The sequence below is a fragment of the Methylobacterium sp. C1 genome (assembly GCF_001854385.1).
GTDB classification, from domain to species: Bacteria; Pseudomonadota; Alphaproteobacteria; order Rhizobiales; family Beijerinckiaceae; genus Methylobacterium; species Methylobacterium radiotolerans.
The window spans coordinates 453,310-510,092 of sequence record NZ_CP017640.1 but is presented as its reverse complement, the minus strand read 5'-3'; the positions used below and the strand labels follow the sequence as shown (position 1 = coordinate 510,092).

Annotated in this window: 51 protein-coding genes and 2 pseudogenes (2 of these 53 only partly in view); 32 read left to right on the top strand and 21 right to left on the bottom strand. The window is 68.8% G+C overall.

The window, feature by feature from the left end; genetic code table 11:
• Positions 1-542, bottom strand: the 5' portion of a protein-coding gene (locus BKE41_RS02265; protein WP_029360087.1) for an HD domain-containing phosphohydrolase. Its footprint begins 535 nt before the window's first position; the window shows 542 of its 1,077 coding nt (coding positions 1-542); its start codon is at positions 540-542; the stop codon falls past the left edge of the window.
• Positions 543-565: 23 nt separating this feature from the next.
• On the bottom strand, positions 566-1,117 hold the full coding sequence (locus tag BKE41_RS02260) for a protein phosphatase CheZ (protein ID WP_043073074.1): 552 nt from the start codon (positions 1,115-1,117) through the stop codon (positions 566-568).
• Positions 1,118-1,540: 423 nt separating this feature from the next.
• On the opposite strand from BKE41_RS02260, the gene BKE41_RS02255 reads away from it, so the two are divergent.
• The 3 genes from BKE41_RS02255 to BKE41_RS02245 are packed head-to-tail and all read left to right on the top strand — an operon-like array spanning position 1,541 to position 4,108.
• Positions 1,541-2,164 (top strand): TadE/TadG family type IV pilus assembly protein, encoded by a 624-nt coding sequence (locus BKE41_RS02255; protein ID WP_070998433.1) that lies wholly within the window; start codon positions 1,541-1,543, stop codon positions 2,162-2,164.
• Positions 2,164-2,778 carry a TadE/TadG family type IV pilus assembly protein gene (locus BKE41_RS02250; protein ID WP_012317384.1) on the top strand — a complete coding sequence of 205 codons (615 nt, stop codon included), beginning with the start codon at positions 2,164-2,166 and terminating at the stop codon, positions 2,776-2,778. The genes BKE41_RS02255 and BKE41_RS02250 overlap by 1 nt, the downstream gene beginning before the upstream one ends.
• A 16-nt stretch (positions 2,779-2,794) precedes the next feature.
• Positions 2,795-4,108, top strand: coding sequence for a TadE/TadG family type IV pilus assembly protein (locus BKE41_RS02245; protein WP_012317383.1), 1,314 nt, complete (start codon positions 2,795-2,797; stop codon positions 4,106-4,108).
• A gap of 15 nt (positions 4,109-4,123) precedes the next feature.
• Here the strand turns inward: BKE41_RS02245 and BKE41_RS02240 are convergent, their stop codons facing one another.
• Complete coding sequence (locus BKE41_RS02240; RefSeq protein ID WP_012317382.1) at positions 4,124-4,741, bottom strand: XRE family transcriptional regulator; 618 nt, start codon at positions 4,739-4,741, stop codon at positions 4,124-4,126.
• Between the two features lie 140 nt (positions 4,742-4,881).
• On the opposite strand from BKE41_RS02240, the gene BKE41_RS02235 reads away from it, so the two are divergent.
• From BKE41_RS02235 to BKE41_RS02220, 4 genes are read left to right on the top strand one after another with little or no spacing between them, the layout of a single operon-like run.
• The gene (locus tag BKE41_RS02235) at positions 4,882-5,655 is read left to right on the top strand and encodes an ABC transporter substrate-binding protein (RefSeq protein ID WP_041372476.1); all 774 of its coding nucleotides are present in this window, start codon (positions 4,882-4,884) and stop codon (positions 5,653-5,655) included.
• A 5-nt stretch (positions 5,656-5,660) separates the two neighbouring features.
• Positions 5,661-6,314, top strand: a complete 654-nt coding sequence (locus tag BKE41_RS02230) for an amino acid ABC transporter permease (protein WP_059408275.1) — start codon at positions 5,661-5,663, stop codon at positions 6,312-6,314.
• Positions 6,311-7,042: an amino acid ABC transporter ATP-binding protein gene (locus BKE41_RS02225; RefSeq protein WP_012317379.1), complete on the top strand. Its 732-nt coding sequence runs from the start codon at positions 6,311-6,313 to the stop codon at positions 7,040-7,042. The genes BKE41_RS02230 and BKE41_RS02225 overlap by 4 nt, the downstream gene beginning before the upstream one ends.
• 8 nt (positions 7,043-7,050) lie before the next feature.
• Positions 7,051-8,340, top strand: coding sequence for an FAD-binding oxidoreductase (locus BKE41_RS02220; protein ID WP_070998431.1), 1,290 nt, complete (start codon positions 7,051-7,053; stop codon positions 8,338-8,340).
• Between the two features lie 110 nt (positions 8,341-8,450).
• Here the strand turns inward: BKE41_RS02220 and BKE41_RS02215 are convergent, their stop codons facing one another.
• Positions 8,451-8,771, bottom strand: a complete 321-nt coding sequence (locus tag BKE41_RS02215) for a hypothetical protein (protein ID WP_012317377.1) — start codon at positions 8,769-8,771, stop codon at positions 8,451-8,453.
• Positions 8,772-8,908: 137 nt separating this feature from the next.
• Entirely contained in the window at positions 8,909-9,085 is a 177-nt protein-coding gene (locus BKE41_RS31525; protein WP_199825824.1) for a hypothetical protein, read from the bottom strand.
• 381 nt (positions 9,086-9,466) lie between these two features.
• On the opposite strand from BKE41_RS31525, the gene BKE41_RS02210 reads away from it, so the two are divergent.
• Positions 9,467-11,449, top strand: coding sequence for a malonate decarboxylase subunit alpha (locus BKE41_RS02210; protein WP_024827629.1), 1,983 nt, complete (start codon positions 9,467-9,469; stop codon positions 11,447-11,449).
• 77 nt (positions 11,450-11,526) lie between these two features.
• Here the strand turns inward: BKE41_RS02210 and BKE41_RS02205 are convergent, their stop codons facing one another.
• A complete protein-coding gene (locus tag BKE41_RS02205) occupies positions 11,527-12,939 on the bottom strand; it encodes a methyltransferase domain-containing protein (protein ID WP_070998429.1) in 1,413 nt (470 codons plus the stop codon).
• Between the two features lie 110 nt (positions 12,940-13,049).
• Between BKE41_RS02205 and BKE41_RS02200 the strand changes: the two genes are divergently transcribed.
• From BKE41_RS02200 to BKE41_RS02190, 3 genes are all read left to right on the top strand, one after another.
• Positions 13,050-13,862 (top strand): glycosyltransferase family 2 protein, encoded by an 813-nt coding sequence (locus BKE41_RS02200; RefSeq protein ID WP_245295987.1) that lies wholly within the window; start codon positions 13,050-13,052, stop codon positions 13,860-13,862.
• Positions 13,863-13,898: 36 nt separating this feature from the next.
• Positions 13,899-14,867 (top strand): triphosphoribosyl-dephospho-CoA synthase MdcB, encoded by a 969-nt coding sequence (gene mdcB, locus BKE41_RS02195; protein WP_012317372.1) that lies wholly within the window; start codon positions 13,899-13,901, stop codon positions 14,865-14,867.
• Between the two features lie 95 nt (positions 14,868-14,962).
• The gene (locus BKE41_RS02190; protein ID WP_012317371.1) at positions 14,963-15,697 is read left to right on the top strand and encodes a DUF3750 domain-containing protein; all 735 of its coding nucleotides are present in this window, start codon (positions 14,963-14,965) and stop codon (positions 15,695-15,697) included.
• Between the two features lie 93 nt (positions 15,698-15,790).
• On the opposite strand, the gene mqo is transcribed toward BKE41_RS02190, so the two are convergent.
• The 4 genes from mqo to BKE41_RS02170 all read right to left on the bottom strand — a co-directional run bounded on the left by mqo (position 15,791) and on the right by BKE41_RS02170 (position 20,900).
• On the bottom strand, positions 15,791-17,521 hold the full coding sequence (gene mqo, locus BKE41_RS02185) for a malate dehydrogenase (quinone) (RefSeq protein WP_059407908.1): 1,731 nt from the start codon (positions 17,519-17,521) through the stop codon (positions 15,791-15,793).
• Between the two features lie 538 nt (positions 17,522-18,059).
• Positions 18,060-18,608 (bottom strand): lipocalin-like domain-containing protein, encoded by a 549-nt coding sequence (locus tag BKE41_RS02180; protein ID WP_076727932.1) that lies wholly within the window; start codon positions 18,606-18,608, stop codon positions 18,060-18,062.
• 146 nt (positions 18,609-18,754) lie between these two features.
• Entirely contained in the window at positions 18,755-19,876 is a 1,122-nt protein-coding gene (locus tag BKE41_RS02175) for a tlde1 domain-containing protein (protein WP_063111976.1), read from the bottom strand.
• 229 nt (positions 19,877-20,105) lie between these two features.
• A complete protein-coding gene (locus BKE41_RS02170) occupies positions 20,106-20,900 on the bottom strand; it encodes a lytic transglycosylase domain-containing protein (protein WP_012317367.1) in 795 nt (264 codons plus the stop codon).
• A 678-nt stretch (positions 20,901-21,578) separates the two neighbouring features.
• Here BKE41_RS02170 and BKE41_RS02165 point away from each other — a divergent pair.
• Together BKE41_RS02165 and BKE41_RS02160 are read left to right on the top strand one after the other, a co-directional pair.
• The gene (locus BKE41_RS02165) at positions 21,579-22,265 is read left to right on the top strand and encodes a methyltransferase domain-containing protein (protein WP_043073067.1); all 687 of its coding nucleotides are present in this window, start codon (positions 21,579-21,581) and stop codon (positions 22,263-22,265) included.
• 53 nt (positions 22,266-22,318) lie between these two features.
• Positions 22,319-22,930 (top strand): membrane protein, encoded by a 612-nt coding sequence (locus BKE41_RS02160; protein ID WP_024827637.1) that lies wholly within the window; start codon positions 22,319-22,321, stop codon positions 22,928-22,930.
• A 42-nt stretch (positions 22,931-22,972) separates the two neighbouring features.
• Here BKE41_RS02160 and BKE41_RS02155 read toward each other — a convergent pair whose 3' ends face one another.
• Entirely contained in the window at positions 22,973-24,664 is a 1,692-nt protein-coding gene (locus BKE41_RS02155) for an aminotransferase class III-fold pyridoxal phosphate-dependent enzyme (RefSeq protein ID WP_070998423.1), read from the bottom strand.
• A gap of 32 nt (positions 24,665-24,696) precedes the next feature.
• Here BKE41_RS02155 and asd point away from each other — a divergent pair, with 32 nt between their 5' ends.
• Complete coding sequence (gene asd, locus BKE41_RS02150) at positions 24,697-25,608, top strand: archaetidylserine decarboxylase (RefSeq protein ID WP_029358463.1); 912 nt, start codon at positions 24,697-24,699, stop codon at positions 25,606-25,608.
• Between the two features lie 10 nt (positions 25,609-25,618).
• Here the strand turns inward: asd and BKE41_RS02145 are convergent, their stop codons facing one another.
• From BKE41_RS02145 to BKE41_RS02135, 3 genes are all read right to left on the bottom strand, one after another.
• Positions 25,619-27,286, bottom strand: a complete 1,668-nt coding sequence (locus tag BKE41_RS02145) for a methyl-accepting chemotaxis protein (RefSeq protein WP_070998421.1) — start codon at positions 27,284-27,286, stop codon at positions 25,619-25,621.
• 636 nt (positions 27,287-27,922) lie between these two features.
• Positions 27,923-28,225 (bottom strand): hypothetical protein, encoded by a 303-nt coding sequence (locus BKE41_RS02140; RefSeq protein ID WP_012317361.1) that lies wholly within the window; start codon positions 28,223-28,225, stop codon positions 27,923-27,925.
• A gap of 167 nt (positions 28,226-28,392) precedes the next feature.
• A complete protein-coding gene (locus BKE41_RS02135; RefSeq protein ID WP_070998419.1) occupies positions 28,393-29,061 on the bottom strand; it encodes a GntR family transcriptional regulator in 669 nt (222 codons plus the stop codon).
• A gap of 154 nt (positions 29,062-29,215) precedes the next feature.
• On the opposite strand from BKE41_RS02135, the pseudogene BKE41_RS32545 reads away from it, so the two are divergent.
• The 11 genes and pseudogenes from BKE41_RS32545 (at position 29,216) to BKE41_RS02080 (ending at position 40,796) form a co-directional block, all read left to right on the top strand.
• Positions 29,216-30,273 (top strand): annotated as a pseudogene (locus BKE41_RS32545) (alcohol dehydrogenase catalytic domain-containing protein).
• Positions 30,270-31,286, top strand: a complete 1,017-nt coding sequence (locus BKE41_RS02125) for an NAD(P)H-quinone oxidoreductase (RefSeq protein WP_070998417.1) — start codon at positions 30,270-30,272, stop codon at positions 31,284-31,286. Before BKE41_RS32545 ends, BKE41_RS02125 begins: the two are co-directional and overlap by 4 nt.
• A complete protein-coding gene (locus BKE41_RS02120) occupies positions 31,286-33,013 on the top strand; it encodes an acetolactate synthase catalytic subunit (protein WP_070998415.1) in 1,728 nt (575 codons plus the stop codon). Before BKE41_RS02125 ends, BKE41_RS02120 begins: the two co-directional genes overlap by 1 nt.
• A gap of 139 nt (positions 33,014-33,152) precedes the next feature.
• Positions 33,153-34,733, top strand: a pseudogene (locus BKE41_RS02115) (branched-chain amino acid ABC transporter ATP-binding protein/permease); the annotation flags it as partial.
• Positions 34,720-35,424: an ABC transporter ATP-binding protein gene (locus BKE41_RS02110; protein WP_070998411.1), complete on the top strand. Its 705-nt coding sequence runs from the start codon at positions 34,720-34,722 to the stop codon at positions 35,422-35,424. The pseudogene BKE41_RS02115 and the gene BKE41_RS02110, both read left to right, overlap by 14 nt.
• 1 nt (position 35,425) lies before the next feature.
• On the top strand, positions 35,426-36,232 hold the full coding sequence (fabG, locus tag BKE41_RS02105; RefSeq protein WP_053620307.1) for a 3-oxoacyl-ACP reductase FabG: 807 nt from the start codon (positions 35,426-35,428) through the stop codon (positions 36,230-36,232).
• Between the two features lie 40 nt (positions 36,233-36,272).
• Positions 36,273-37,082 (top strand): shikimate dehydrogenase, encoded by an 810-nt coding sequence (locus BKE41_RS02100; RefSeq protein ID WP_053620308.1) that lies wholly within the window; start codon positions 36,273-36,275, stop codon positions 37,080-37,082.
• Positions 37,083-37,103: 21 nt separating this feature from the next.
• Positions 37,104-38,738, top strand: coding sequence for a GMC family oxidoreductase N-terminal domain-containing protein (locus BKE41_RS02095; protein ID WP_053620309.1), 1,635 nt, complete (start codon positions 37,104-37,106; stop codon positions 38,736-38,738).
• A 163-nt stretch (positions 38,739-38,901) separates the two neighbouring features.
• Positions 38,902-39,186: a muconolactone Delta-isomerase gene (catC, locus tag BKE41_RS02090; protein ID WP_029358481.1), complete on the top strand. Its 285-nt coding sequence runs from the start codon at positions 38,902-38,904 to the stop codon at positions 39,184-39,186.
• Positions 39,187-39,199: 13 nt separating this feature from the next.
• The gene (locus tag BKE41_RS02085) at positions 39,200-39,496 is read left to right on the top strand and encodes a YciI family protein (RefSeq protein WP_029358483.1); all 297 of its coding nucleotides are present in this window, start codon (positions 39,200-39,202) and stop codon (positions 39,494-39,496) included.
• Positions 39,497-39,578: 82 nt separating this feature from the next.
• Positions 39,579-40,796, top strand: a complete 1,218-nt coding sequence (locus tag BKE41_RS02080; protein WP_012317351.1) for an ABC transporter substrate-binding protein — start codon at positions 39,579-39,581, stop codon at positions 40,794-40,796.
• 161 nt (positions 40,797-40,957) lie between these two features.
• Here BKE41_RS02080 and BKE41_RS02075 read toward each other — a convergent pair whose 3' ends face one another.
• The 7 genes from BKE41_RS02075 to BKE41_RS02045 all read right to left on the bottom strand — a co-directional run bounded on the left by BKE41_RS02075 (position 40,958) and on the right by BKE41_RS02045 (position 47,690).
• Positions 40,958-41,686, bottom strand: coding sequence for a response regulator transcription factor (locus BKE41_RS02075; protein WP_070998409.1), 729 nt, complete (start codon positions 41,684-41,686; stop codon positions 40,958-40,960).
• 151 nt (positions 41,687-41,837) lie between these two features.
• Positions 41,838-42,128, bottom strand: coding sequence for a hypothetical protein (locus tag BKE41_RS02070; RefSeq protein ID WP_070998407.1), 291 nt, complete (start codon positions 42,126-42,128; stop codon positions 41,838-41,840).
• 116 nt (positions 42,129-42,244) lie between these two features.
• Positions 42,245-44,131, bottom strand: coding sequence for an adenylate/guanylate cyclase domain-containing protein (locus BKE41_RS02065; protein ID WP_083374270.1), 1,887 nt, complete (start codon positions 44,129-44,131; stop codon positions 42,245-42,247).
• Positions 44,128-44,649 (bottom strand): FecR domain-containing protein, encoded by a 522-nt coding sequence (locus BKE41_RS02060; RefSeq protein ID WP_070998406.1) that lies wholly within the window; start codon positions 44,647-44,649, stop codon positions 44,128-44,130. The genes BKE41_RS02065 and BKE41_RS02060 overlap by 4 nt, the downstream gene beginning before the upstream one ends.
• 23 nt (positions 44,650-44,672) lie before the next feature.
• Positions 44,673-45,353, bottom strand: coding sequence for a Crp/Fnr family transcriptional regulator (locus tag BKE41_RS02055; protein WP_024827654.1), 681 nt, complete (start codon positions 45,351-45,353; stop codon positions 44,673-44,675).
• A gap of 130 nt (positions 45,354-45,483) precedes the next feature.
• The gene (locus BKE41_RS02050; RefSeq protein WP_070998404.1) at positions 45,484-47,100 is read right to left on the bottom strand and encodes a GMC family oxidoreductase N-terminal domain-containing protein; all 1,617 of its coding nucleotides are present in this window, start codon (positions 47,098-47,100) and stop codon (positions 45,484-45,486) included.
• Positions 47,101-47,288: 188 nt separating this feature from the next.
• The gene (locus BKE41_RS02045) at positions 47,289-47,690 is read right to left on the bottom strand and encodes a cupin domain-containing protein (RefSeq protein ID WP_245295884.1); all 402 of its coding nucleotides are present in this window, start codon (positions 47,688-47,690) and stop codon (positions 47,289-47,291) included.
• A gap of 343 nt (positions 47,691-48,033) precedes the next feature.
• Between BKE41_RS02045 and BKE41_RS02040 the strand changes: the two genes are divergently transcribed.
• From BKE41_RS02040 to BKE41_RS29945, 7 genes are all read left to right on the top strand, one after another.
• The gene (locus tag BKE41_RS02040) at positions 48,034-49,464 is read left to right on the top strand and encodes a sensor histidine kinase (protein ID WP_070998400.1); all 1,431 of its coding nucleotides are present in this window, start codon (positions 48,034-48,036) and stop codon (positions 49,462-49,464) included.
• On the top strand, positions 49,461-50,126 hold the full coding sequence (locus tag BKE41_RS02035; RefSeq protein ID WP_070998398.1) for a response regulator transcription factor: 666 nt from the start codon (positions 49,461-49,463) through the stop codon (positions 50,124-50,126). The genes BKE41_RS02040 and BKE41_RS02035 overlap by 4 nt, the downstream gene beginning before the upstream one ends.
• A gap of 892 nt (positions 50,127-51,018) precedes the next feature.
• Positions 51,019-51,363 carry a helix-turn-helix transcriptional regulator gene (locus BKE41_RS02030; RefSeq protein ID WP_043073057.1) on the top strand — a complete coding sequence of 115 codons (345 nt, stop codon included), beginning with the start codon at positions 51,019-51,021 and terminating at the stop codon, positions 51,361-51,363.
• A 313-nt stretch (positions 51,364-51,676) separates the two neighbouring features.
• A complete protein-coding gene (locus BKE41_RS30985; RefSeq protein ID WP_159392703.1) occupies positions 51,677-52,405 on the top strand; it encodes a hypothetical protein in 729 nt (242 codons plus the stop codon).
• A 1,484-nt stretch (positions 52,406-53,889) separates the two neighbouring features.
• Positions 53,890-54,411 (top strand): hypothetical protein, encoded by a 522-nt coding sequence (locus tag BKE41_RS02020; RefSeq protein ID WP_159392702.1) that lies wholly within the window; start codon positions 53,890-53,892, stop codon positions 54,409-54,411.
• Positions 54,411-56,594 carry a DDE-type integrase/transposase/recombinase gene (locus BKE41_RS30715; RefSeq protein WP_107645285.1) on the top strand — a complete coding sequence of 728 codons (2,184 nt, stop codon included), beginning with the start codon at positions 54,411-54,413 and terminating at the stop codon, positions 56,592-56,594. The genes BKE41_RS02020 and BKE41_RS30715 overlap by 1 nt, the downstream gene beginning before the upstream one ends.
• Positions 56,595-56,601: 7 nt before the next feature.
• A protein-coding gene (locus tag BKE41_RS29945; protein ID WP_083374269.1) for a TniB family NTP-binding protein crosses the window boundary here: on the top strand, positions 56,602-56,783 show its 5' portion. The gene runs 898 nt beyond the window's last position; the window shows 182 of its 1,080 coding nt (coding positions 1-182); its start codon is at positions 56,602-56,604; its stop codon lies off the right edge, out of view.

The following is a 56,783-nucleotide window of genomic DNA, read 5'->3' as shown; positions in this document are numbered from 1 at the left end:
CGCACCGCCCGGACCCAGTCGCGGATCCCGGTCTCCCGGATCGCGAGGTCGATGGCCTGGGTCCCGTTGTCGATGACCTCCGGCGTGATCGGCTGATCCGGCACGAAGACCGAGGCGTAGAAGCCGCGCGCCGCCGCGGCCGTCCGTAAGGCGCAGGCGGGCACAGGCTCATCCGAGAAGGCCGCGACGCGCGCGGGTGCGCGCGACGCACCCAGCGTCTCCCGCAGGCGATCCGTGTCGAAGGGCGCGCAGAGCGTGTGCGTCGCGCCGAGGGCGACGCCCAGGAGCCGGGTCCGCGGGCTGTCCGTTTGGAGCAGGATGATGAGTGGGACGCCGTGCCGGACCTCGGCCAGACGGCGGCGCAGACGCTCGACGGAGGCCGATCCGAGGTCGAGGACGTCGGTGACGATCGCGGTCGCGCTGCCGAGAGGCGCCTCCGCGGCGCGCAGGTCGTGGACCTCGCAGGACAGGCCGTCGGAGAGATCCTGCGCCAATCCCTGGCTGCGCGCGGGATCGTCCGTGATGAGAAGTATCCGGCCCATCGGCACGCCTTCCGGACCGTGCCTTACGGGAACATCGCGTCGACCGTGTCCTGCGAGACCGAGGCGTCGCCGGGCAGGACGGGACCATTGAGCAGGGCCGCCTCACCGCTGCGCCTGTCGGGTGGCGGGCTCGTCGGCACCGACGCCTCGCCGGGCCCGGACCAGGCCCGTAGCATCTCGCCGATCCGCTCCTCGACGAGCACGATGGTGCGCACGACCTTCGAGATGCGCTGGCCGGTGAGGTCCTGAAAATTACAGGCCTCGAAGATGGTCTGCATCTCGATCTGGATCGCCGCGGCGTCGGCCCTGTTGGCGTCCTCGCCCGATCGCCGCACGATTCCGCGCGCGAGCGTGTCCACCTTCTCCGAGGCCGTCAGGATCGCGTTGGTGGCGTCTTCCGTGCCCTGCACGACGGCGTGGAGTTCGTCGCGGGCCCGGCTCGTCTCCTGTTCCTGCCGAAGTTCGGCGATCTCCTGACGGGTCCGCGCGATCGCGTCGGAGATCGACAGGAGCTGGGTTCGCAGGAGCCCGACCCCCTCTTCGATGGAGACAACGTCCGGCAGAGCACGGGCCATGATCGGGGATCGCCAGGCGGTTTATAGTGGCTCGCGAAAATATCGGCGATCTCTTAAGCTGCGCTTAATGCGATTTATCTCGATTTGGTTACCTATCTGCCAGGGAGATCACGACTTTAAAACGGCCTATTTCCGAACTGGGCGCCGCTCAAATCGCGTCGCTCGCGCACATTGTCTCGTGAAGTCGGAGAACAGGTGCTCACGTGTCCGTTACTTCGGCGCCGAACGGCGCTATTCCAGCGAAGCCCTGCTGCGTGACCGGGAACGCGATGTTTTCAACTGTTGGTTGACGATAAGAGACTATACCGTCATCTGCCGCGCAGGATTGTGGTGAGGAAGAGTCGACTTTGAGCAGTGATGCGCGGAGAAAAGTAAGCTTTTGATGCTTCATCGAGCTCGGTGGTTCCAACTTCGAGCTGGGATGTGAGCACGGCAATCCGAGCGGCGTGGCGCTCGCTCGTCATCCGGGAGCTTGCCTCGCGGTACGCGCAGGCCCGCGATGGTGCGACGGCCGTCGAGTTCGCTCTGGTGGCTTTGCCGTTCTTCGCACTGGTCGGGGCCTGCCTCGAGAACGGGATCGTTTTCTGGGAGCAGGAGATCCTGCAGCAGGCGGTGTCCGACGCCAGCCGGCAGATCTACACGGGCGCGTTCCAGACGACGAATGCGGGCACAACCGACACCGCGACGCTGATGAGCCGCTTCCGCACGGCGATCTGCACGCAACCGAATGGCACCCCCCGGGTGACGATCTTCACCTGCGCCAACGTCCGGGTCAGCGTGACCAAGGTGGCCGACTACGACTCCGCCAATCCGGTCTCGCCCGTCGCGGCCAACGCCAGCGGGGCGAGCGACTGGAATCCGAACTTCGCCGGCTACGCGTGCGCCGGAAACTCGGCCATCGTGGTCGTGCAGGCCGCCGTGGATATCCCGGTCTTCTTCCCTCTGCTCGGTGCCGGTGTGCCCAATCTGCCGAACAAGCGGCGAGTGCTACAGGCCGCGACGGTGTTCAAGGTGGAACCGTACACCGCACCGTCGGGGTGCTCTTGATGGACGGTCTGCCGGTCCGCCTCAGCCGCTTTCGCCGCGACGAGCGCGGGATCGCCGCCGTCGAGTTCGCGCTCGTCCTGCCCCTGCTGATCATCCTGTACTTCGGCACCGCCGAGCTGACGCGCGTCGTCGACGCGACCCGGAAACTGACCCTTTTCGCGCGCACGCTCGGCGATCTGTCCGGTCGCATGGACAATGCCCTGGCGACGCAGGACGGGATGACGAAGATCGCCGGTGCGGCGACCGCGATCCTGCGCCCGCTGGACGCATCCGGTTTGCAGATCGTCGTCAACGCGATGGGCGTGGAGTCGATCAACGGGACGCTCAAGGGCTTCGTCTGTTCGAGCTGGCCGCAGAACGCGACGAAGCGCCCGGCCAATCAGGCCAACGGGAGCAACGGGCTCCCCGCGACCCCGGCCGCCTATCAGTTCGACGGTGCCCGCTACATTTTGGCGGAAGTCACGATGCCCTACACCCCGATCATCGGGAGCGCCCTGTACCGTTGGATCTTCGGGGGCCGCGGCTTGACGTTCACGCGGCAGGTCCCGTGGTCGGAGCGAACGCCCAGCGAAATCGTCATGCCGGGCGGCGCCGCCTGTCCGGTCTACAACTAAGGTTCGAGGAAGGTCCGTGTCGGTATTCCGTATCCGGTTGAACCGTGCTCTCGAGATGGTCGCGACGGCGTTTTTTCGGGCGCGCTCCGGTCAAGTCGCGGTCACGTTCGCGCTCGTGACGCTGCCGGTCATGTTCGCCACGGCCGCGGCGGTCGATTACGGGCGCCGCAACGCCGCCAAGACCCAACTTGACGCCGCGCTCGACGGCGCCGTGCTCGCGGTGATGTCGCAGAAGACCAACACGATCCCGACGACAACCTTGCAGAACATGGAGACCCAGTTCCGTACGGAGGCCGCCAAGGTCCCGGGTGTGACAGTCACCTCCTTCACGCCCGGAGCGCCGGTCAACACCTCGAAGACGCTGAGCCTGACTGCGAGCTACACGGCGACGGTCAAGACCAGCTTGGCGTCGATGATGCAGATCCCGGCCATGCCTGTCAGCGGCACGTCTTCGGCGACCCGCAATACGTCACAATATATCAACTATTACCTCTTGCTCGACAACTCGCCGTCGATGGGTCTCGCGGCGACCGATGCCGACGTCCAAAACATGAAGATCGCGACCAACGGTTGCGCATTCGCGTGCCACCAGCACACGTTCGACAAGAAGGGCAACATTACCGGCGATGATCAGAACGACAATTATCACATCGCTTTGAGGAACAACATCAAGCTGCGCATCCAGGTCCTGCGGGAGGCTGTCTCCGCGCTCGTCGATCAGGCGAACGTCAGCATGCTGCTGCCGCAGCAGTTTCAGATGGAGATGTGGACCTTCAACGATTCGGTGACACAAACGAAATTGCAGGCGATGACGCCGACGTTGAACAACATCAAGAACGCGGCCCCGAACATCGACATCGCGTACGCATACTACAATCAGTCGGACAATCAGACCGATTTCGAGCGCGCGATTGCGAGAATGAACACGACGATCCCAGCCAGCGGCGACGGTCTGACACCGGATAAGCCGATCCGCTTTCTCTTCCTGGTCACCGACGGTGTCGAGGATACCGGTGGGAGCGTCACCAACCAGAGCGCGGGTTTCCAGATACAGAGCAACCGCTTCATCGGGCCCCTCAGCCCGTCGACCTGTTCGGCCCTTAAGAACAAGAACGTCAAGATCGGCATCATCTACACGCAGTACCTGCCGATCTACGACAACGATTTCTATAACCGGTACGTGAGGCCTTACGAGTCGCAGATCGGGCCGTCCCTGCAGGCCTGCGCATCCGACGGTATGTATTTCCCGGTCACCACGAACGGCGACATCACCGCCGCCATGCTGAAGCTTTTCAGCACCACGCTCGCGAGCGTGCGGCTGAGCAACTGACACGCTGCGTCGGGCTCAGCTCGGAGGTGGCGATCCGAGGACGTTGACCCACAGGACGATGGTCTGGCTGCGCGGGTCGGGATTGCTGAAGCGGTGCGGCCGCCGGCTCTCGAAGCGGAAGCTGTCGCCCTCCGCGAGCTGAAGCGTGCGCGACTCGACGATCAGGGTGAGCCGCCCAGCGAGGACGAGGCCGGCCTCCTCCCCGTCGTGACTGAACAGCTCGTCGCCGGTGCTCGCCCCGGCCTTCAGCACCATGTGGAACAGGCTCATCCCCTGCGTGCCGCCGGGCGGGGTCAGGAGCTGCTTGGTGATGCCGGCCCGCCAGAGCTGAAGTTCCGGCCGGTCCTTCCGGAAGACCACGATCGGGTCGGGGTCAGGCGCGTCGGGCCCGGGCTCGAAGAGGCCGCCGATCCCGATCTGCAGCGTGTCGGCGAGCAGCGCCAGGACCCGAAGGGACGGCGACGACAGACCCCGCTCGACCTGGCTGATGAAGCCGATCGACAGGCCCGTGCTGGACGCCACAGCTTCGAGCGAGAGACCGCGCGCGCGCCGCAGGCCACGCAGGCGCTGACCCACGGCCCGGTCGACCGGTTCCGGACCCGTTGCCTCGCTGCGGGGGATGCTCACGGTCACGCCAGCCTGCCTCTCCTGGGCTTCTTCATGCACGTGAAAGTCGCTTGCGTCGATACCGAAAACATGCGGTATTCTTCACGAGAATGAAAGCGGGCGCCGGCTTCCGCCGCGTGACCCGGGCAATGCACGGGAGCGGCACCATGAGAAGACGGTTGGCGAAGCTGTGTCTGTCGTCGGCGCTGCTCCTCGGCATCCTCGGGGCCGCCGTCGGCGCGCAGCCCCTGAAGGTGGGTTCGACGCCCACGGGTCTGCCCTTCACCTTCCTCGACACCAAGACGAACACCATTCAGGGCGTGATGGTCGACCTGGTCAACGCGGTCAGCAAGGAAGCCGGCTTCACGGTCGCGGTGGAGCCGCTGCAATTCTCCACGCTGATCCCGGCCCTCACTGCCTCGAAGATCGACATCATCGCGGCGGCGATGTTCATCACGCCGCAGCGCAAGGAGGTCGTGTCGTTCTCGGCGCCCGTCTACAGCTACGGCGAGGGGCTGATCGTGCCGAAGACCGACACGAAGGATTACACGTCCTTCGCCGACCTGAAGGGTGAGACCGTCGGCGCCCAGGTCGGCACCGCCTTCGTCGAGCCGCTGAAGAAGTCGGGGCTCTTCAACGAGGTGAAGATCTACGACGCGATCCCCGACATCATCCGCGACGTGAATTCCGGGCGGCTGAAGGCCGGCTTCGCCGACGCGCCGATCCTGGCCTACTACGTGAAGCAGGGGCTGTTCCCCGGCGTCCGCCTGGTCGAGACCTTCAAGCCGACCGTGGTCGCCTCGGTGGGCCTCAGCGTCCGAAAGACCGACACCGAACTCTTGGCCAAGATCGACGCGGCGCTCGCCAAGCTGAAAGCCGATGGGACGCTCCAGGCGATCCTCACCAAGTGGGGCCTGCCGCCGTCGGCCGACCGGTCCTGACTTTCATGCGCGAGTTCCTCGCCGACGCCCAGGACTACCTGCCGATCCTGCTTCAGGGCGTGCAGCTCACCATCCTGATCACCCTTGCGTCCCTGGTGGTCTCGACCCTCCTCGGGCTGGTCTGGGCGGTGATGCGGGTCTCCGGCATCGCGGTCCTTTCGGGCTTCAGCGCGGTGATGATCAACATCCTGCGCGGCATCCCGATCATCGTGCAGTTGTTCTACATCTACTTCGTGATGCCCGATTTCGGCCTGTCGCTCACCGCCGTCCAGGCGGCGATCATCGGGCTCGGCATCGCCTACTCGGCCTATCAGGCCGAGAACTTCCGCGCCGGCATCGAGGCGGTGGATCGCGGCCAGGTCGAGGCGGCGCTGTCGATCGGCATGGGCTGGGGCATGACCATGCGGCGGGTGATCCTGCCGCAGGCGATCCGGATCGCGCTGCCGCCCTACGGCAACATCATGATCATGATGCTCAAGGACTCGTCGCAGGCCTCGACCATCACGGTCGCCGAGCTGGCGCTCCAGGGAAAGCTGATCGCCTCGTCGACCTTCAAGAACACCAGCGTCTACACGCTGGTGGCGCTGATGTACCTCGCGCTGAGCCTTCCGCTGATCCTGATGGTCCGCCACTTCGAGGCGAAGGGGCGGCACCGATGATCGTGCTGGAGGACGTCCGGAAGCATTACGGCGCGCTGGAGGTGATCAAGGGCGTCTCGGCCGAGGTCACGAAGGGCGAGGTCGTCTGCATCATCGGGCCCTCGGGATCCGGCAAGTCGACCCTCCTGCGCTGCATCAACGGGCTCGAGGCCTACGACGGCGGCGAGATCCGCGTCGACGGGCAACGGGTGGACCGGGACAAGCGCGGCATCAAGGCGATCCGCACGCGGGTCTCCATGGTCTTCCAGCGCTTCAACCTGTTCGCCAACCGGACCGCCCTCGAGAACGTCGTCGAGGGGCCGATCCACGTGAAGGGCGAGCCCCGTGGGGAGGCCGAGGAGCGGGCGCGCGCCCTGCTCGCGCGAGTCGGGCTCTCGGGCAAGGAGCACGCCCGGCCGAACGAGCTCTCCGGCGGGCAGCAGCAGCGTGTCGCGATCGCCCGGGCACTCGCCATGCGACCGGAGGCGATCCTGTTCGACGAGCCGACGTCGGCCCTCGATCCCGAGCTGGTCGGCGACGTGCTGAAGGTCATGCGGGCTCTGGCCGACGAGGGCATGACGATGATCGTGGTCACCCACGAGATCGGCTTCGCCCGCGAGGTCGCCGACCGGGTCCTGTTCCTCGACGGCGGTCGCCTCGTCGAGCAGGGGCCGGCCGCCGAAGTCCTCAACCGGCCGCAGAACCCGCGCACCCGGGACTTCCTGCAGCGCGTGCTGCACCCGCTCTAGGACAAGCCGTGGCCGAACCGTTCCCGCTCGCACCCTCGCTCTGGGCCACCACGGCGGCGCCCGCGCCGGACACGCCGCCCCTCGCCAGATCGGGGTTGGCCGAGGTGGTGATCGTCGGCGGCGGGTTCTGCGGCCTCTCCACCGCCCTGCATCTCGCCGAGCGCGGCATCCGACCCGTCGTGCTCGAGGCGCAGGAGGTCGGCTACGGCGGGTCCGGTCGCAACGGTGGCCAGGTCATCCCGGGCCTCAAATACGATCCCGCCGACCTCGTCGCGCGGTTCGGTCGGGAGCGCGGCGAGCGGCTCGCGCGCTTCGCCGGCGGGACCGCCGACGTCGTGTTCGATCTCATCGCCCGGCACGGGATGGACGTGCCGCACCGCCGCTCCGGCTGGATCCAGGGCGCCCATACCGAGGTCGGGCTCGCCGAGGTCGCGAAGCGGGCGGCCCAGTGGGCGGAGCTCGGGGCCCCGGCCCGCGTCCTCGACCGGGCCGAGACCGAGCAGCTGCTGGGGACCGACCGCTATCTCGGCGGCTGGCTCGACGGCCGCGGCGGGGCGATCCAGCCCCTGAGCTACGCCCGCGGCCTCGCCCGGGCTGCCCAGAAGGCCGGCGCCACGATCCACGGCGCGTCGCCTGTCACCGCCCTCGAACGGACCGGGTCGGGCTGGACGGTCACGACGGCCCAGGGCGAGCGGGTGACGACCGGCCGGGTCGTTCTGTGCACCAACGGCTACACGGGCGGGCTCTGGCCGAACCTCGCGCGGACGGTGATCGCGGCGAATTCGTTCCAGGTCGCGACGGTGCCGCTGACCGACAACCTTCGGCGCTCGATCCTGCCCGAAGGTCACGTCTCCTCGGACACGCGGAAGCTCCTGCTCTATTTCCGTCTCGACCATACCGGCCGCCTGCTGATGGGCGGGCGCGGGCCGTTCCGGGAGCCGCGCAGCCCCGCCGACTGGGCGCATCTCGAGCGGATCGTGGCCAAGCTCTTCCCGCAGCTGGACGGGATCGCCTTCGACCATCGCTGGTGCGGCCGGGTCGCGATCACCCGGGACTACCTGCCCCATCTCCACGAGCCGGCGCCCGGCCTGCTCATCGATATCGGCTGCCAGGGTCGGGGCGTCGGCCTGCAGTCGGCGATGGGCCGGGCGATGGCCACCTACATCGCCACCGGGGATGCCGGCAGCCTGCCTTTGCCGCTCACGCCGATCGAGCCGCTTCCGCTTCACGGTCTCAACCGGCTGTACGTCTCGGCGATCATCGCGTGGTACCGCCTGCGTGACGGGGGCATTCGCTGATCGGTCCGGCGCGCCGTCGAACGCGCCGTCACCGCGGGTGCCACAGCGCCGCGCTGAAACCCAGAGCGACGGCGCCAGGGCGAGGAGCGCGCTCCGATGCGGGCCGGTGCCTACTGGAAGCGCCGCATCTCCGGTGCCAGCGAGCGCCCCGCGTCGAGCAGGGCGCGGACCTTGCGGGTGGCGTGCTGGAGAATGTCCGGCCGCGCGTCCTCGTAGGACGTCTCCTCGACGAAGCTCCGCAGCGCCTCCGTGATCCGGTCCTCGATCTCGTCCATGAGAGCCAGTCCCTCCGGACCTTCCCGCCGGAGATGCGCGTCCGCGAGCGTCAGGTAGGCCGCGCTCGCCAGCAGGAAAGCGATCCCGTTCGCTTCCTGCGCCGCCGCGGAACTCGCGTCGCCGCCGTCCATGCCGTCTGCGACGTCGTCGTCCATCGGCTCACATACTCCCCGTTCGTTGCCCACGCTGTGCCGCCCCCGCCGCGGCGCGCCAAGTAGAGAAAAAGGGTCGGTCCCCGTCACCATTCGGGCGACGTCGGGGGCCGATCCGACCTTCCGGTCCCGCTCCGGTCTCAACGGCCCGGATCGGCGCGGTCCTGGGCCGCGCGCCGCTCGCGCATCCGGTGGAGCGCCCGGCGCCAGGCATCCACCACCGCCTCGCGTGCGCGGGATTCGGTCTCGCGGGTGGACTCCGCCGGTCGGGCCTTGCCGTCGGGCTGCCTGCTGCGGGCTCTCGGATCTCGGTTCATGATCGCCTCCTGTCGTGTCGGGACCGAGAGACACCGGATCGGGCGACGCCGCGGTGAGCCGGCACACGCGGACCGTGAAAACCGCGTGCGGCGGAGCACAGGCGGCCGACAGCCCCGAGGAGCGCGCAATTTTTCTGATCGTGGACCGAAGAGTTTTTCAGGAGCGCCGAACTGCATTCTCGGAGTACTGTCACGAGGCCGGCATGTGCCCTCGTGCAGTGCCGCAAATATTGATGCGGTGCAATAACGATCGTATTCAAAACTCAGCCGACTTCCGGGGCCGAGACGTCCCGGCACCACGGGGGCGGCGCATGGCACAGTCGGAGGCGGCGGGCATCACGGCCGGCCGCTCCTGAGGTGCCGGGGAGGATCACGGGCTCCATGAGGAAGAACAAGGTCATCTCGGCGGAAGAGGCGATCGCGCTGATCCGCGAGAACGACGTCGTGACCACCACGGGGTTTGTCCAGAGCTGCATCCCGGAGGCCCTGCACGCCGCCCTCGAGAAGCGGTTCGTCGAGACCGGATCGCCGCGCGGCCTCACCCTGATCATGACGGCGGGCGCCGGCGACAGCAAAGGGCTCGGCACCGGCCGCCTGCACCATGACGGCCTCCTCTCGCGGGTCATCGCGGCCAATTTCGGCCGCATGCCGAAGGTGGCCAAGGCCGCCCAGGACAACCTGATCCGCGGCTACAACCTGCCCCAGGGCGTGATCTCCCAGCTCTATCGGGCCTGCGCGGCGGGCCAGCCGGGCCTGTTCTCGAAGGTCGGCCTGAAGACCTATGTCGACCCGCGACACGGGGGCGCCAAGGTCAACGAGCTGACCACCGAGGACATCGTCAAACTCGTCGAGGTCGATGGCGAGGAGTGGCTGTTCTACACGGCGACCAAGATCGACGTCGCCTTCATCCGCGCCACCTCGGCCGACCCGTCGGGCAATCTCTCCTACGAGAAGGAGGCGCTGACCCTGGACTGCCTCGCCCAGGCCATGGCGGCCCGAAACAACGGCGGCATCGTCATCGCCCAGGTCGAGCGCATCGTCGACGACGGCTACCTCCTGCCGAAGGACGTGCGTGTCCCCGGCATTCTCGTCGACTGCGTTGTGGTCGCCGAACCCGAGATGCACCGGATGAACTACGGCGTGATGCACGACGCCGCGCTGGCCGGCGAGATCCGGGTCCCGGTCACCGGCATCAAGCGGATGGCGCTCAACGAGCGCAAGATCATCGCGCGCCGCGCCGCCTTCGAGCTGCCGCCGAACGGCGTGGTCAATCTCGGCGTCGGCGCGCCCGAGGGGATCTCATCGGTCGCCAACGAGGAGAAGATCACCCCCTACATCACGCTCACCACCGAGGCGGGCGCGGTGGGCGGAGTGCTGGCCTCCGGTTCGAGCTTCGGCGCCGCCACCAACGCCGATTGCATCATCGACCAGAACCAGATGTTCGACTTCTACGACGGCGGCGGCCTCGACATGACCTGCCTGGGCATGGCCGAGTGCGATGCGGCCGGCAACGTCAACACCTCGCGGTTCGGCGGCAAGCTGAACGGCTGCGGCGGCTTCATCAACATCTCGCAGAACGCCCGCACCGTCGTGTTCGCCGGGACGTTCACGGCCGGCGGCCTGGAGATCGCGGTGAGCGACGGTCAGGTGCGCATCGTGCAGGAGGGCAAGGCCCGCAAGTTCGTGACCCAAGTCCAGCAGAACACGTTCTCCGGTCCCTACGCGGTCGAGCGCTCGCAGCCGGTCCTCTACGTGACCGAGCGCTGCGTCTTCCAGCTGACGCCGGAGGGGCTGGAACTGGTCGAGGTCGCGCCCGGGATCGATATCGAGCGCGACATCCTCGCCCACATGGACTTCGCCCCCGTGGTGCGCAATCCGGTGCCGATGGACCCGCGGATCTTCCGCGACGAGCCGATGGAGCTGATCTCGGACCTGCTCAACCTCGATCTCAAGTCCCGCGTCAGCTACGACGGCGAGCGCAACATCCTCTTCGTCAACCTGGAGGGCTGGTACTGCCGGGTGAAGGGCGACATGGACGAGCTGCGCATGACCATCGTCGAGGCCTGCCGGAAGGCGGGTCAGCGGGTCAACGCCGTGATCAACCACGACGGCTTCCGGCTCAATGAGAACTTGGTCGACGACTACGCCGGCATGGTCCAGTACCTGCAGGCCAACTACTACGCGACCACCACCCGCTACGCGACGAGCGCCTTCCTGCGCCTCAAGATGGAGGAAGCCCTGAACAAGCGCGGGGTCGCGCCGCACGTCTTCGAGCGCAAGGAGGAGGCGCAGGCGTTCGTGAGCAGCACCGCGGACAAGAAGGCCCGCAAGCGCATCTCCCCGGCGGTCGCGTCTGCGGCCTGACGACCGGCCGGTCTCACACACTCCGGGAGCGCGGGATGCCGGTCGCGCCCGCCGCGTGGCCGGTGCCGTAGTCGGATTCAGGCGATCGGCAAGCCGAGGACCCGCCGCGATTCCTCGGACAGCACCGCGTGGCGGGCGGATTCGGGTCCGTCATTCGGCGTCTGCGCGGCCGCCTGCGTGACCAGGTCCCGAAACCGCTTCTTGTCGAGGGCGCGGCCGCGCAGACTTCCGAGCACGGCGTCCAGCACCATGCGGACGGCCTTGGCACGCTGGCGCTCGCGATCGAGTTCTGCGGCGAGGAGCGGATCCCCGAACTGGGCCGCGCCGAGCGGCGCGACCAGCACGGCGCTGTCGATGACGGCGGGGTCCCGATCGTCCACCTCGGCGGCGGTATCCGCGATTCCTTCGAGGATCTTGGTCGCCTCGGTCAACAGGATCCTGTGCTGTACCGCTGCCGAGTGATTCCCCGGCACTTTCTGGCTGGCCGCGCCGATCAGGCGCTTGAACTTGGCCCGATCCAGCCCGAATCGACCGATGCTGGCGCGCAGCGCTGCCAGCACCGTGCGGAGCGCGTCGGTCCTATAGGTCGCCTTGAGGAGCTGGTCCCGCAGGGCCCCCGCCGAGGCCATCTCCACGAAGGACGTCTCGGGCAGTTGCTGCACCTGCTCCGCCAGCTCGACGATCGCGCGCTGCATCAGCGCGGTGCGCTGCTCGCGGATCTCGTCCGGCGCCAGGCGCTGGCGTCCCTTGCGGAGCCACACGAAGAATTCCGTCGCGTCCATGTCGAGGGAATCCTCGACGCGCAGATCGATGTAGCCGAGCTGCGACAGCTCCAGGATCATCAGGTTGAAGCTCGCCGGCACGAATACCCACGCATGGGCGTCGGCGTAGTGCGGCAGCTGCGCGGCGCCGAGCCACTGCGCCTCGTCGGTCAGCGGGTTGGCCGGGATGGCCGGCCGCGTGTCCCGGCCCGACCAGGCGCCGACCGTGCCGTTGTCCTTCAGCGCCATGTTCAGGGCGTAGTCGATGTGGGTCCGGACCGTGTGACGGTTCCGCTTCTCCAAGAAGGCCGCGATCGCGTCCGCCGTCCCGGTCAGGGAGCGGTAGAAATCGAAGCATTTGCGCTTGTCGGGCACGGCCAGGATCACGACGCCGTCCGGCCGGAGCAGCGTCTCGGCGGCGCGCAGGAAGGTCACCACGTCGGTGGTGTGCTCGATGACGTGGCTGGCGATGAACGCGTCGAACGTCCCGTGCTGCTCCACCGGGACCGCGTCGGCGATCGAGCCCCCCGTCCAGACGAAATCGACCTCCTCGATCCGGTCGACGGTCTGGTCGTGATACTTCTCGATGAGCTCGGCGCGCGGCGCGTGATCGATGACGAACGTGTTCCAGCCGTCGCGCTTCGGCGCGAGCGGGCTGAAGCTCGGGCCAACCTCGACGATGCGGGCATCCTTGGTCAGCGACCTCAGGAGTTGCTGCGCACGATCCATTGCATCTAAGCTCCGAACAAACGCTTCGCGAATGCGCTGTGGAAGCGCGGTGAATGCCGCGTTGGCGGGAAGGGATGCCGTTGCACAAGAGGCCGCTCGCCGCCGTGACCATGACCTACAATGAAACGACCATGCTTCCGCTCTGGCTGAAGCACTACGAGCGGCAGGTCGGGGCTGAAAACTGTTATATCCTCGACCACGGCTCCGACGACGGCTCGACAACCGGGCTGCGCGCGAACGTCATCCGATTGCCGCGACTGCCCCTGAACGAGTGGGAGCGCGCCCACACAGTCAGGGATTTCTGCGCATCTTTGTTCATCGGCTTCAAATATGTTCTCTATGCGGACAGCGACGAGCTGATCCTTCCAGATCCCGACGTGTCGCCGAACCTCTCAGACTATATCGCCGCGCGATCGCTGCCCCCAATCCTCGATCTGTTCGGAGCCGATGTCCTGCACGTGCAGGACGAGGCTCCCATCAACGTCGCGGCGCCCATCTCTGGCCAGCGGGGATTCATCCGTCCGATATCGACCCTGTGCAAGTCCACCATCGTGTCGGAGCGGGTCGACTGGCATGTCGGCTTCCATTGCCTGATCCAGGATCACCGCCCCGATTTTCGCGACCTGTTCCTGTTCCATCTGGCGTATTTGGATCACGACATACTCTTCAGGCGCCAGCAGAAGCGGAATGCGGCCGCGCCGATCGGCATCCCGAATTCGCACCACGCCATCGACCCGACGGAGTTCCTGACCTTCGTGAAGGCGGATGTCGGCCGGATCCCGCGCCGTCGCGTTCAGATGCGGCCGGGTGAGGCCCATTTCGAGACGACGAAGCGGATCTTCGCCGACGCGATCGAGCGTAAGAGTGTGGTCCAGGCGCCCGACCTCTGGCAGCTGCCCGAACGCTTCGTCGGTTCCTTCTAAGTCCGGATAGGCGACCCCGCGCGGAGACCGTCGCGGATGCGCGGGCGCCGCCATCCGGTATACGTCGGACCGCCCGACGCCGCTTCGGCTGCGCTGGCGAAGCCGGGAGGAGGCCCGACCCTGCGCGACGAACAGAGCCTGACTGCGCCGGATGCCGACGCGTGCCGCGCCGACGCGCCCAGCGCCGGTCGCGTCGCGGATCTTGCGCACGCGGCGCTCATCGGCGAATTGGAGACATGGCCCAAGCCCGGCCTCGTGAGCCCGGTCGATTCCGGCAGCCACGACGACATGGATGCGGAGACTCTCCGCCGCAGCGCGGCGGCGATCCGGCCGTTCTTCGCGGAGCTGGTCGCGGCGGGTGCCCGCGCGGCGGAGATGGCGGATTTGCGGGCCATCGGTCTGAAAGCCGAGATCGCGATGATGCGGGCGACGGGCGGCGTCAACGCGCATCGGGGCGCGATCTTCTCGCTCGGCCTGATCTGCGCCGCGGCGGGAGCGAAAGGTGAAGGGCACGGTGTCGGGCGGGCCGGGGCCGAGGCCCTGGCCGAGGCGGTTGGGCATCTCTGGGGGCCGGCGATCAGCCGGGCACCGGTCTCGGCTGTCAGCCACGGCGGCCGCGCGGCGCGGCGCTTCGGCGTCGGCGGCGCCAGTGCCGAGGCCGCTTCGGGCTTCCCGACCATCCGGGCCGTCGGCCTTCCCGCCCTCCGCTTCGGCCGTTCCTGCGCCCCCGGCGATCCCGAGGCGGCGCGCGTGCACTGCTTCTTCGCGCTCCTGGCGGTCGTCGATGACACGAATCTCCTGCACCGCGGCGGCGCCGACGGCCTCGTCGGCGCGCGCGCGGCCGCCGCGACCTTTCTCGACGCCGGCGGCATCGCGGCTCCGGCTTGGCGCGAGCGCGCGGCGGCGATCCACCGCTCTTTCGTGGCCGCGCGCCTGAGTCCCGGCGGGTGCGCCGATCTCCTCGCCGCGACGCTGCTGCTGGACGCCCTGGCCTCCGCGCCCTGACGCGCGAGCAGCCCCGGGTCGCGTCGGTCGCAGTTTCGCGGGTGCGGTCGATACCTACATCCGGATCCTGTTCCCCCTCCCCCGCCGGACCGCCCGTGACCCTGTTCAGGATCGCCCTCCTCGCGCTCGCCGCGCTCTTCCTCGTGCCGGTGGCGGTCTCAGCCCTGCTCTACGCGACGCGCGCGAGCGGCGACTGGCGTCTGGCGGATCGGTCCAGCGCCGGACTGCTGCCGCGCGCGGACGCGCATCCCGGCGCCGTGCTGCGCATCTTCTCGGCACGGACCGTGAGCTGGCGCGGCATCGTGGCGACGCACAGTTGGATCGTCCTCAAGGAGCGCGGCGCCCGCGCCTACAGCCGGTTCGACTACACGGCCTGGGGGCAGCCGATCTGGGTCGACCGGTTCGTGCCGGACGGGCGCTGGTTCGGGAACACGCCGACGACCGTGTTCGCGGCCGACGGGCCCGAGGCGGAGACGATGCTCCCGCGGATCCGGCAGGCCGTGGCCGAGTACCGCTACAGCCGGCCCGGCGACTACGTCGTCTGGCCTGGTCCGAACTCGAACACCTTCGTGGCCGCCGTCATGGCGGCGGTTCCGGAGATCCGCGCGAGCCTGCCGACGACCGCGATCGGCAAGGATTTCCCCTACGACGGGCGCTGGATCGGTCCGACGCCGTCCCGAACCGGCATTCGCCTCAATCTCGGCGGCTATGCCGGCCTGACGCTCGGCTGGGTCGAGGGCCTGGAGCTGAACCTGCTCGGCGCCGTCGCCGGGATCGACCTGCGGCGGCCCGGGATCAAGTTGCCGGCCCTGGGGCGGGTCGGCCTCTGAGCGCTCTCCGGGCAACCGCGAAGCCTGCAGAGTCGGAGTTGGGCCACCGCGTGGCCCGGGGCGCACGAACGGCAGCGCCCCGGGCCACGCCGCTCACGGAGCGAGGTCGTGGACCGGCTCCTTCACCGGCGTGGCGCTGCTGTTGAGCACGGTGCTGCCGGTCGTGACCGGCTTGAGCACGGCGCGGTCGATCTGCGGCGGGGTCGGGAGCCGGAGCTGCGCGCTCGTGTCGGCCCACGCGCGGGCGACACGGTCCGGATCGTCGTTGAGCTTCGTGCCGTAGCTGGGAACGATCTCACGGATCTTCGCCTGCCATTCCGGCGTGGCGACCTTCTGGGCGAACACCTTCTCCAGGACCTGGAGCATGATCGGCGCCGCCGTGGAGGCACCGGGCGAGGCCCCGAGAAGGGCCGCGATGCTGCCGTCCTTGGCGTTCACGATCTCGGTGCCGAGCTTCAGCACGCCGCCCTTGTTCGGGTCGCGCTTGATGATCTGCACGCGCTGCCCCGCCTGCCAGAGGCGCCACTCTTCTTTCCTCGCCTTCGGGAAGTACTCGCGCAGCGCCGCGATCCGGTCGTCGTCCGACAGCATCAGCTGCCCCGCGAGGTACTCGACCAGCGGGAACTCGTCGACGCCGACCTTCATCATCGGCCAGAGATTGCTGGTGGTGGTCGAGCTGAGGAGGTCGAAGTACGAGCCCTCCTTGAGGAACTTGGTCGAGAAGGTCGCGAAGGGCCCGAACAGGATCACGCGCTTGCCGCCGAGCACGCGGGTGTCGAGATGCGGCACGGACATCGGCGGGGAGCCCACCGACGCTTTGCCGTACGCCTTGGCGAGGTGGAGCGTGGCGACGTCGGGATTGTCGTTGATCAGGAACGAGCCGCCCACCGGGAAGCCGGCGTAATCGTCCCCTTCGGGGATGCCGGATTTCTGCAGCAGGTGCAGGGCGCCCCCGCCCGCGCCGATGAAGACGAACTTCGCGTCTAGCGTCCGGCGCGTCCGGTCCTTCAGGTTCTTCGCGCTCACCCGCCACGAGCCGTCGCCGTTCTTGGTGATGCTCTCGACCTCGGTCGAGAGCCGCAGGCTGAAGCTCGGCTGCTTCTGCAGGTGGGCGACGTACTGCCGGGTCACTTCGCCCCACTCGCAGTCGGTGCCGAGCGGCGACCACGTCGCGGCGACCTTCTGCTTCGGGTCACGTCCCTCCATCATCAGGGGAACCCACTTGCGGAGCTGCTCCGGATCCTCCGAATATTCCATGCCGGCGAAGAGCGGGCTCGCCTTGAGGGCCTCCCAGCGCTTCTTCAGGTAGGCGATGTTGTCGTCACCCCAGACGAAGCTCATGTGGGGCGTGTAGTTGATGAAGGCGCGCGGGTCCGTCATCACGCCGGTCTTGACCTGGTGGGCCAGGAACTGCCGGGTCACCTGGAACGCCTCGTTGATCTCCACCGCCTTGGCGATCTCGATCTGCCCGTTCTTCTTCTCGGGCGTGTAATTCAGCTCCGCCAGGGCCGAGTGTCCGGTGCCGGCATTGTTCCAGCCGTTCGAGCTCTCGAGGGCGACCTGATCGAGACGTTCGATCATCTGGATCGACCAGTTCGGCTCCAGCTCGTTCAGCCAGACGCCGAGCGTCGCGCTCATGATCCCGCCGCCGATCAGCAGCACGTCGACCTTGCTGTCCGCGCCATCGGCCAGGGCCAGCGGGCCCGGCAGGGCTGCCAGCGCCAGGCCGGTCGCGGCCGTGCCGAGGAGTTGCCGCCGGCTGAGGGGCAGCACGTTCGCGGCCCGGCGGTCGCGCTGGTGTTGGTTATCGTCGTCGCCACGCATGGGCAGATCCCGCTTTTGCGTACCGGACCGGCCGATTGGCCGCCCCGCGTACGGAAGACACTCGATGCGACGGGCGCGAACTCCGCCCGTCCGGCCTTCCGGATCGTTTCCCCGTTCCCGTCGCGGTACGCTCGCGGCCTCGCTCGACCCGACACGACGGTCCTGCGCTGGTCCGCATCGCTTCCATCGTCCCCGGCCCGCACGGATCGCGGGACGATGGGACGCGCTCGCGCGACGCAGGCCTTCCCTCCGCAATGGCGCGCGATCACGCCGGAGAACGGATCTCCGGTTCAAGACCTCGCTCGCGCGGTGGCGCGATTGCCGGGTGGGCGGGAAGATGCTGGCTGGCTTGGCTCAGCAGATTGATGGTGGCCTCATAGAGGACGAGGCTTCAGAGGACAATCACTGCCGGGGTTGCAATCACCGCCATCCTGTCAGTCCGCCGCGACGACCGGCGGCCACGGCGGCGACCCGCCGATAGACTTGCCCCGGCCGCTGGACCGCGTGTCAGCGTCTGGCGGCGCCGCCGGACGTGTCGCTACGGCATGTGCTTGAACCGGATGATGCTGCGCGACAGCCGGCCGTCATCCCAGTTGGGCATCACGCGCCAAGGGGTCGTGACGTCGGCGTAGTCGCCGTCGATGTGGATGGTGCGACGCTGCTCGGTGCCGACCCATTCGGGTGCCCAGGCCGTCTGCACGCTCGTGACCCACTGGTCGCCCTCGATCCGGTAACGTCCGATATAGGCGACGAGGGTCTTCATCAGCGCGGCCCGCTCGGCGTCGGTGGTCGCGGGCTTGCGCGCGCTGCCCTCGAGGTTGAAGGCGACCCAGCCGTCCTTGGTGAAGATGACGCGTCCGCGCGGCGTGCCGCCCATGGCGTCGATGAGCTTGCCGGTCTCCTTGTCCTCGACCTTGTAGGAGACGAGGTCCCAGGTGCCGACGATCCGGTCCGCCAAGTGCGCGCCCACCACTGCCGCTCCGACATGGTCCGGCGCGGACGCGCTCCAGGCCCGGTCGGCGGCCAGGAGGAGGGGAAGCCACAGGAAAGCGCGGACGGCCGCGGCGGCCGTTCGTTGTGCAGGCATGGTCTCGACCGAGTTTCGCGTGCCGCGGCGCCGGTACGCGCCGCCGCCGCGTTCTGCGGGCCGGCGCGGCCGGTTCCAAGCGCCGCGCGAGCAGTGCTGGTAGACCCTCAGCGCGCTTGCGGCGGTTGCCCCGCGGCGAGCCGTCCTCAGCCGCCGTTTCGGGCCATGCGGGTCGTCACCGTGCCGGCGGCGAGGCTCGGCAGCGGGTCCTGCGTGCCGCTGACGACCACCAGACGCTGCACCTCGCCGCGCAGGAAGGCTTGCAGGAACCGGTCGTAGTCGCGGAACGACACGCAGCCGTTCGAGTCGCCGCGCGGGCCCAGCATGTAGGTGTGCGCCAGCAGGCCGACGCGGCCGTAGACGGCTTCGTTGCCGCCGACCGGCGTGAGGCGGATCGCCCGCACACCGTGGAACGGCCGCTCGCGCTCGGTGAGGTCGTAGGTACCCGGCGGCGTCGGCCCGCGCATCCGCACATTGACGAGGCGCGGATCGTCCAGACCCTCGCCGAGCCCGGAATGGGCCTCCAGGCGTTCGCCGTTCGGCAGGGTCACGGTCTTGGCGGCGATGTTGTAGACCGCGATGCCGGCCGTGGGGCCCGGATCGCGGGTCGGGGCCAGCGGCGGCGAGACGCGCTGCGCCGGCGGCGCGACGTCGGCCGGCTTGCTCTCCAGGGCCGTGTAGGCCAGGGCCGGTCCGCGCTCGATGCCGAACAGCTTCTCGAGGAACGAGCGCTCCTCGGGCTGCGGCGTGGGCTGCGCGGCCGGCGGCAACTCGCGGCGCGCCATGCGCCGCTCGGACCGTCGGGCGAATCCAGGGCCCAAGGGGGCGCGGAATTCGGGCGGACGCGGGATTGGCAGCGGGACGACCACCGCGCTGAGCGGCGTCTCGGCGGCCTGCGTCCCGGGCTGGGAGCCGGCCTCGGCGCCGATCTCGGGCTCGGCTTCGGGCGTCAGCGACGGCGGGGCGATCTGATTCCACGCCCAGCGCGACTGCGGAGCGCCGATGGTCTCGCGGCCGGCATCGGGCGAGCCTGCAGCCCCTAGTTCGGCGGTGGCGGTCTCGGCCCCGTCCTCCGCAGCCGTTGCGGGCACCGGCGCTTCCGTCCGGGGGCTCTCGATTCCGGTCACCGGGACCGGGGCGCGATGCAGGACGCTGCTCCCGAGGGCGGCCATCGTCACGAGGCCGGTGAGCACCGTCAGAGGCGCGAGCCAGGTGTTGCGCGCGTTCCGGGTCTTGGCGCCGTCTAGCGGCACGGATTCGACAGCCATCGCGGTTGCCCATGCTCCTCGTCGCGAGGCGGGGCGTGCCGGCTGCCGCTCTCCGGAAAGGCGGAGACGTCGCGGCGGGCGGTCCGGCCCCGCTCAGAGTGAGACAGCGGGGCCGGGCCGGCTTTTCTGGGGCGACGCGATGATCGATCTTGGCCCGATCGGGACCATTTTCGGGCGCGCCGCCGCAGTTCTCGTAGTTCGAACCGGTCTATCCGTGACCGAAATACTGCTAATCGTTGTCGATCTGGCGCCCGAGCAGAGCGATCGCCTTCTCGTAGACCGGTGCCGCGTTCCAGCCCTGGATGGCCGCGAAGTTCGGCTCGCCGGGCTGGTAGCCCGCGCCGGCCCGCCAGCCATGGGCCTTGAGGAAGTTGGCCGTGGACGACAGGGCCGCACCGACGTTGTTCAGGTCGCCGGTGCCGTAGGCCAACACGTTCTTCGGCAGGAACTGGGTATGGCCGACCTCGCCGTGGGCCGCGCCTCGGGTGTTCGGCGTCAGGAGACCGCGATCGATCAGGGTCAGCGCGGCGTAGAGCTGGTCGGTGAAGTATTCCGAACGGCGGCAATCGTAGGCGAGCGTCGCCACCGCGGAGAGCGTGTTGACGTTGCCGCGGACGGCGCCGAAGCCGGTCTCCATGCCCCAGATCGCCAGGAGCGGGCCCGGCGGCACGCCGTAGCGCTGCTCAATCGAGTCGAAGAGGGCCGCGTTCTGCTGCTTCAGAGCCCGGCCCCGCTTGACGATGGTCGGGCCGCCGCGCTTGGCGAGGAACTGGTCCAGCGACAGCTTGAAGCTGTGCTGGCCCCGGTCCGCCGAGATGGTGGCGGTCGAGTAGGTCGTGTTCTGCAGCGCCGCGAGGCTGGCCGCGCTGGCCCGGCCGCGCGCCTCCTCGGCGAATTGCCGCTTCCACGCATCGAAACCGGCCGCGGTGTTGCCGCACTGCGCGGCCTGCACCTGCCCGGCGCTGAGAGCGATCCCGGCGATGGCCGCGACCGCGATGGTCTGACGCCGCAAATTCTCGATCACGCGAAACACTCCTTCGGCGCGTCGTCGCGCCCTGTCCTGCTGGGGATACCGGGTCACATCTCGTCGATATCAGGGCGAGAAGATGTCGAAGGCGCGACCTTGGGTCTCCTCACCCTCAAATCATCGCGCATCTCCGCATCCGCGACGAGGCCGCAACGGCGAGGTGTTCGGAGCATCGTGAACGCCGCGTGAGCGGCGGGCCAACACGCGGCTGCGCGGACCGCAGCGCGCCAAGATCAGGTTGGCCGCCGGAACGATTAGGTCGCCTTCAACGCAGCCGTTTTGCGTCTCAGATCAGTATGTTGCCAGCAAACCGATTGCAGATATGCGGATTTGATCGATCTGTCACAAGCTTGTCAAACGCGCGACATAGCTTTGCCGGCGGAAAGACTTGGGCGGAGATGCGGCGTGGGGTCGTTGATGGTCCGGGCGGCGATGCATGAACCGAGATCCCGCCTCCCGCGCCTCCGCCCGTCCTGACCGGTCCGCGGCATCGCGCGGCGCCGCCCTGCGACCTTGCGAGCCGGGCGAAGCGGGAGAGCGTCGCCGGCGCAGCGCTGAGCGGCACGACGGCCCGTGATGTGGACCGGGCCCGGGAACGCCAGCCCCAAATCCGCGACCGGCGGTCGGTCCAAGCCACCGTCGCGTCGACCCAGCCTATAACCGAACAGGACGCCCATGGCCCTCGGAATGCACGACACCGGTTCCACGCGCGCGGGCCCGCTCGGGCCCGATCTCGACCGCGACGGCGTCGCCAAGGCCTACGGTCGCTGGGCCCCGGTCTACGACCTGGTCTTCGGGCCCGTTTTCGCGCAGGGCCGCACGCTGGCGGCCGCCGCGGCCGAACGGATCGGCGGCCGGATCCTCGAGGTCGGCGTCGGCACGGGGCTGTCCCTGCCCGCCTACCGGCGCGCCCGCAGCATCGTCGGCATCGACATCTCGGCGCCCATGCTGGAGAAGGCGCGCCAGCGCGTGGCCCGGCTGCGCCTGCGCAACGTCGAGCGCCTCGCCGTCATGGATGCCGAGCAGCTCGACTTCCCGGACGCCGCCTTCGACGTGGTGGTGGCCCAGTACGTCGTCACCGCGGTCCCCAATCCCGAGGCGGCGCTGGACGAGTTCGCCCGGGTGTTGCGCCCCGGCGGCGAGATCGTGATCACCACGCGGATCGGTGCCGAGGCCGGCCTCCGGCGCACGGTGGAGCGCGCCCTCGCACCGGTGACCAGCCGCCTCGGTTGGCGGACCGAGTTCTCCTGGGAGCGCTACGCGGCCTGGGCCGCCGCAGCGCCGGTGGAGATCGTCGAGCGCCGCGCGCTCCCGCCGCTCGGCCACTTCTCCCTCGTCCGCCTGCGCAAGCGCGCCGCCTAGGCACGCATCAGCTTCGACCAGCCCACCACAACCTTCGATCGGGGACGCACATCATGGCGAGCTTTCTCGAGGCGCTGCGCATCCAGCGCTGGGACGACCACCGCTACTACCACCACAACCGCGTCAATCAGAGCTTGCACGTGGTGAGCGCGATCAGCTTCCTGGTGGCCTACGCCCTGGCGTTCAAGGACCCGGCCACGGCGGCCTTGATCGGCTGGCTGGTGGCAATGACGTCCCGGCAGGCCGGCCATCTGTTCTTCGAGCCCAAGGGCTACGACCACGTCAACGACGCGACGCACGAGCACAAAGAGGAGATCAAGGTCGGCTACAACCTGCAGCGCAAGATCGTGCTGCTGGCGATCTGGGCGCTGTCCCCCCTCCCGCTCTACTTCGACCCGAGCCTGTTCGGCCTGATCGCGCCCCATCAGAGCACCGCGGACCTGATCCGCAACGTCGGCTGGATCTGGCTGTGGCTGGCGCTTGCCGGCCTGCTGTTCCGGATGGTCCAGCTCTTCCTGCAGCGCGACGTCCAGACCGGCCTTGTCTGGGTGACCAAGATCCTCACGGACCCGTTCCACGACATCAAGCTCTACCACAAGGCGCCGCTCGCCCTGCTGCACGGCGAACTCGTCGAGGAGCAGGAGCCGCACGAGCGCGGCGCCTGAGATTGGATCCCGGGTGCCGGTCCCGCGCGGCCGGCACTCCAATCAGGCTTGATCCGGCGCGCGCAGACCCAGGCGGTCCCCGAGCCTGCCCAGGCGGACCGCCGCGACCTCGCGCAGGATCGACCGGCGGATCGCTCTGTCGCTCGGCACTTCACCCTCCCACCAGCCATCCGCACGCATAGCCTGAGCCGCCGCCACGAAGCGCGTCGCCACGGCCTCGAAAGCCGCGTCGTCGTAGGCGAGGCTGAAGATCATGCGGCCGGTTCCGACCCACGACAGGGCCAGCCCCTCGGCGCGCAGGTAGAATTGCAGCATCCAGTTGTAGCGCGACGGCTTGGTGTACAGGACCGTCCAAACCGTCGACATGTTGGCGACCCGGACCGGCAGGTCGGCCCCCGCCAGGAGGGTGTTGAGGTGCCGCGCGCGCGCGTCCCAGGTCGCGTCGAGATCGGCGTAGAGCGCGGCCACCGCCGGGCTGTCCAGCCGGTCGAGGAACGCGCCCATCGCGCCCATGACGTAGGGATGGGCGTTGAAGGTGCCCCGCGCGAAGCAGATGTCGACGGGGCGGTCGTCCCTGTACCGCCGCATCAGGTCGGCGCGCCCGCAGAGGACGCCGACGGGCAGGCCGCCGCCGAGAGTCTTGCCGTACGTGACCATGTCGGCGCGCAGGCCGAAATAGGCCTGCGCGCCGCCGCGGGCGAGGCGGAAGCCCATGAAGACCTCGTCGAGGATCAGCACGATGCCCCGGGCGCTGCACACCGACCGGAGTTCGTGGAGCCACTTGGTGTAGGCGGCGCGGTCGAAGGCCGCTCTGCGGCCGCTGTCGACCAGCGCGGAATCGGCCGGCGCCCCGGCATTCGGGTGCATGGCCTGGAGCGGGTTGACCAGGACGCAGGCGACGTCGCGGCGGGTGGCGAGCACCCGCAGCGTCCGCTCGGACATGTCGGCCAGGGTGAGCGTGTCGCGGGTCGGGACCGGGTTGCCGATGCCCGGCTGCACATCGCCCCACCAGCCGTGATAGGCGCCGCACAGGCGCACGATCCGGCGGCGGCCGGTGTGGTAGCGGGCGAGCCGCACCGCCTGCATCACCGCCTCGGTGCCGGACATGTGGAACGAGACCTCGTCGAGGCCCGAGATCGCCCTCAGCCGCGCGACGTTGCCGGTGACGACCGGGTGGAGCGGCCCGAGCACGGGGCCCAGCGCCGAGACCCGCGCGGCACCCTCGTCCAGGCAGGCCCGGTAGAAGTCGACGCCGAACAGGTTCACGCCGTAGGAGCCGGCGAGGTCGTAGAAGACGTTGCCGTCGAGATCCGTGACCGTGACGCCCGACGCGGCGGCCGCGAAGGCGCCGGTGCCGAGATGCGCGCGCACGTGCCGGGCGTACTGGAACGGTACCCGGTAGAGCCCGGTGAACTGGAGGTCCGAGAGCCCGGCGCGGACCGACTCGGTCTCGGCCCGTGTCCTGGCGAAGCGCGCCCGGAACAGGTCGGAGAGCCGCGCGAAGCCGGCCTCGCGGCGGCACGCCACCGCCTCGTCCGGATCGTCCGACCGGAAGAAGGCGCGCTCCGAATAGGAATAGTGCGGGATCAGCCGGGCGACGCGCCGGGCCATGCGGGCGTGGCCGGTGAGCGAGCGGTGCTTCGCCCGCGAGAGCTGCAGGCGTTCGGCCGCCCGTGGCAGCGCGAGAACCGCGGCGGCGGTGGTGGCGGACAGGGTGATGAGGAGCGCGGACATCGCCCCGCGCCCTACCGGAGACGGTTCACGGCATGATGACGGTTGCGGGATCCCGGCTGCGGACACTCCTGGCGCGGATCGGTGCGCAGGAGGATCTCAATTTTCTGCTGACGAACCGTCTGCCGCGCCGCCTGGCGACCCGCTTCATGGGCTGGTTCAGCCGGATCGAGCAGCCGCTGATCCGGGACCTCTCGATCGCGACGTGGCGGCTGTTCTGCGACGTCGATCTCCGCGACGCGCGGGAGACGCGCTTCCCCAGCCTTCACGCCGCCTTCGTGCGGGCCCTGCGCTCAGGCGCCCGGCCGATCGCGGCCGACCCGACTCTGCTGACGAGCCCCAGCGACGCGATCCTGGGGGCCCACGGCCGCATCGAGGCCGGCCGCCTGTACCAGATCAAGGGCCTGTCCTACCGACTCGCCGACCTGCTGGGCGGTGACACAGCGCTGGCGCGCGCCCACGAGGGGGGCTGCTACGCCACCCTGCGCCTGACGGCCGGGATGTACCATCGCTTCCACGCCCCGCACGACCTGCGCGTCGAGTCGGTGCGCCACATCTGGGGCGATACCTGGAACGTGAACCCGATTGCCCTGAAGCGCGTCGAGGCGCTGTTCTGCAGGAACGAGCGCGCCGTCCTGCGCCTGCGCCTCGCTCCGGGCGGGCACGCGGTGACGCTGGTGCCGGTGGCGGCCATCCTCGTTGCCGGTCTGCGCCTCGGCTTCCTGCCCGAGGGGCTCAATCTGCGCGAGACCGGGGGACGGCGCATTCCCACCGCGGCCCGGCTCGCGAAGGGCGCCGAGATGGGCTGGTTCGAGCACGGTTCCACCATCGTGGTGCTGGCGCCCGCCGGCTTCGAGCTCTGCCCGGGGCTCGCCGTCGGATCGATCCTACGGGTCGGCGCGCCCCTGATGCGCCTGCCGCAGCCTCCCGGATCGCCCGGCGGCTGAGCGCGCCGCCTCAGGCTGCCTGAACCGCCGCGAGGAATCCCGCGACCGCGGCGTTCAGGGTCTCCGATTGCCGCGACAGGGCGGTGGCCGCGTCCAGCGCCGCGGCCGCGGTCCGGCCGGTCTCGCCGGCGGCCTGCGTGATGGTTCCGATCGTGACCGTGACCGCCCGCGTGCCGTCGGCGGCTTGGCTGACGTTCCGCACGATCTCCTGCGTCACCGCCTCCTGCTCTTCCATCGAGGCCGCCACGCTCGTCGCGATGGTCCGAAGGTCCAGGACGGACGCGGTGATCGCCTGGATGACGTCGACGGCGCGGTGCGTCTCCTTCTGGATCGTCGCGACCTGATCGGAGATCGTCTCGGTCGCTCGGACGGTCTGGGCCGCCAGCTCCTTCACCTCGGTGGCGACGACCGCGAAGCCGCGACCCGCGTCTCCGGCGCGGGCCGCCTCGATGGTGGCATTGAGCGCGAGCAGGTTCGTCTGCGCGGCGATCCCGGCGATCAGGCTGATCACGGTGCCGATCCGCTCGGCGCCGTCGGCGAGGCTCATCACGAGGGTGTTGGTCTCCGTCGCCTCGGCCGCCGCGCGCTGGGCCATGTCCGAGGAGCGCGTGATCTGGCCGTTGATGACCCCGATCGACGTCGCCAGTTCCTCGCTGGCCGCCGCGACGGTCTGCACGTGGACCGAGGTCTGCTCGGCCGCCGAAGAGACCTGGAGCAACTGCGTCGCGGTCTGTCCGGCGTTCCGGTCCATGGTCGCGGCGGCACTTTCCATGGCCCCGGCGCTGGTCGCTAACGCCGCAGTCAGGCCCTCCATCTGCTGGCGGAACGTCCGCGTGGCGCGGTCCATGGTCTCGGCGCGGCGCGCTTTCGCGGCCGCCTCGGTGGCGGCGGCCACATCCGCCGCGCGCTTCGCGACGAGCGCATCCTTGAAGACCTGGACAGCCTTGACCATCGCGCCGATCTCGTCGCCACGGTCCGCGCCGTCGATCCGCGCATCGAGGTCGCCCGCGGCGAGACGGGTCATCGTCGCCGTCGTCCGGCCGATCGGGCGGGTGACTTGGGTGAGGATCACACGGACGCCGTACCCGACCGCTAGGGCGGCGCCGGCCAGTGTCGCCAAGAGCAGCATCCGCAGGCGCTGCGCCATCGCGTCCGCGCGTTCGAACTCGGCGCGGGCCTCGCGGACCTGCAGGTCGGACAGCTCGCCGATGGTCGCCGTTGTCGGGCTCATCGCCCGGAGGAGATCGATCCGGGACGCGGTCACAGCGTCAAGGTCCCCGTTCGTCAAGGCGCGGACGAGGTCGGCCACGATCGCCGCGTCGCGGTCGAATCGCGGCGTCAGCTTCGCGACGAGCTGTGTCTCCTCGGGCGTGAGATACGTGGTCAGGTAGGCGGCCCAGGCTTCCTTCGCCCGTGCCAGCTGGTGATCGAGGATCGTCACGGCTTCGGCCGCCTGTATCGCGTGGACCTCGAAATCTCGCGTCGCGGTGAGGATGGCATCGAAAGCATCGCGCATCGTGCCGAACTGGCTGAGCGGCATGACTCTGTCGGCGTAGATCGATTCGAGACCCCTGAAATTTTTATAGAGCGCGTAATTACTGAGCCCTGCTGATCCTATGAGGAGTGTACCCAGTACGGCGAGAAGTGCGAATAGCCTGCCCTTGATCGTGTTAATCATCGATGGCGACCGTATCGTTGTCGGAGCTCTGAGCGACGATGGCGGTCTAACACTCTGCCTGTGCAGTTCAAGATGTTTCTGGTGTCTTGGAATAGAAAATCAGTACCGTATCTGCGAGGTTGGCTCCGATATTATCTGGCAAATTACGTTTTTGTTGCAGTAACGATCTGAGCAATAAATCGATGGTGCGTGCAATGCTAATTCTGTTCCTCGGGTCGACGTTGGAGCCCGGGGGGTTCAGGTGATGCATCTCGTTCGATGCTGGGGGTGGCGCGAATGCCGCGCAGCCGCGCCGATACGCGCTCGCGAACATCTGTTCAGGACGCTGTCCTGATGGACTTCTCTGGATCGCGTGATTGGAGCATGCCGGCCTCGACCGGCGCGCTGGAGCGCCGTCGCGATCAGCGCACGCGCGGCGGCTGGGAGCGCCGCGTTGTGCCCGAAGATCCGCTGGCGTGGAGCGTCTTCAGCCGGACTGGGCGGTAGCCCGACCGCGAGCAGGTTCTTCAGCCAGGAGCATGCCGGCACCGCGTCGAGCCGCGAATATCGCCCCGCCATCTACGGAGCGAAGTCCCGCTGTAGCCCGGCGTACAGACCCTCGAGTGACGGGCCGCGTTCGACGACGGGGCCAGCCGCTCAGCGCTGTACCGCCTCGATATCATCCTCGTAGATCGAGTCCGGCTGGCAGGCGTGCCATTCCTTCTTCTCGTCCGCCTGTCCTTTGCGGCCCCAGCAATAGCCCGCCTGAGCCAAGCGCCCACTCAGCCGATCGCGCAGCCGACACTGCTCCCGGACGATGGCCGGATCCCCGGTGCCCTCACAGGCCCGCGCGGCGTTCGCCTCGGCCGTCAGCAACTCGGGAATGGTTGGAAGCTGCTGCTGGGCGCGCGCGCCCGTGGCAGCGAAGACCAGAGCGAGGACGGCGAGATCAGCGCGCATGGGGCGCAGGATAGACGCGCGTCGGCATCCGGCAATTGCAGGACGCTCCGCACTCCGGCGTTTTCTGGGTGGGGGCTCGCCGCGCCCAGGGCCGCCGCCTCGGCCGCGACGCCGATCCGACCGCACCCGGCATCGATCGACTTCCCTGTCCGCCTCGCGATCGGCCATCACCCCTTGGCGGCCGCGCGGACATGCGCGAACAGACCGCTCCCGCCGCGCTCGATATCCTCGCGCACCGCATCCCGGGCCGCGACCGGGTCGCGGTCGCGCAAGGCGTCGATGATGCGCCGATGAGGGTGCGGTTCCCAGTCGGGGACGCCGTCGTCGTAGAGGTGCGAGAGGATCGGGCCGCAGCGCACCCACAGGAGTTCGACGATCTCGTACAGGATCGGCATCTGCCCGATCTTGCACAGCGTCAGGTGAAACTCGGTGTTGACGTTCACCGCGCGCGCGAAGTCGCGGCTCGCGTGGCATTGCGAGATCTGCGCGTGGATCGCCTCCAGCACGTCGACCTCGGCCGATTCTCTGGCAGCCCCAGCGGCGGCGGCACGTCCCTCGAGATCGGTGCGGATCGCGCGGATCTCCAGGAGCTGATCCAGGGTCAGCCGAGGCACGACGACGCTGCCGCGCGCGTCGAGCGCGAGGGCCTTCTCGGCGACGAGCTTGAGCAGGGCCTCGCGCATGGGCGTCGCGCTGATGCCGAAGCGGGCCGACATCGGGCGAAGGCGCAGGCGCGTATCGGGTCGCAGCTGTCCGCGCATCAGCGCGAGGCGCAGCTCGCGGTAGGCCCGCTCGCTGAGGCTCTCCTTGACAATCGGACGAACCCAATCCGGCATGATTTCGCCGGTTTCCAGTTCGGACGCCGAGGCGCTTGACATATTCCTCCCCTTGGTCCGATGTCCGTTATAACAAATAACGGAATGCGTCGACGGCACGTACCGTAGGGCATGCCGCCGGGCCGAGAGGCTCGGCGGGAGACAGGGGACGGAAATGCTCGCGTTGCGCAAGGCGACGGCCGACTTCGGGGCTGACCTCGTCCACGTCGATGCACCCACCACTCCGGGGGCTGGCCGCGTGACCGTCACGGTCGCCGCGGCCGGCATCTGCGGCAGCGACATCCACGCCTACGAGTGGACCCCCGGCTACGGGTTCATGATCCCCTTCATGCCGGTCACCCTCGGCCACGAGTTCGCCGGGACGGTCCGCGCCGTGGGAGACGGCGTGACCGGGCTCGCTGTCGGCGACCGGGTCACCTGCTGCCCGACAGTGCCGCGCGGCGGCTGCGCGGCCTGCGCGCCGAGCGGCCGCAGGATTGCCAGGGAAGGCGAGTCGTCGGCCTGCACGCGGACGGGGCCTTCGCCGAGCAGGTCGTCGTTCCGGCCGATAATTGCCGCCGCCTGCCCGACGGGATGCCGCTGGCCGTCGCGGCGCTGGCCGAGCCGCTGGCGGTCGCGGTCAACGCGGTGGACGTGGCGGAGGTCGGGCCGGGCGACCGTGTGGCGGTGCTCGGCCCGGGCCCGATCGGCCTCTGCATCGCGTTCGTGGCGCAGCACCGGGGCGCGGACGTGCTGCTCGCCGGTCTCGACGACACCGCGCGCCTCGACCTCGCTCGACGAATCGGCATCCGCGCGACGGCCGATCTCGCCGGCGTCGGCCTGGACGACGCCGTCCGGCGCACCTTCGACGGGGAGGCTGACCGGGTGATCGAGGCGACGGGATCCGCCCGATCGGTGGTCGACGGGATGGGCGTGCTGCGTTCCGGCGGCGTGATGGTGGTGGCCGGCATCCACTCCGGATCCCTCGACCTCGACCTGACGGGTTTCGTGCGCAGCAAGAAGCAGCTGCGCGCGGCCCACGACACGACGGCGCGCGCCTTCGACGCCGCGATCGCGCTCCTCGCGGACCATGCCGGGACGTTGAGGGCGCTGATCACGCACCGTCGTCCCCTCGCGGAAGCCTGGGCGGCGTTCGATCTGGCGCGGAGCCGGCAGGCCATCAAGGTGCTGCTTCTTCCCGAAGCGGCGGGGAGCCAGGGGGCCGAGCGATGAGCACCACGATGCGAGCCGTGATCGCCGTCGGGCAGGGCGGCCCCGAGGTCCTCCGGATCGTCGAGCGACCGCGCCCCGAGCCGGGCGAGGGACAACTGCTCGTGCGGGTCGAGTCCGCGGGCATCAACCGGCCGGACGTGATGCAGCGCGAGGGCCGCTACCCGCCGCCGCCCGGCGCCTCCGACGTGCTGGGGCTCGAACTCGCCGGCATCGTGGAGGCGCTCGGATCCGGTGCCGGGCGCTTCCGAACCGGTGATCGGGTGATGGCGCTGGTCCATAGCGGCGCCTACGCCGAGTGGGCCGTCGTCGACGAGGGGGTCGCGCTGAAGGTGCCGGACGGCCTCCCGGCGATCGAGGCGGGGGCGATCCCCGAGACCTACTTCACCGTCTGGAGCAACGTGTTCGAGCGTGCCCGGCTAAGGGCGGGCGAGAGCCTGCTGATCCACGGCGGCGCCTCGGGGATCGGCACCACCGCGATCCTGCTGGCGAAGGCTTGGGGCGCCCGCGTGATCGTGACCGCGGGCTCGTCCGAGAAATGCGCGGCCTGCCTCAGGCTCGGCGCGGACGCCGCGATCGACTATCGGCGGGAGGATTTCGTCGCCGCGGCCCGGGCCGCCACCGACGGGGGCGGGCCCGACGTGATCCTCGACATGGTCGGCGGCCCCTACATCGCCCGCAACCTCGACGCCGTGGCGGTCGACGGGCGCATCGCCCAGATCGCCTTCCAGCAGGGCTCGCGGGTGACGGAGATCGATCTCCAGCCTCTCCTGACGAAGCGGGTGACGCTGACGGGCTCGACGCTGCGGGCTCGCCCGGTCGCCCTGAAGGCCCGCCTGGCCGAGGCCCTCGCGGAGCACGTCCTGCCGCTGCTCGCGGCCGGGCGCGCGCGGCCACCGATCGATTCCGTGTTCGCGTTCGACCGGGTGGCTGAAGCCCATGCCCGCATGGATGGGGGCCAGCAAGTCGGGAAGATCGTCCTCTCGATCAGTGACGCCGCGCGGGGGAGCCGCTGATGTCCGAGATGTCCGAGCGCGCCAACATGACCGGCGCCCACGCCCTGGCCGCGGCGCTCCACCGGCACGGGGTCCGCGACGTGTTCGGCCAGAGCATCCCCTCGGCGCTGTTCCTGGCCGCGCCGCACCACGGCATCCGCCAGATCGGCTACCGCACCGAGAACGCGGGCGCCGCCATGGCCGACGCCTACGCGCGGATCTCGGGCCGGGTCGCGGTGGTCGCCGCCCAGAACGGTCCCGCCGCCACCCTGCTGGTGCCGGGCCTCGCGGAAGCGCTGAAGGCATCCGTACCGGTGTTGGCCATCGTCCAAGACGTTCACCGGCAATTCACGGACCGGAACGCCTTCCAGGAACTCGATCACCTCGCCCTGTTCGCGGGCGTCGCCAAGTGGGTCCGCCGGGTCGCGGTCGCCGAGCGCATCGACGACTACGTCGACATGGCCTTCGCGGCCGCGGCCTCCGGGCGGCCCGGTCCGGCGGTGCTGCTGGTGCCCCTGGACCTGCTCGACGAGCGGCCGGATTTCGAGGCCTCGGCACCGCGCCGAGCGGCCAGCCTCGGCACCTTCCCCCTCGACCGCACGGTCGCCGACCCGGCCGGGATCGCGGAGGCCGCGGACCTGATCGCTGGGGCGCGGCGCCCCCTCGTGATCGCGGGCGGCGGTGTCCATTCCTCCGGCGCCTATTCGGAACTCGGCGCGCTGCAGAGCCTCGGACTGCCGGTCGCCACCACGGTGATGGGCAAGGGCGCCGTCGCCGAGACCGACCCGCTCTCCGTCGGCGTCGTCGGCTACTTCATGGCGCCGCGGGCGCGCTCGTCCCACCTGCGCGCGCTCGTCACGGAGGCCGACGTCGTCCTCCTCGTGGGCAACCGCACCAATCAGAACGGCACCGACAGCTGGTCGCTCTACCCGGCAGGCGCCCGATTCATCCATCTCGACGTGGACGGGGGCGAGGTCGGCCGCAATTACGAGTCCCTCCGCCTCGTTGGCGATGCCAAGCTGACCCTCGCTTCCCTCGCCGAGGTCCTTCGGCAACGCGACCTGTCCGGTCTGAAAGGCCGCCGCGCGGCGCTCGCCGACACCATCGCCCGCGCCCGCGAGGCCCAGGCCGGCGACATGGCCCGCCTCGTCGACATGGAGGCCACCCCGATCCGACCCGAGCGGATCATGGCCGAGATCGACGCGGTGACGACGCCCGAGACCGTCGTCGTCGCCGACGCGAGCTACGCCTCGATCTGGATCGCCAACTTCCTCACGGCGCGGAGGGCCGGCCAGCGCTTCCTCACCCCGCGCGGCATCGCCGGACTCGGATGGGGCCTGCCCTTCGCCCTCGGCGCCAAGGTCGCTCGCCCGGACGCGCCCGTGATCTGCGTGACCGGCGACGGCGGCTTCGGCCACGTCTGGTCGGAGCTGGAGACGGCGCGGCGCATGCGGCTGCCGGTCATCGTCGTCGTCCTGAACAACCAGATCCTCGGCTACCAGAAGCACGCGGAGCTGAGCCTGTTCGGCGACTTCACCGACGTCTGCGACTTCGAGGCGGTGGACCATGCCGCGATCGCCCGCGCCTGCGGCTGCGCCGGGACGCGCGTCGAGCGCCCCGGAGATCTCGCGCCGGCGCTGCGCGACGCACTCGCGAACGACGCCGTCACGGTGATCGACGTGATCACCGACCAGCGCGCCTACCCGCCGATCACCAGCTTCGAGGGCAAGGACGCCCTCGCCTACTGACGCCCCCGACTGGCCCCGACGAGAAGGCGCACGAAGCGCCGGGCCGACGACTGACACGGGAGGAAACGATGAGAGTTCTGGCGCGTGCACTCGCCGCCGCCCTCGTGCTGGGCGCCGCGGCCCAGGCGACGGCCGAGACGCCTGGAACATCGTCGGCGGCTACGCCGGCCAGCGCTCCCTCGGCCAAGGCATATTCTACGGCCTCGGCGCCTATTGCGGCATGCTGCTCGTCGGTGCCGGGATCAGCCCGTGGATCGGCATCGTGGCCGGCGCCGCACTCGCCGTGCTAGTGGCGCTGGCGATCAGCTTCCCGTGCTTCCGGCTGCACGGACCGTCCTTCTCGCTGGCGACGATCGCCTTCCTCGAAGTTTTCCGCGTGCTGGCCCTCCATTTCCGGGACCTGACCGGGGGTGCCACGGGACTGGTGATCCCGCTGAAGTTCGGCTGGGCCTGGATGATGTTCCGCGATCGCTGGCCACCGCTGGCCATCGCCTTCGGGCTCCTGCTGCTGACACTCGCGATCGCGTGGTGGATGCGGGCGCACCGGATCGGCTTCCACCTCGTCGCGACCCGCGAGCGGGAATCGGCCGCCCACGCGGCGGGCGTGCGCACGGTGCGCGTGCGGCTCATCGCCGTGGCCGTGTCGGGGGCGCTCACCGCCATGGTCGGCACCTTCCACGCCATGTACCTGACCTTCATCGAGCCGGCGGCGATGTTCTCGCTGACCCTGTCGATCCAGATCGCGATGTTCGCGCTGATCGGCGGCCTCGGCACGGTGTTCGGGCCGCTGCTCGGCGCGAAGGCCCTAGGGCTGCACGGCCTCGTCTACGGCCTTGTGCTGGTGCTCGTCGTCCTGTTCCTGCCCAACGGCCTGATGGGGCTCGTCACCCGCTTCGCGCGGTCCGGCGCCGGCGGTCGCGGCGTGAAGGCCGGTGCTGTTCCGGCCGCGCCGCGCGCCGCGGAACGGCCGCCGGTCGGCGAGGCCGTCCTCCGGGTCGAGGGCCTTCAGAAGCGCTTCGGCGGCCTGCACGTCACCAACGACGTCGGCTTCACCCTCCGGGAGGGCGAGATCCTGGGTCTGATCGGCCCGAACGGGGCCGGCAAGACCACCGTCTTCAACATGATCTCGGGCTTCCTCAAGCCCGACGCCATAACGGTGAGCGTGCGCGCGCCGGACGGGACGTGGCAGCATCCGGGCCAAACGGCGGATTTCGCGACGCTCGGCGTCGGCCGCACCTTCCAGATCGTGCAGCCCTTCGCCGCCATGACGGTCGAGGAGAACATCATGGTCGGCGCCTTCCACCGCCACCGCGACGTCCGCGAAGCGCGGGCGGTCGCGCGCGAGACCGCCGAGCGAATGGGGCTCGCGCCGTGGCTCGGAAGCGAGGCGCGCGGTCTCACCATCGGCGGTTTCAAGCGGCTCGAGGTCGCCCGCGTGATGGCGATGCGCCCGCGCGTGCTGCTCCTCGACGAGCTGATGGCCGGCATCAATCAGATCGACGTGCGCCGCGCCATCGATCTGATGCTGTCGATCCGCGATACCGGCGTCAGCATCATCGCGATCGAGCACGTCATGCAGGCGGTGATGGCGCTCTCCGACCGGGTGATCGTCCTGAGTTCCGGGCAGATCATCGCCCAGGGAAGCCCGCAGGACGCGGTCCGCTACCCGGCCGTGATCGAGGCTTATCTCGGCAAAGAGTTCGCCCATGCTCACGCTTGAGCGCGTGGATGCCGGCTACGGCGCGACCAGCATCCTGCACGCCGCCTCGCTGGAGGTGCGCGCCGGCGAGGTGGTGACGATCGTCGGCGCCAACGGTGCCGGCAAGACGACGACGCTGCGGACCATCGCGGGCTTCGTGACGCCGACGCACGGCCGGATCCTGTTCGAGGATGAGGACGTCACCCGGCTCTCAGGCCACGAGATGGTGGCGCGGGGCGTCACCCTGATCCCGGAGGGGCGCCAGCTCTTCCCCGAGATGACGGTGCGGGAGAACCTGCTGATGGGCGCCTACCGCCGCGCCGCGCGCGAGCGCCAGTCGGAGACGCTCGCGGACGTCCTCGACCTGTTCCCGCGGGTGCGCGAGCGCCTCGACCAGAACGCCGGCTCCCTGTCCGGGGGCGAGCAGCAGATGGTGGCCATCGCCCGCGGGATGATGGCGCGTCCCAAGCTCCTGATGTTCGACGAGCCCTCCCTCGGCCTCGTGCCGATCGTGGTGGCGCAGGTCTTCGCGGTGGTCAACCGGATCGCGAGGACCGGCGCCACCGTGCTGATCGTCGAGCAGAACGTGTTCCACACGCTGCAGGTCGCCGACCGGGGCTACGTGCTGGAGAACGGCGAGATCGTCCTCGCCGACGCGTCCGCGGCCCTGCTCGACAACGACCACGTCCGCCGCACCTATCTGGGGATCTGAGATGACCGAGCGGCAGACCAATCCCGAGGCGATCGCGCGGCGCCCGAGCCACGCCGGCCGGCGCGTCCTCGTCACGGGGGCTGGCCGCGGGATCGGCCGGGCGATCGCGGAGGGATTCGGTTCGCGCGGTGCCCTGGTGGGCGTCGCCGACCTGAACCCGGACGACGTTGCGTCGACGGTCGCGGCCATCGAGTCGGCGGGCGGCCGCGCCCTGCCGCTGCAGCTCGACGTCGCCGACCATGCGGCAGTCAAGACGGCCGTGTCGGAGGCCGCCGCCGCGATGGGCGGCGCCTTCGATACGGTCATCAACAATGCCGGCATCTCGCCGAAGCACGACGGGGCGGCCCACCGGGTTTGGGAGATGGATCCGGCGGAGTGGAACCGCGTCGTCGCGGTCAACCTGACGGGGGCGTTCAACACCGTCCGCGCGCTGACGCCGGCGATGTGCGCGGCCGGGCGCGGCTGGATCGTCAACATGTCGTCGGTGGCGGGCAAGACCCACTCGCCGATCGTCGCCTGCCACTACGCGGCGTCGAAGGCCGGGCTGATCGGGCTCACCAAGCACCTCGCGGCGGAGCTCGGCCCGTTCGGCATCCGCGTCAACGCGATCGCGCCCGGCCGCATCGAGACCCCGATGGTCCGGGCGGTGGGCCGCGCCGTCAACGACGAGCAGGTTCGCCTGACCCCGATGGGCCGCCTCGGCGCCCCCGAGGAGGTCGCGGATCTCGCCCTCTATCTGACCTCCGCCGAGGCCAGCTTCGTCACCGGACAGACCGTCGACGTCGCCGGCGGCCTCTACATGACGTGAGCCGGAGCCGGTCAGGACAGACATGGACGGGAGTACGGCCATGAACAGCGCGCTCACGGCAGCCGGGATCACCGGACGGACCCGGGTCTACGGGATCCTGGCTGACCCGATCTACCACGTGAAGGCGCCCGAGGTGATGGGGGCGCTCTTCGCCCGTCACGGCGTGGACGGCGTCCTCGTCCCGCTGCACGTGACGGCGGACGGCCTGGCCGCGGTGGTGGACGGGCTCAGGCACCTGCGCAATTTCGGCGGCTTCATCGCCACGGTCCCGCACAAGACGGCGATGACCGGCCTGTGCGACGCGCTCACCCGCGAGGCCGAGCAGATCGGGGCCGTCAACTGCGTCCGACGGGATGCGGACGGGCGCATGATCGGCACGATGCTGGACGGGATCGGATTCGTCGAGGCGCTGCGCGTCTCCGGCCTGGAACCGCGCGGCCGAAATGTTGCCCTCGCGGGGGCCGGCGGCGCGGCGAGCGCCATCGCCTTCGCGCTTGCGGCGGCGGGCGTGGCGCGCCTGACCATCCTTAACCGCACCGCCGACCGCGCCGAGGCGCTGGCGGCGCGCCTGCGCGCCGCCTACCCTGCCCTCGCGATCGCCGTGGAGGGCATCCAGGCGGAGCACGACCTCCTCGTCAACGGCACGTCGCTCGGCATGCGCCCGCAGGACGCCGCCCCCTTCGATCTGACCGCCCTCCACGCCGGCCAGTTCGTCGCCGAGGCGATCATGGATCCGGAGACCACGCCGCTCCTCGCCGCCGCGCTGGCGGCCGGCTGCCGCATTCAGAAGGGGCTACCGATGCTGGAGTGCCAGATCGCCCTCATGGCCCGCCACATGGGCGCCCTCTGAGGCTGGATCCGAGGACTGAGCATGGCGCGCACCGTGGGATCGACCGACATCGACGTCGTCGCGGCGGGCGTCTTCGACTACGTGATCGTGGGCGGCGGCACCGCGGGCTGCGTCCTGGCCAACCGGCTGACCGAGTCCGGGACGCGCCGGGTGCTGCTCCTCGAGGCGGGGGGGCGGGCGCGCAGCCCCTGGGTCTCGATCCCGGCCGGGTTCAGCCGCCTGCTCCAGCACCCCTCCTACAACTGGCGCTTCCGGACCGAGCCCGAGGAGGCGACCGGCGGCCGGGTGATCGCGGTCCCGCGGGGCAAGGGCCTCGGCGGGTCGACCCTCATCAACGGCATGATCTACGTGCGCGGGCAGCCGCAGGACTACGACGCCTGGGCGCAGGCCGGCTGCCGCGGATGGGGCTTCGCGGACGTGCTGCCCTACTTCCGCAGGCTCGAGGATTACGACGGGGCGCCCGACCCCCTGCGGGCCCGCGGCGGACCGCTGCCGATCACGGAAGTCGCCGAGCGGCCGGCGATCGCCGAGGCCTTCATCGCCGCCGCGCGGGCGGCTGGGCATCCGCGCAACCCCGACTACAACGCGGCGAGTCAGGACGGCTTCGGCTACTACCAAGTGAACCAGCGTCGCGGGCGGCGGGTCAGCGCCGCCGACGCCTATCTGCGGCCGGCCCTCGCCCGTCCGAACCTCGCCGTCGTGACGGACGCGCACGTCCTGCGGCTCACCTTCGACAGGGATCGGGCGAGCGGCGTCGCCGCTCTGGTCGGTGGCCGCGAGCGGCTGTTCCGCTGCCGCGGGGAGGTGATCCTTGCCGCGGGGGCGGCGCAGACCCCGCAGATCCTGGAACTGTCCGGCCTCGGCGACCCGGCGATCCTCGCCGGCCTCGGCGTGGCGGTGCGGCGCGCGCTCCCCGCCGTCGGCACCAACTACATGGACCATTACTGCACGCGCATGAATTGGCGCGTGCGCCTGCCGGTGACGCTGAACGAGCAGACCCGCGGCCTGCGCCTCGGCGTCGCCGCGGCGCGCTACCTCGCGACGCGGCAGGGTATCCTGGCGCTGGGGACCGGCCTCGCCCACGGGTTCGTGCGCACGCGGCCGGGGCTCGATGGGCCCGACGTGCAGTACTTCTTCATGCACGCGAGCTACGCCAACGCCGCCGAGCGCAAGCTCGACCGCCTGCCCGGCATGACGATCGGCGTCACGCAGCTGCGACCGGAATCGCGCGGGACGATCCACGCGGCGTCGCCCGACCCGCTCGAGCCCCCCGCCATCCGCCCGAACTTCCTCGCCACCGAGGAGGATCGCCGGGCGATGGTCGAGGGCATGAAGATCGCGCGCACCGTCGTCGCGCAGGCGCCGATGGAACGCTTTCGCGGGGCCGAACTCAATCCGGGGCCGGACTGCCGGACCGACGCGGACTGGCTCGATTTCGCCCGCCGCGACGGCCAGACGATCTACCACATCTGCGGCACGTGCCGCATGGGCGGCGATCCGGGTTCCGTGACGGATCCTAACCTGCGCGTGCGCGGCGTGGCCGGCCTCCGGGTGGCGGACGCCTCGATTATGCCGCGGATCGTCTCCGGCAACACGCAGGCCGCGGTGTTCATGATCGCCGAGAAGGCCGCCGACCTGATCCGGGCCGATGCCTGATGCGGTCTGGCCATCGGGCGCCGCGGCGCGTACGGCAGGTTCGCGCCAACCTCGGCCGTACTGCGCCGGTCCCGGCCGTGTCTCGGCCTCGACCGGCACTGTACGGCGCACCAAGTCTCACCGCGGGCGTGCTCGCCAAGACCGGCGGCAAAGGATCGACGTCATGCTCTACATGGTCCACATGCAGGTCAACATTCCGGCGTCCCTGCCGAAATCGGAGGCGGATCGCCTGAAGGCCGAGGAGAAGGCCTACGCCCAGAAGCTCCAGCAAGATGGCAGATGGCGGCATCTCTGGCGCATCGCCGGGCAGTACGCCAATTACAGTGTCTTCGACGTGGCGGGAAACGACGAGCTCCACCAGATCCTGAGCTCGCTGCCGCTCTACCCGTACATGGCGATCAGCGTGACGCCGCTGGCGCAGCATCCCTCCGCCATCGCGACCAACTGACGGGACGATCGTCATGCCCTACATGATCGAGACCTTCGACAGGCCCGGGAGCCTGGACGTCCGCAGGGCGAACCGCGCGGAGCACCTCGTCTACCTCGACCGGATCAAGGCCCGGCTTCTGGCCTGCGGCGCGAAGCTGAACGACGATGGCAGCGACGCCGGCGGCGGCCTGTACGTCGTCGATGTCGAGACCCGCGCGGAGGCCGAGGCGCTCATCCAGGCAGACCCGTTCTACAGGATCGGTCTCTTCGAGCGCGTCGAGATCCGGCGCTGGCGCAAGGCCTACCTCGACGGCCGCAGCTATCTCTGAGATCGGCGGAGCGCGTTTCCGGAGAGAAGAAGCGCTGCGGCGCGGAGCGGCCGCACGAGAACCAAAGAGTGGGGAGGATACAATGATCCGTCGCAGCTGGGTCGCGGCCGCCGCGTTCGGCGCCGCTGCTTTGACCACCCTGCCCGCCTCCGCGCAATACGCGGATGGCGGAATCAAGATCGGCATCCTGACCGACATGTCCGGCGGCTACTCGGACCTGGCCGGCCGCGGCTCCGTGACGGCCGCGCAGCTCGCGGTTGAGGATTTCGGCCGCCCGATCAATGGTCGAAAGGTCGAGCTGATCTTCGCCGATCATCAGAACAAGGCCGACATCGCCTCGTCGATCGCGCGCCGGTGGTTCGATACCGAGGGTGTTGACGCGATCTTCGACACCAATTCCTCGGTCGCGGGGCTGGCGGTGCGCGAGGTCGCGCGCAGCAAGGGCAAGATCGACATCAACTCCGGCGCCGGCTCCATGGCGCTGACCAACGCCGCGTGCTCGCCGACCGGCGCCCACTGGTCCTGGGATACCCACTCGCTCGCGGCCGGCACCGCCGCGGCGCTGGCGGATGATCCGAAGAACACGTGGTTCTTCATCACAGCCGACTACACCTTCGGGCACGACCTGGAGGCGCAGGTCACCCGCGTCGTGAAGGCCAAGGGCGGTACGGTACTCGGGTCGGTCAAGCACCCGTTTCCTAATCCGGATTTCTCGTCCTACCTGCTGCAGGCGCAGGCCTCGGGCGCGAAGATCATCGGCATGGCCAATGCGGGCGCCGACACGATCAACACCATCAAGCAGGCGAGCGAATTCGGGATCCTGCAGGGCGGCCAGAGGCTGGGCGGCCTCAACATCTTCCTGACCGACATCTATTCCGTCGGGTTGTCGGCAGCGCAGGGCATGATCCTGACGACGGGCTTCTACTGGGACATGGACGAGCAGACGCGCGCCTTCGCCCGGCGCTTCGGCGAGCGCATGGGCGGCCGGATGCCGACCATGGTCCAGGCCGGCGATTATTCGGCGGTGCTCCACTTCCTGAAGGCGGCCGAAGCTGCCGGCACGGATGACGGGCTGAAGGTGATGGCCGAGATGCGCGCGCTGCCCATCCAAGACTTCTTCGCACGCAACGCCACGCTGCGGCCGGACGGCCGCCTCGTGCACGACATGTACCTCGCCCAGGTGAAATCCCCGGCGGAATCGACGGGGCCTTGGGACTTCTACAAGATCCTGAAGACGATCCCGGGCGACCAAGCGTTCCAGCCGCTCTCGGAGAGCACGTGCAAGCTCGTGAAGGGCTGACGCGCCTCCGGCGGCCTCCCGGACCGTGACGACGGTCGACGCCGATGATCGCGGCGCCGGCAGTGCCGGTCCCCTCGCTCCCACGGGAGAGCCGACAGGGCGCGGCTGTCTCGACCGGTGTGCCCGTTCCGTGAGAGCGGCGCATCGCGATCGGGACGACGCTAGTGGGACGTGCTCTCGACCGCGGCGGCGAAGACGTAGCCGACCCCGCGCTCGGTCAGGATGAGCTTCGGGTCGCTGGGCCTGCGCTCGATCTTCCGGCGCAACCGCAGGATCTGCACGTCGATGCAGCGATCGAACACGTCGTCGTGGACGCGCGTGACCTGCAGCAGGTACTCGCGGCTGAGCGGCCGCTGGGGCGCGTCGAGGAACGCCGCCAGGAGCGCGTACTCGCGCTTGCCCAGGACGACTTCGACGCCATCCGGATTGATCAGGCGTCGGCGCCGGCGATTGAGGACCCAGCCGTCGAAGCGCCGGTACGGCGCCTCCGCCGGGCGGGACGCGGCCTGCGCCGCGACGCGGCGGAGGACGGCGCGGACGCGCGCCAAGAGTTCGCGCAGGCCGTAAGGCTTGACGATGTAGTCGTCCGCGCCGAGTTCGAGGCCGAGCACGCGATCGAACTCCTCGCAGCGGTGCGCCGTGGTCAGGATGACGGGAAGGTTGCTCCCCGCCCGCAGATCCCGCAGAAGGTCGAGCCCGTTCTCCGCGCCCGGGCGGAGGTTGAGCACGGCCAGATCGAACTGCGACGGATCCGCGAGCTGCGCGCGCGCCTCGGCCCGGGTCGTCACCGGAACCACGCCGACCCCGTGCTCGCCGAGGTAGCCGCATACGACGCGCTGCACGTCCGCGTCGTCGTCGACGAGCAGGACGCGTAGGGCATGGTGCTGCACGGGCGATGCTCCTCCGGGGTTTGGCCGTCGAATCTGCGGAGTAGCGCCCCGAGGCCGCCCGAGGCCGTACGGCCTCCCAGGGGCTGCCGGATGCGCGTGGTCTGCTTTCGCCGGCCGATCGATCTGTCCTGTCCTCCGATGACGGCGCGGCTCAGCGGCAGAGCCGCCCGAAGCGACGCCGGACGAGGCTGACGGTCAGGCGGCAGTCGCCGAGGTCGCTGTTCGCCGCGTAGCCGCCCGTCGGACTCCACCAGCCGCGGCCGCCGAAACGGTCTCGGAAGCCGTGGTGGAACCCGCCGTGGTGGAAGCCGTGATGGAAGCCGCCATGGTGACCGAAGCGTCCGTGTCCGAACTCGCGCGCTTCGGCAGGTCCGGGGACGGTCGCCGAGGCGGCGAGGGCGAGACCGGCCAGGATCGCGGTCGTAAACGAGGTGGTCGCCATGCTGAGTCTCCCGTTGCGATAGGGAGACGATGAACCGGCCAAGCAGGGTCGACTGTGATCCGGGTCACAGAGTCGGCGCGGGCCTGCGCGCTGGCGGCGGTCGCTCGGGGATGCGGCTAGGGCTCTGCCGCGCGCGGGTGGCTCAGCCAGACCTCGAGGGGCCGGCTGCGGCCGCGGATGGCCGCGGTCCGGCCCTCGAATGTCCCCGCCGACAGGTCGAGCCCGGCCGCAAGCGCCAGTTCGGCGCTGAGCGCCAGGCGGGCGTTGGCGTCCGCCGCGACCGCGAGCAGGCGGCTCGCGACGTTGACCGTGTCGCCCGTGGCGGTGACGTGCTGGTTGGTGTCGCTGCCGAGGCGCGAGAGGATCACCGGCCCGTAATGCGCGCCGATGCGCAGATCGAGGGCCGGCCCGGCTTCGGACAGGACCGGGCTGCGCGCGATCCAGGCGCGCGTGCGGGCGATGAGCTCCTCCGCGGCCTGGACGGCGTGCACGGCTTGCTCCGGGTCCGGATCGAGCGCGCCGAACAGGACCATGGCGCCGTCGCCCATGAAGTTCACGACGACGCCCCCGCGCAGCGTCACCGCCGCGTCCACGAGATCGTGGAACGTCTTGAGCATCGCCCGGGTGCGCACGGGGCCCAGTTGCTCGCTCCGGCGCGTGAAGCCGGTGAGATCGACGAACAGCACGGCAATGTCCCGCGCGACGGGCTCGGCGAGGTAGCCTGGGTCGCGGGCCAGCCGCTCGGCCAGAGCGGCGGGCTGCAGCCGCCGCAGCACCTCCTCGGAGCGCGCCACCCGCGCGCTCTGGCGGCGCTCGAGCGTCTGGCGGCCCACCGCGCAGGCGAGTGCCGGCACGCCCACCGCCGCGAGCGGCAGGGCGGCGCTGAACCAGATGCCGTGCGCGAAGGCTGCGGCGCCCGCGGTGAGCCAACCGGCCGTCGCGAGGAGTACAAGGATCAGGCCCGGGCCCGGCGGCAGCAGCGCGATGGCGAGCGCCGCCCCGACCGCCAGGAGGACGGCGGCCGCGGCGTCGCGCCGCCGCACGCCGGCATCGCGGACGAGGCCATCCCCCGTGGCGAGGTGGGCGATGCCAGTCGCGAGGAGCTCGACGCCGGGCATGACGGGATCGAACGCGGTGGCGAAGGTATCGCCGCCGCCGAGCGCGGTGACGCCGATCACCACGATACCGTCCGAGAGCGCCGCGGCCGGCGCCGTGCCGTCGAGAAGGGCGCTCGCGCTCACGGTGGCGATCGCGCGCCGCGCACCGTAGGGGCGCAGCGGGAGATGGTAGCCCAGGTCCAGGGGCAGCGCGCGGCCACCGATCTCGACCCGGCCCTTGCTGAGCACGGGGTCGCTCCGCGCCGCCAGGGCCGCAACCCGCAGCACAAAGGACGCGGCGACCCCGTCGGAGGTCCGCACCACCAGCGGGAGATGGCGGGGCACGCCGGACGCGTCCTCGGCGACGTTGACGACGCCCGACGCGACGTCCTTGCCGAGTTTCGGCGTCGGCCGATGGAGCGCGGTGGCGACCGGGATGCCGTCCTCGCTGACGTTCCCGTCGAAGACGGCCGCCGAGGCCAGGATCGCGGTCGTCTTCGCGAGGGCGGCGGCGAGCGCGTTGTCCGCGTCCGGCTGCCGTCCCGCGTCGAGGAAGAGCACGTCGACGGCGATCACGCGCGGGCGCGCCTCCGCCACCCGCTCGATGATCCGCGCCATCGTGGTGCGGGAGACCGGGAAGCCGCCCTCGCGCCGCACCGTCGCGTCGTCGATCGCCACGACCGTGAGGTCGGCCGGCGGCGTGCGCGGGCCCGCGAGCCGCAGGCGCAGGTCCGTGAGGGCGGATTCCAGACGGTCGAGGGGCGTCGCGCGACCGGCGATATGCAGCTGGCCGAGCCAGGCGCCCCAGGCGAGCGCGCCGAGCGAGGCGGCGAGCACGAGGGCGAGGCGCGCCCGGCGGAAGGCGCGGTCGTGCGTGGTATTCGCCGATCGACCGGCGTCGCTCAACGTGCGAACCGCTCGAGCAGGCTCCTGACGCGCTCCTGCGGCCAGCGCCGGACCTCCAGGGCGTCGCGACCGTCATCGACGTCGACCCCCTCGCCCGGCCCGAGCGTGACGGCGATCTGGGGGGCGTCGCGCCTGGCGACGTCGACCCGTCCCTGCGCCACGAAGACGGAGGTGCGCGCCCGGGTCACGTCGACGGCGTAGACCGTGCCCCGCACCGAGGCGACCGCGTGCGGCGTGAGGATCTGGAAGCCGTCCCGGCGGACGCGGCGGCTCGCCGGGATCGTGACGAAGACCGCGTTGCCGCCGATTTCCGCACCCTTGAGATGTCCGTCGCTGTCCGGATCCACAGGCCGCAGGCTGCCCGCGCGCTCGACTTCGAGCGTCAGGCCGTCAGCGCAGTGCAGGATCCGCAGGGGCGGATCGAAGCGCGTCGTCTCCGTGCAGCGCGTCTGCGCGGCGGCGCTCGACGCCGCGAGGGTGACGGCGGCGACGGCCGCCAAGCGCGCTGCGATGCTCATGCGATGAAGCCCTGTCGACCCGATCATGTCTGCGCCCGCGCCCCGAGCGCGACGAGGCGGTGCGAGGCCCGAACGGTGACGCGCGCGCGCCCGAGATCGATCAGGCCCGATCGCCGCCAGTCCTGCAGGACGCGGTTGACGCTCTCCCGGGCCGCGCCGACGAACGCCGCGAGTTCCTCCTGCGTCACCTGGATCTCGGCGCCGAAATCCTCCGACAGCGTGATCAGGCGCCGGGCCAGGCGGATGTCGAGCGGAAGCAGCGTCGCCTCCTCCATGCGCGCGCTCATCCAGCGCAGGCGCTGGCACAGCAGATTGATGATCTGGACCGCCAGAGCGGGATCCCCGGCGAGGAGCTTGAGAAAGGCCCGCCCCTCCACGACGAAGAGGTCGGCCGGCTCGAGGGCCACGGCCTCGGCGGTCCGCGGATGGCCGTCGAGGAAGGCGATCTCGCCGAAGACGTCGCCGGGCCCGAGCAGGTTGAGGGTGACCGCGCGCCCGTCGTCGGAGCCGGCCCCGATGCGGATCTGCCCGCGCCGCACCGCGTAGAGGGCGTCGCCCGGATCGCCCTTCTGGAAGAGGATCTCGTGGCGCGCGAGGCTGCGCGTCGTGCACAGGCCGGCGATGGTCTCGATCGCTTCCGGACCAAGCTCAGCGAAGAACGCGTTGGCCTTCAGGAACCGAATGAGCGTGTGCGGCGTGCTCACGACTGCATCTCTCCGGCCGTCGAGCCGGAGCTTATGCGCGTTTCGGGGCGCGATTAGCAAGGCTTGCACCGCGGGAGCGGAGGATGATCATGGATAGAGCCCGCAAGCGGGCTCGTCGCAGCGACGATTGTTACAGGCCGTGCGCCCGCTTCAGGATCTCCGCGGCCCGTTCGCCGATCACCGCGCACGGCGCCTGCGTGTTGCCGGTGGTCACGCGGGGCAGGATCGAGGCGTCGGCGACCCGGACTCCGTCGATGCCGTAGACCTTGAGCGCGCCGTCCACGACCGCCATCGCGTCGCGGCCCATCCTGGCGGTGCAGCTCTGGTGCCAGTAAGTGACGGCGGCATCGCGGATGTAATCCGCCATCGCCGCGCCCGACAGCGGGCCCGGCATCGACTCGGCGCGCACGTAGGGCCGGAACGCCCGCGCGTTGCCGAGGGCGCGGCAGAGGTCGACGCAGGCCGCGGCCGCGGTCACGTCGGCCGGGTGGGACAGGAAGTTTGCCTCGATGACCGGCGGCGTCGCCATATCGGCGCTCCGGAGCCGCAGGCGACCGCGGCTGGCGGGCTGCGCGAGGCCGGCGAACATGGTCCACCCATGGGCCGGCACGCCGCGCGCCGCGGTCTGCTCGCTCGGAACCGGGAACTCGACCTGGCAGAACAGCAGATCGGGTGCGTCGAGGTCGGGCCGGCTCGTCCAGTACAGGGTGGCCTCGCTGCCGCTGTTGCGCGGCGCGATCGGCGCGGCGTACTCCCAGGTGCAACCGAAGGATACGTGATCCTGAAGGTTCTGCCCGACGCCGGGCAGATGCTGAACCGACGGGATGCCGAGCGCTCCGAGTTCGTCGCTGTCGCCGATCCCCGAGAGCATCAGGACCTTGGGCGTGTGGATCGCGCCCATCGACAGCACGACCTCGCCCCGCGCACCGACCGTCCTGACCGCGCCCGCGTGGACGAACTCGACCCCCGTCGCGCGGCGACCGTCGAAGGTGACGCGGCGGACGAGGGCGTCCGTGAGCACCGTCAGGTTCGGCCGGTCAAGCCAGGGATGGACGTAGGCGCGGTAGAGCGAGACGCGCCGGCCGCCGCGGACCAGCATGTCGGTCAGCGCCGCGCCGCCGGGCCCCTCCATCATGCGGCCGTTGGGGTTGTCGAAGGTCGGGATGCCCAACTCCCGCGCGGCGTCGAGCATGGCGTGGGCCACGGGGCTGGGATCGGGCGCCGGCTGCACCCAGACCGGACCGTCGCTTCCGCGATGCGCCGGGTCAGGGGCACCGCGCCAGTTCTCGATGCGTCGATAGATGGCGCGGACATTCTCGTAGCCCCAGGCCGCGTCGTCCGCTTCGGTCGCGAAGGCATCCCAGTCAGACCGGTGGCCGCGTGCCCACACCATCACGTTGACGCTGGAGCCGCCGCCCAGCCCCTTGCCCATCGCCATGGAGAGCGCGCGGCCGTTCAGGTGCGCGTTCGGCTCCGCGCGGAAGCCCCAGTCCCGCGGACCGCCCAGGTTGGTGGGCCAGAGCGCCGGATCGAGTACGGACTCGGCCTCGTCCGAGCCGCCCGCCTCCAGCAGGAGCACCTGCACTTCGGGGTTCTCCGCCAGTCGCCGCGCGACGACCGAACCCGAGGCGCCGGCGCCGCACACGACGAAGTCGTAGGCCGGCTTCACGTCGGCGGTCAGCCGGGCCTGATTCTCCGCCGCGCGCCGCGCGAAATCATCCCGGACTCGGGCGTCAGAAGTGCTCATGATCTCGAGGGTCCCTGTCGGAGGCGGGTTGGGATCGGCCCGGCACTCGGCCGGGAGCCGGTGGCCCGTGCATCGGCCGCTCCCGAGCGTCGAGGCGGGCGCCCGTCCGGGGGCTGTGGCGGCAGCAGGGTTGGCAACGGCGATGGTGTGTGGCGCCTGTCACGTGAGGATCGCAGCGTCGCGGACGATCATCTGTCCGGGCGCGTCTTCCTCGGATCGTCCGAGGGATTGACGTAGTCGAGGCCGAAAGGCCCGGTTCCGGAGACTTGGATCACGGCCGGTTCGCGCGTCGTCCAGAGGGCGTGGGGCATACGGGCCGGCAGATGCAGGAAGGCGCCCTGCTGAAGCCGCTGGCCGCGGCTCGCGTCGATGGTCTCCCCCATGTCGTGGACGAGATTGCCAGATAGCAAGGTCACGCTCTCGTCGGTCGCGTGCGTGTGCGGCGCGATGACGTAATCCGGCGGGAACCGGAGTCTGAGCGTGAAGGGGCCGGGTCTGTCGGGATCGCCCGCGATGATGCTGATCTCGCTGCCCTTCGGCAGGGACGGCGGCGCGGCGCGCCACCGAACGGCGTCGTCACCGGTGACCATGATCATCTCGCCCGCGCGTGCGTGCGGCGCGAGGCCCGCGAGAAGGAGGACGAGACAGCAGCTTCGGCGCAGACGCATCGACGGTCTCCAGATCGGCGCGTGGGTGGAGCCGCCTGCAGGGCAGCCGGCGGGAGGGTGTGGTCCGGGATGAACCTGTTCGCTGACGCCGAGCTGGTGCCCGTTCCGGCGACGCTCTCGTCAGGTCGAGTTCTGTAGGCCGCGCGCCATCGGACCCGCTACGGCAGAACGCCCGCGTTGACCTGGGCAAATCGCACGACTTCAGCGCGGACCCTTCCGAGACGGTCGCAAGCTCGATAACCCTCGGCCTCTCGGGAGGACACGGGTGACGACCTTCAGCCTCAAGCACGTCCTGGCCGCCTGGAACGCGCGCGAGCTGGATCTCAAATGGGCTCTCGTCGGCCGGATCGCGCTGATCGCCATCCTCTGCGCCGCCGGAGCGGCCGCGTACGCCATGCACGACGTCGCGGCGAAGACCAGGCAGCGAAACGCCGAGACGGCCGGCGAAGTGCACAAGCAACTTCGCCTGCAGCTCCTGCGCATCGAGCGGGCCGCCGACATTTCCGTACGCTTTCCGGACTGGGAGATCGTCACCCGGTACGCCCTGCAACCCGGTCAGTGCGTGCAGCTGATCCCGGCGGAGACCGGCCCGACACGGTCGAGCTGCGTCGGCGTCGAGCCGCACGCGCTCGCGGCACCCGACTGGTTCGCGACGCTCTACAGGTCCCTCTTCTTCGCCGGATCCACCGTCCGTCTGCCGCTCGAGCATCAGGGCTCGCGGAGAGGGATCGTGGAGGCGGACATCGATCCGCACGCCGTCGTCGGTTCGGCCTGGATCGTGCTGAAGCAGGTCTCCGGCGCGCTCGCGGCCATGACAGTCGTCCTGTGCGTGCTGGTCTACGGCGCGGTCGCGCACGCCCTGCGTCCCGCCAATGAGATCCTTGTCGGTATCGACCGCGTCGCGCAGGGCGACCTCGCGTGGCGTCTGCCGAGCTTCCGCCTGCGCGAGCTCCGGCGCATCGCGACGGTGTTCAACGCGCTTGCCGGCCATCTCCAGCTGGCCACACGGGAGCGCGCCGAGCTCGCCCGCCGGCTGATCGATGCCCAGGAGCAAGAGCGCCGGTGGCTGTCGCTCGAACTGCACGACGACGTGGCGCAGAGGCTGACGGCCCTGAGTCTCCTCGCCCGCTCGATCCAGGACGGCGCGCGCTCCGCGGCGCCTTCGGTCTCGACCGAGAGCGCCGAACTCGCCAGCATGGCATCGGACGCGGTGCGGGCGCTCCGGATCACCCTGGCCTCGCTGCGGCCGCCGGAGATCGACGATCTCGGGCTGCGGATCGCGCTCCGCAGCCTGATCGCCGCGCAGGCGCAGCGGGCCGGCGGCCGGATCCAAGTCGCGCTGCGGGCCGACGCGCAGGTCGACCGCCTGCCCTCAGAGGCGGCGGCCCATGTCTACCGGATCGTCCAGGAAGGCCTCACCAACGCCGTCCGCCACGCGGCGGCGCGCAACGTGGCGATCGCGCTGAACGTCGTGGAGACCGACGGCGGTGCGGACGTCCGGCTGGACTTCGCCGACGACGGGAGCGGCGCGCCCGCGGAGGTGCTGGAGCGTTCGCGTCCCGGTCTCGGCCTGCTCGGCATGCGCGACCGCGTCCACGCGCTCGGCGGGCAGATCGTGACGGAAACGTCCCCGGGCGGCGGGTTTCGCCTGCGGGTCCGCTTTCGCGCCGCGCTCGCGGCCAGGGAGGTGTCATGACCGGACGGCGCATACGGGTGATGCTCGTCGACGATCACGCCGTCGTACGGGAGGGATACCGGCGGCTCCTGGAACGACAGCCCGATATGGAGGTCGCCGCCGAAGCCCGGGACGGCGCGGAGGCCTACCGTACCTACCGGGCCGCGGGGCCGGACGTCGTCATCATGGACATCAGCATGCCCGGCCGCGGCGGGATCGACGCCATCCGTCAGATCCGGCAGGTGGATCCGGACGCGCGCATCCTCGTGTTCAGCGTGCATGCCGCCGTCAGCTACGCGCTCCAGGCCATACGCGCCGGCGCCCGCGGCTACATCACGAAGAGCAGCGCTTCGGAGCTCCTGATCGACGCCGTGCGCAGCGTGTTCAACAACAAGCTGACCCTGTGCGCCGAGATCTCACACCTGCTGGCCGCGAGTCGGCTGGAGGAGCAGCCGTCCCCGATCGACCTCCTGTCGCCGCGGGAGTTCGAGATCCTGCGGATGATCCTCGATGCGCGGCACACGGATGCGATCGCTGTCGATCTCAGCCTCTCGCCGAAGACCGTCGCGAACTACCACTACGCCATCAAATCGAAGCTCGGCGTCAGCTCGGACGTGGAACTCGTCTACTACTGCATCCGGTGCGGCCTGATCGATCCGTTCTCCGTCGTCGGAGCGATCTAGGTCTCGCGACCGCGCCGCTCCGGAGCTCCACGCGGACGGCGCGCGGTGCCCTGCGGCGCAGAAGTCAGCACGGGCTGATCGACAGCTCGCCGGCGGCGACACACTTCCCTGACATAGACGCGTGACGCGAACACGCGGCCCGTCGCCGAAGTGTCCGTCGCCAAAGTGTCCGTCGCCGGCCCTCGGCGCCGTCCCCGGTTCGGCGACGGCGTTAACGGATCGTCAGACCCGGTTCGCGCCGATCCCGGCTCCGATTTCGCGCAGCGACGGAGGTGTGCTCCCGGTTCGCGCCGCAGTTCGGACCGAAGCCGGACGCGGAGGCTGCGGCCTCATGGACGTTCCAGGAGTTCCCGAGAGAGAAGATCGTGTATCTACGGTAGCTTGGAGGTGATCGTCTAGGCTGATTAGAAATGGTCGTGTAACAATAATTGAGAAATTTCGCCGTTTTTCCATCAATGCGTGCGAAAGGGTTTCTCGCCGCCCATAGATGAAATTCTAGCGTGATCCAGCAGGCCACTCGCAACGGCACCCCAACGCTTCCAGACCTGATATTTGCATCTCTAGCGGCCTCGCTTAGGTCATTCGCCGTTACTCTAACGACGTAGAGCCCGCTCGATTTGTACTTAACATTATCGGAGGGCGCTGCGCCCGGGATGCGTACACGGCTCGCTCGGAAGTCGATAGGCCGCTGACACCGTAGCTCGGATCCGTCGGTAGCGTTCAACGACGCGTTGCGCGTTAGGAATGCGGTCATTGCTCCTTGCGTCCCGCATTTCGAACGAGACGTGGTCTTCCGTACCGCCGTTCCAGAGCCGGCTACAATCTACTCGCCCTACCCGAACGCATGCTGAAGAGCATTGGAATCGCTAGCCCGCGCGGATAATTCGAAGCGATGAAGGAACAGGACGAGGAGAAACCGATGTCCGGGGCGGAGTTCCGCGAGCGCTTGCGTGAACTCGGTCGGTCGCATGCCGAATTCGCGCGCGAGGTCGGCAGTTCGCCCAGGAGCGTTGATCGTTGGATCAGCGGGCGGCCGCCGCCGGAGATCGCGTACATCGTTGATCTGCTCATGACGATTCAACTCGTCGCGCCGCAGCCATTGCAAGCGGATCGTCCCATCTCGGAACGCAGCTTCCAATCGGAACTCGATCGTATCTTCTCGCGCGCTGAGGCCGAGGGCCGTAAGGCCGAGTTCATAGCTGCCATTGAAGGCTGGCTGCGGGCCAACGCTGCCTAGACAAGCGGAATCGCTCTTGGAAAGTGCTCAGCCTCCGCAGTGCCGCCGAGTACTTGAAGGCCGCTAGACGGCGAGAGCTATCGCCGCAATCCACAGTTTCAACAGCGTCGGCGAGCTTTTCCGTCAGACATTTTGTCTGTACATTATTGATATCAATAATCGCAAGCTTAATATATGCTTTTATTTGATAAGCTTGCTATAATTATTATCTAAATTGGAAATCATCAAGGTTTTGCTGAACCAGATGCTCGCAGGGTTCGGCTACCTCCGAGTGCGGGCCTAGTGCCGGTTTATGCCGGCGAAGGAATGGGCGATGCCGAAGGTAGACTCCATCAAGTCAATCCATCCTGGCTTCCGATCTCACAAGACTCCCGCCGTCATTCACTATCCTCAAAGGTGGCATCGAGACGTTCTTCTGCAGCTTTCCCTCGACCCGAGCGTAGTGTCGGTCCGCCGCGGGCCATTCACGGATATCCCGAACGCGCTGACCCTCGACCTGCAGACGCGAGCGGGTATCGTCCATCTGATCGCGCTCCGCGACGAATGCGAGATGACCGAAGAGGCCGAAAAGGCCGGACTGGTACCGATGCACCGTTCGACATTCCTACGAGAGCCGAGAGCAGGTACCGCCCGCGCGGTCTGGGCAATGCGGAAACGCATCGTTCCGCCTGCAGATCGACTGAGGATTCTCGATCGCCTGCATGCCGACGGGCACGGGCTGCCTATCGCGGACCTGATGGTATGCGTCCGGTCGGGCGATGCGGCGGACGCAGTTCTGGCCATGGCCTGCGATGGATCCGTCGTACTCGATATCGATAGGCAACTGACGCCAGAGACGATCGTGCGTCTCCCTGACCGGCCGAACGGATGGAAGGTCAGCGAGGCCGACGATACGGAACGGCGCCACGGAGCGGAAACCGCTCCTTTCGGACGAGACATGTCGTCGACATCCGGACGTCCGTGGACGCGTCCATGTCTCATGGAGCGGCACGACGACGGTTCATCCACGACGCTTGCCTCAAGCGGCGAAGAGGGTAAATAGTAGATGTGCTTCAGGGTCGGCCGTCCACGAAGCGGGAGATAACGACGCTGTCCGACCGTGGCCGCGAGATAGAGACTCTGGACGCTGAGATCGCAGATCTCGAAGCGGAGATGTGGCGCATCGGAGCGCTTCGTGCCGCGAAGATCGCACACAGAAGTTTTCTTGCGGCAGCGGAGAACTTTCCGATGCCGCGCCCTCCGGACGTCGGCGGTGGCAACCGCATCGGGCGTCCGGCTCCATCGAAGGAGCACGGCGGTGTCATCGCGCGGCTTGGAGGTCGTCCGAAATCCGAGGCTGGCGGGGATGATCCAGCGTCGTCCATCGGGAGAACCGATTTGGCGCAAGTCATGTCCAATGCTTCGCCCGGTCAGAAGGCTGCCATCCCGATGATTGCAAGTTTGCTAGCCGAGTACGCGCCGGCCGGGGTGGCCGCCGAAGAATTTCAGAGGCGCATCGTCGACCGGGGAGTGGTGTCCAGCTCCGTTCTGTCCAAAGCTCTGACAGGAATGACGAAGGCTGGGTTGATCACTTTCTCGCGGAACTCGGGCCTGTGGTTTGCCGCAGGATCGTCAAGCGCATCAGGAGCGGGGCAACCAGGTCCTACGTCCGCGAGGATTTCGGGAGAACAGACGTGATGGCAGATCGCACATCCGGTCGCCGCATTTCCGTACAGGCTGTGCGGACTAGGCGACGCCCCCCATGAAAAATGCGCGGTCCGGTTAGGACCGCGCATTGCGGATCGTGGAGCCGCCCGTGGAAAGAACGCTCCAACGATCCAGGACCCTTACGTGTCCTGTCGAGCAATGCGGTCGCATGCGACCGCATTGCCCGGACCGCTTCTGTTTGCCACGTCCGCCCCGTCCCACGCAAGCTCGACGGGTGCTGGAACGTGCGGCGCGTGGATGATCCACGGCGGACCCGCGACGACACGTCCGCGCCCCGCACCGATCGATGGCTTCGAGTCGGCGCTCCACTCCACCACTTCTCCGGCGTCGAGACGCGTAAGAACGCCTCTCCGCCGATGCTTGGAGCCCCCCATGAGCAGGCGCTTAATGATGCTCGGCATTCACCCAGATCTGGTGCGAGCTACGCCATGGGGCATGGTTCCGCGACAGCGACCACTGTTCCATCCTCTCCGACCGGAGACGACTGCAGCCCCTTATACGCGCGATCCCCAGATCGAAGCGTGGCTGGTCGATGCGATCACTCACTACCCCGTTGCCGATTCCGTACGCTCAACCCCTTCGCCGGTATTGCACCGATATTGGCCCGCACCCGATCAACCGGAGCCGGTCGACGGTGCCGTCATCGTCTCGTGTCGTAAGGACATGGTGGACGTGTTTCCATATATCCCGGAAACACCCATTGCGCGATCGCCACGGAGCGCCCGGCAAGGAAGGCAGAGCAGGTTGCCCAGCCGAAAGGCCGGGCGCGTGATCCGATGCGCGTCGGATCCCGAGTTCGACCATGCGTTGGATTGCGAGATGAGCGCCTCGGTCCTGCGCTTCGTCGAGCAGCCCTGCACGCTGCGCTATCGTTTCCACGGCGAGTTGCGTATCGCGAGACCGGACGCGTTCGTGGTGGAGCTCGGCCTTCCGGAGTTCCGGGAGGTCAAGCTCGAGAAGGACGCAGCCCGTCCGGAGAATGAGGCTCGTTGGCCCGCCATCGCCTCAGCTTTTAACGGGATGGGTTTCGGTTACCGTGTGGTGACTGAAAGAGATCTGCAGGCGGGCGGACGACGCGACGCAATCTACACCGTCTACGAGCACCGGCACTCGCCCCTGCCTCCAGCCTCCGATATCGCCTCGCTGAGGCAGATCCTGGAGGTTGGGCCAGTCGACCTGGCAAGCATCCGAGACCGGATACCCGCTATCCGGCGCGAGCAAATCTTCGCGATGGTTCGGGCAGGGCTGTTCGCGATGGATTTCAACGCTGCGCCCGGGCCGGAGACGGTCGTGATGCTCCCGGACCACGTAAGGCATCCGCAGTACCACGGAGTGTGCTGATGGAAACGGGCAAATTCGAAACCGGGCAGCGCATTCTTTGGAACGGGACCCTCTACGTCCTCTTGAGTAAGGCGACTTTAGACGGAATCGATTTCTGGCATTACGTGCCCTCAACAGGGGATCATATATCTATATCGAGTGTTAGTTCTATTGTTCAACGCAGCTCAGAAGATGATCTGCAGCGGGAGTACTTCGAAGGACGTCTTACTTTCGACAATAGGCGAGAGGGCGAAACTCCGGAACAGTCTGCCGCACGCCGGGACCGTCCCAGAGTTCCGCTGTCCGATCTGCCTGAGAAGGACTACAAGGACATCTGTTTCCGGCGCGACCTCGTGCGACGTGTCCAGGCGCAGTTCCCGGACGGCGGGTACGCTCGGAGAGATCGTCGGACGCAAGGGGGGAAGTCGCTCGTCCTGGAGAAAGTGCTCGCCGAGCTCGGCCACGAACTAGGCATTCGATACTATGGCACGCCACGCAAGGTCAGCGTCGCTTCGTTCTATCGCTACCGTTCCAAGCTGGAGGTGCTTAACGAACCGCGCGACCTAGCGACCAATCGATCCGCCTGCGGCAACCGCAACCGCACCGTTACCAAGGTTCGCGAGATCATAAATAAGCACATCCTTGTAGAGCTGCAGTCAGCGCGGCGGCGCCGCAATGTCGGACAGTCCGCGCAAATCGTGATGGCGGATATAATTGTCAAGACTTATAAAGAGATCAAAGAGCTGAAAGAGCTGGATCCGTCCTTCAAAGATGCGAAACTTCCGTGTCGTGCTACTTTTTACAACTGCTTTGCAAAATTTCCTCAAGAAAGCCGGGATCACGGCTCGCTCGGGCCAACTCATACGCGTGCCCGATACCGATACCCGAGGGGGCACGACGAACCGGCCGCGGCGCTATCCCAGACTCAATACGACGAGACGCAAGCGGACGTGTTCTGCGTCGATGATTTTCTCGGCATTCCACTCGGTCGTCCGTATGCCTCGTGGATCGTCGACGTATATAGCGGCGCGATACTTGGTTTCTACATAGGATTTGAGCCTCCGGGCGACGTTGTCTTCGGTAGCGTTCTACGGCATGCCATCCTGCCAAAGACCTATGTACAGGCTGCGTTTCCCGACATCAATGCGCCGTACCCGATGGCCGGCATCCCGCGAGTGGTTACCTACGACAACTCTCTGAGCGCACACGGTGGATCAATCGCACGTTTGATGGGCGACTTCGACATTGCTTACGACTTTACTCCAAGCCGCATGCCGTGGGTCAAAGGTGATGTTGAGGGCATGTTCCGGAGGTTGAACACGGCGCTGCTCTCCCTGATGCCGGGCTACGTTCTCTCCGACAAACTCGCTCGATGCGATTATGACCCGGCACGTAACGGGGTAATCGGTCTCTATCATCTGATTTACATATTCCATAAGTGGCTGCTTGAGCATTACCACGCGACGACCAAACTGAACGGCCAGCTTCCCAGTCCAAACCATCGCTGGCGAGACGGAACACGTATTGTGAAGTCTGAATTCCCTGTAGCGGGCGGCGAGCTTGATTTTCTCTTCGGAATAATCCGTGACGGCAGGACATTGGACAATCGCGGGTTGATCTTCCAGGGCCTGCGTTACTACAGCGATGATGGCCACGATATCCGCCGGGCGTTCGGACCGAATGTCAAAGTCAAAATAAAAATCAACCCCCTTAATCTAGGTTCCATACACTGCTTCAACTCTGATCAGAATGTTTGGGTGAAATGTCTGGCCTTAGATCCTCTCTATGCAGGCGGACTGGATCTACATAGGCACAATCTGTACCGAAAATACGCACGCGAAAGGTGGGGCGGCGAGAGTCTCGAGGACTACGCCAGGGCGAGGATCGCACTGCAGGAGCTCATCGCTGCAGGATTGCCCGACGCGCTTGGCATGCGAACCAATTCGCTGATCGCGAGAGCCTTGGGCCTGGGTACACACACCATGTTCGAAAATCATCATGCTGCCGGGCCGTTGCGAGATGCACGCGGTGTTCTGAGGGTGCCGCCCACGGCTGCGGCGCTGCCGCCGCCAACGGTATCCGGCAGCGTCGATGCGCGTCGGTCGTCGGACCACATGCGGGCGCCGGTTGAGGTCCCGGTAGGCCGGCCGCCCAAATCTAAGGTGCCGGTCTTCAAAGCTTCTCGAATACTCATGCCGCGCTGAGGTGAACATGCTTGTACGCGATAGAAGCCCAAACAAGAGATGGAATCTCATTCGGGAATTCGATCAGCAGTTCGTCGAACATCCCACCTTCATGAGCGTTATCGATGAGATGAATGACCTCGTCGATGCCCATGGTTGCAAGAGCGAGGCAGACAATCTCTGTATCACCGGCGCTCCAGGCGCAGGTAA

Excerpts from the sequence above, each read along its gene's own strand:
- BKE41_RS02230 (WP_059408275.1), top strand. The coding sequence starts at position 5,661 with ATGCGCGAGTTCCTCGCCGACGCCCAGGACTACCTGCCGATCCTGCTT.
- BKE41_RS02045 (WP_245295884.1), bottom strand. The coding sequence starts at position 47,690 with ATGGTCACCGGTGACGACGCCGTTCGGTGGCGCGCCGCGCCGCCGTCC.
- BKE41_RS02020 (WP_159392702.1), top strand. The coding sequence starts at position 53,890 with ATGAGCGCCTCGGTCCTGCGCTTCGTCGAGCAGCCCTGCACGCTGCGC.
- mqo (WP_059407908.1), bottom strand. The coding sequence starts at position 17,521 with ATGCGTGGCGACGACGATAACCAACACCAGCGCGACCGCCGGGCCGCG.
- BKE41_RS30715 (WP_107645285.1), top strand. The coding sequence starts at position 54,411 with ATGGAAACGGGCAAATTCGAAACCGGGCAGCGCATTCTTTGGAACGGG.
- BKE41_RS02145 (WP_070998421.1), bottom strand. The coding sequence starts at position 27,286 with ATGATTAACACGATCAAGGGCAGGCTATTCGCACTTCTCGCCGTACTG.
- BKE41_RS02110 (WP_070998411.1), top strand. The coding sequence starts at position 34,720 with ATGCTCACGCTTGAGCGCGTGGATGCCGGCTACGGCGCGACCAGCATC.
- BKE41_RS02060 (WP_070998406.1), bottom strand. The coding sequence starts at position 44,649 with ATGAGCATCGCAGCGCGCTTGGCGGCCGTCGCCGCCGTCACCCTCGCG.
- BKE41_RS02100 (WP_053620308.1), top strand. The coding sequence starts at position 36,273 with ATGAACAGCGCGCTCACGGCAGCCGGGATCACCGGACGGACCCGGGTC.
- BKE41_RS02235 (WP_041372476.1), top strand. The coding sequence starts at position 4,882 with ATGAGAAGACGGTTGGCGAAGCTGTGTCTGTCGTCGGCGCTGCTCCTC.
- BKE41_RS02200 (WP_245295987.1), top strand. The coding sequence starts at position 13,050 with ATGACCTACAATGAAACGACCATGCTTCCGCTCTGGCTGAAGCACTAC.
- BKE41_RS02125 (WP_070998417.1), top strand. The coding sequence starts at position 30,270 with ATGAGCACCACGATGCGAGCCGTGATCGCCGTCGGGCAGGGCGGCCCC.
- BKE41_RS31525 (WP_199825824.1), bottom strand. The coding sequence starts at position 9,085 with ATGAACCGAGATCCGAGAGCCCGCAGCAGGCAGCCCGACGGCAAGGCC.
- BKE41_RS02050 (WP_070998404.1), bottom strand. The coding sequence starts at position 47,100 with ATGAGCACTTCTGACGCCCGAGTCCGGGATGATTTCGCGCGGCGCGCG.
- BKE41_RS02180 (WP_076727932.1), bottom strand. The coding sequence starts at position 18,608 with ATGCCTGCACAACGAACGGCCGCCGCGGCCGTCCGCGCTTTCCTGTGG.
- BKE41_RS02260 (WP_043073074.1), bottom strand. The coding sequence starts at position 1,117 with ATGGCCCGTGCTCTGCCGGACGTTGTCTCCATCGAAGAGGGGGTCGGG.
- BKE41_RS02160 (WP_024827637.1), top strand. The coding sequence starts at position 22,319 with ATGGCGAGCTTTCTCGAGGCGCTGCGCATCCAGCGCTGGGACGACCAC.
- BKE41_RS02165 (WP_043073067.1), top strand. The coding sequence starts at position 21,579 with ATGGCCCTCGGAATGCACGACACCGGTTCCACGCGCGCGGGCCCGCTC.
- BKE41_RS02250 (WP_012317384.1), top strand. The coding sequence starts at position 2,164 with ATGGACGGTCTGCCGGTCCGCCTCAGCCGCTTTCGCCGCGACGAGCGC.
- BKE41_RS30985 (WP_159392703.1), top strand. The coding sequence starts at position 51,677 with ATGCCGAAGGTAGACTCCATCAAGTCAATCCATCCTGGCTTCCGATCT.
- BKE41_RS02205 (WP_070998429.1), bottom strand. The coding sequence starts at position 12,939 with ATGGATCGTGCGCAGCAACTCCTGAGGTCGCTGACCAAGGATGCCCGC.
- BKE41_RS02210 (WP_024827629.1), top strand. The coding sequence starts at position 9,467 with ATGAGGAAGAACAAGGTCATCTCGGCGGAAGAGGCGATCGCGCTGATC.
- BKE41_RS02215 (WP_012317377.1), bottom strand. The coding sequence starts at position 8,771 with ATGGACGACGACGTCGCAGACGGCATGGACGGCGGCGACGCGAGTTCC.
- BKE41_RS02225 (WP_012317379.1), top strand. The coding sequence starts at position 6,311 with ATGATCGTGCTGGAGGACGTCCGGAAGCATTACGGCGCGCTGGAGGTG.
- BKE41_RS02085 (WP_029358483.1), top strand. The coding sequence starts at position 39,200 with ATGCCCTACATGATCGAGACCTTCGACAGGCCCGGGAGCCTGGACGTC.
- BKE41_RS02140 (WP_012317361.1), bottom strand. The coding sequence starts at position 28,225 with ATGCGCGCTGATCTCGCCGTCCTCGCTCTGGTCTTCGCTGCCACGGGC.
- BKE41_RS02175 (WP_063111976.1), bottom strand. The coding sequence starts at position 19,876 with ATGGCTGTCGAATCCGTGCCGCTAGACGGCGCCAAGACCCGGAACGCG.
- BKE41_RS02030 (WP_043073057.1), top strand. The coding sequence starts at position 51,019 with ATGAAGGAACAGGACGAGGAGAAACCGATGTCCGGGGCGGAGTTCCGC.
- BKE41_RS02070 (WP_070998407.1), bottom strand. The coding sequence starts at position 42,128 with ATGGCGACCACCTCGTTTACGACCGCGATCCTGGCCGGTCTCGCCCTC.
- BKE41_RS02135 (WP_070998419.1), bottom strand. The coding sequence starts at position 29,061 with ATGCCGGATTGGGTTCGTCCGATTGTCAAGGAGAGCCTCAGCGAGCGG.
- BKE41_RS02155 (WP_070998423.1), bottom strand. The coding sequence starts at position 24,664 with ATGTCCGCGCTCCTCATCACCCTGTCCGCCACCACCGCCGCCGCGGTT.
- mdcB (WP_012317372.1), top strand. The coding sequence starts at position 13,899 with ATGCGCGGGCGCCGCCATCCGGTATACGTCGGACCGCCCGACGCCGCT.
- catC (WP_029358481.1), top strand. The coding sequence starts at position 38,902 with ATGCTCTACATGGTCCACATGCAGGTCAACATTCCGGCGTCCCTGCCG.
- BKE41_RS02035 (WP_070998398.1), top strand. The coding sequence starts at position 49,461 with ATGACCGGACGGCGCATACGGGTGATGCTCGTCGACGATCACGCCGTC.
- BKE41_RS02080 (WP_012317351.1), top strand. The coding sequence starts at position 39,579 with ATGATCCGTCGCAGCTGGGTCGCGGCCGCCGCGTTCGGCGCCGCTGCT.
- BKE41_RS02095 (WP_053620309.1), top strand. The coding sequence starts at position 37,104 with ATGGCGCGCACCGTGGGATCGACCGACATCGACGTCGTCGCGGCGGGC.
- fabG (WP_053620307.1), top strand. The coding sequence starts at position 35,426 with ATGACCGAGCGGCAGACCAATCCCGAGGCGATCGCGCGGCGCCCGAGC.
- asd (WP_029358463.1), top strand. The coding sequence starts at position 24,697 with ATGATGACGGTTGCGGGATCCCGGCTGCGGACACTCCTGGCGCGGATC.
- BKE41_RS02120 (WP_070998415.1), top strand. The coding sequence starts at position 31,286 with ATGTCCGAGATGTCCGAGCGCGCCAACATGACCGGCGCCCACGCCCTG.